53 protein-coding genes and 2 pseudogenes (1 of these 55 only partly in view) are annotated in these 55,926 nt (G+C 73.3%); 26 read left to right on the top strand and 29 right to left on the bottom strand.

From position 1 onward, the window contains the following. A pseudogene (locus ACEQ2X_RS05705) lies at positions 1-223 on the top strand (hypothetical protein); the annotation flags it as partial. An 18-nt stretch (positions 224-241) separates the two neighbouring features. Here ACEQ2X_RS05705 and pcaD read toward each other — a convergent pair. The 10 genes from pcaD to ACEQ2X_RS05755 all read right to left on the bottom strand — a co-directional run bounded on the left by pcaD (position 242) and on the right by ACEQ2X_RS05755 (position 8,493). Continuing rightward, positions 242-1,006, bottom strand: a complete 765-nt coding sequence (gene pcaD / locus ACEQ2X_RS05710; RefSeq protein WP_370324825.1) for a 3-oxoadipate enol-lactonase — start codon at positions 1,004-1,006, stop codon at positions 242-244. Then, positions 1,003-2,160, bottom strand: coding sequence for a lyase family protein (locus ACEQ2X_RS05715; protein WP_370324826.1), 1,158 nt, complete (start codon positions 2,158-2,160; stop codon positions 1,003-1,005). Before ACEQ2X_RS05715 ends, pcaD begins: the two co-directional genes overlap by 4 nt. After that, on the bottom strand, positions 2,157-2,927 hold the full coding sequence (locus ACEQ2X_RS05720; RefSeq protein ID WP_370324827.1) for a CoA-transferase subunit beta: 771 nt from the start codon (positions 2,925-2,927) through the stop codon (positions 2,157-2,159). Before ACEQ2X_RS05720 ends, ACEQ2X_RS05715 begins: the two co-directional genes overlap by 4 nt. Next, positions 2,924-3,751 (bottom strand): CoA transferase subunit A, encoded by an 828-nt coding sequence (locus tag ACEQ2X_RS05725; protein WP_370324828.1) that lies wholly within the window; start codon positions 3,749-3,751, stop codon positions 2,924-2,926. Before ACEQ2X_RS05725 ends, ACEQ2X_RS05720 begins: the two co-directional genes overlap by 4 nt. A 3-nt stretch (positions 3,752-3,754) precedes the next feature. Beyond that, positions 3,755-4,354, bottom strand: coding sequence for a protocatechuate 3,4-dioxygenase subunit alpha (gene pcaG / locus ACEQ2X_RS05730; protein ID WP_370324829.1), 600 nt, complete (start codon positions 4,352-4,354; stop codon positions 3,755-3,757). A 76-nt stretch (positions 4,355-4,430) separates the two neighbouring features. After that, the gene (gene pcaH, locus ACEQ2X_RS05735; protein ID WP_370324830.1) at positions 4,431-5,153 is read right to left on the bottom strand and encodes a protocatechuate 3,4-dioxygenase subunit beta; all 723 of its coding nucleotides are present in this window, start codon (positions 5,151-5,153) and stop codon (positions 4,431-4,433) included. Beyond that, positions 5,146-5,562 (bottom strand): 4-carboxymuconolactone decarboxylase, encoded by a 417-nt coding sequence (pcaC, locus tag ACEQ2X_RS05740; RefSeq protein WP_370324831.1) that lies wholly within the window; start codon positions 5,560-5,562, stop codon positions 5,146-5,148. Before pcaC ends, pcaH begins: the two co-directional genes overlap by 8 nt. 10 nt (positions 5,563-5,572) lie before the next feature. Continuing rightward, positions 5,573-7,027 carry an aldehyde dehydrogenase gene (locus ACEQ2X_RS05745; protein ID WP_370324832.1) on the bottom strand — a complete coding sequence of 485 codons (1,455 nt, stop codon included), beginning with the start codon at positions 7,025-7,027 and terminating at the stop codon, positions 5,573-5,575. Positions 7,028-7,103: 76 nt separating this feature from the next. Then, positions 7,104-7,967: an endonuclease/exonuclease/phosphatase family protein gene (locus ACEQ2X_RS05750; RefSeq protein ID WP_370324833.1), complete on the bottom strand. Its 864-nt coding sequence runs from the start codon at positions 7,965-7,967 to the stop codon at positions 7,104-7,106. 34 nt (positions 7,968-8,001) lie between these two features. After that, positions 8,002-8,493, bottom strand: a complete 492-nt coding sequence (locus ACEQ2X_RS05755) for a hypothetical protein (protein ID WP_370324834.1) — start codon at positions 8,491-8,493, stop codon at positions 8,002-8,004. A gap of 162 nt (positions 8,494-8,655) precedes the next feature. Here ACEQ2X_RS05755 and ACEQ2X_RS05760 point away from each other — a divergent pair, with 162 nt between their 5' ends. From ACEQ2X_RS05760 to ACEQ2X_RS05770, 3 genes and pseudogenes are all read left to right on the top strand, one after another. Continuing rightward, positions 8,656-10,074 (top strand): sigma 54-interacting transcriptional regulator, encoded by a 1,419-nt coding sequence (locus tag ACEQ2X_RS05760; RefSeq protein WP_370324835.1) that lies wholly within the window; start codon positions 8,656-8,658, stop codon positions 10,072-10,074. Positions 10,075-10,083: 9 nt separating this feature from the next. After that, positions 10,084-12,129: a VWA domain-containing protein gene (locus tag ACEQ2X_RS05765; protein WP_370324836.1), complete on the top strand. Its 2,046-nt coding sequence runs from the start codon at positions 10,084-10,086 to the stop codon at positions 12,127-12,129. 111 nt (positions 12,130-12,240) lie between these two features. Then, positions 12,241-13,604, top strand: a pseudogene (locus ACEQ2X_RS05770) (TrpB-like pyridoxal phosphate-dependent enzyme). Between the two features lie 264 nt (positions 13,605-13,868). On the opposite strand, the gene ACEQ2X_RS05775 reads toward ACEQ2X_RS05770, so the two are convergent. After that, positions 13,869-14,303 (bottom strand): VOC family protein, encoded by a 435-nt coding sequence (locus ACEQ2X_RS05775; protein ID WP_370324837.1) that lies wholly within the window; start codon positions 14,301-14,303, stop codon positions 13,869-13,871. Positions 14,304-14,379: 76 nt separating this feature from the next. After that, a complete protein-coding gene (locus ACEQ2X_RS05780; RefSeq protein WP_370324838.1) occupies positions 14,380-15,189 on the bottom strand; it encodes a hypothetical protein in 810 nt (269 codons plus the stop codon). Between the two features lie 97 nt (positions 15,190-15,286). Between ACEQ2X_RS05780 and ACEQ2X_RS05785 the strand changes: the two genes are divergently transcribed. The 4 genes from ACEQ2X_RS05785 (at position 15,287) to ACEQ2X_RS05800 (ending at position 19,164) form a co-directional block, all read left to right on the top strand. Continuing rightward, positions 15,287-17,581: an AAA family ATPase gene (locus ACEQ2X_RS05785; RefSeq protein ID WP_370324839.1), complete on the top strand. Its 2,295-nt coding sequence runs from the start codon at positions 15,287-15,289 to the stop codon at positions 17,579-17,581. A 24-nt stretch (positions 17,582-17,605) separates the two neighbouring features. Further along, positions 17,606-18,049 carry a hypothetical protein gene (locus ACEQ2X_RS05790; RefSeq protein WP_370324840.1) on the top strand — a complete coding sequence of 148 codons (444 nt, stop codon included), beginning with the start codon at positions 17,606-17,608 and terminating at the stop codon, positions 18,047-18,049. A 99-nt stretch (positions 18,050-18,148) separates the two neighbouring features. Continuing rightward, the gene (locus ACEQ2X_RS05795) at positions 18,149-18,844 is read left to right on the top strand and encodes a dienelactone hydrolase family protein (protein WP_370324841.1); all 696 of its coding nucleotides are present in this window, start codon (positions 18,149-18,151) and stop codon (positions 18,842-18,844) included. An 89-nt stretch (positions 18,845-18,933) separates the two neighbouring features. Continuing rightward, positions 18,934-19,164, top strand: a complete 231-nt coding sequence (locus ACEQ2X_RS05800) for a hypothetical protein (RefSeq protein ID WP_370324842.1) — start codon at positions 18,934-18,936, stop codon at positions 19,162-19,164. Positions 19,165-19,179: 15 nt separating this feature from the next. Here the strand turns inward: ACEQ2X_RS05800 and ACEQ2X_RS05805 are convergent, their stop codons facing one another. Further along, the gene (locus tag ACEQ2X_RS05805) at positions 19,180-19,650 is read right to left on the bottom strand and encodes a hypothetical protein (RefSeq protein ID WP_370324843.1); all 471 of its coding nucleotides are present in this window, start codon (positions 19,648-19,650) and stop codon (positions 19,180-19,182) included. A gap of 118 nt (positions 19,651-19,768) precedes the next feature. Here ACEQ2X_RS05805 and mscL point away from each other — a divergent pair, with 118 nt between their 5' ends. Further along, positions 19,769-20,161, top strand: a complete 393-nt coding sequence (gene mscL / locus ACEQ2X_RS05810) for a large conductance mechanosensitive channel protein MscL (protein ID WP_370324844.1) — start codon at positions 19,769-19,771, stop codon at positions 20,159-20,161. Here the strand turns inward: mscL and ACEQ2X_RS05815 are convergent, their stop codons facing one another. The 4 genes from ACEQ2X_RS05815 to ACEQ2X_RS05830 form a co-directional block, all read right to left on the bottom strand. Then, positions 20,162-21,151 (bottom strand): L-threonylcarbamoyladenylate synthase, encoded by a 990-nt coding sequence (locus ACEQ2X_RS05815; protein WP_372530542.1) that lies wholly within the window; start codon positions 21,149-21,151, stop codon positions 20,162-20,164. It lies immediately after the preceding gene. A gap of 13 nt (positions 21,152-21,164) precedes the next feature. Continuing rightward, on the bottom strand, positions 21,165-21,794 hold the full coding sequence (locus ACEQ2X_RS05820) for a hypothetical protein (RefSeq protein WP_370324846.1): 630 nt from the start codon (positions 21,792-21,794) through the stop codon (positions 21,165-21,167). Between the two features lie 64 nt (positions 21,795-21,858). Next, the gene (locus tag ACEQ2X_RS05825; protein ID WP_370324847.1) at positions 21,859-23,682 is read right to left on the bottom strand and encodes an acyl-CoA dehydrogenase; all 1,824 of its coding nucleotides are present in this window, start codon (positions 23,680-23,682) and stop codon (positions 21,859-21,861) included. A 304-nt stretch (positions 23,683-23,986) separates the two neighbouring features. Then, positions 23,987-24,772 (bottom strand): sugar transferase, encoded by a 786-nt coding sequence (locus ACEQ2X_RS05830; RefSeq protein ID WP_370324848.1) that lies wholly within the window; start codon positions 24,770-24,772, stop codon positions 23,987-23,989. Between the two features lie 108 nt (positions 24,773-24,880). On the opposite strand from ACEQ2X_RS05830, the gene ACEQ2X_RS05835 reads away from it, so the two are divergent. After that, the gene (locus ACEQ2X_RS05835; RefSeq protein WP_370324849.1) at positions 24,881-25,798 is read left to right on the top strand and encodes an SDR family oxidoreductase; all 918 of its coding nucleotides are present in this window, start codon (positions 24,881-24,883) and stop codon (positions 25,796-25,798) included. Here the strand turns inward: ACEQ2X_RS05835 and cobS are convergent. Next, the gene (gene cobS / locus ACEQ2X_RS05840) at positions 25,786-26,535 is read right to left on the bottom strand and encodes an adenosylcobinamide-GDP ribazoletransferase (RefSeq protein WP_370324850.1); all 750 of its coding nucleotides are present in this window, start codon (positions 26,533-26,535) and stop codon (positions 25,786-25,788) included. The two genes, ACEQ2X_RS05835 and cobS, sit on opposite strands and share 13 nt — an antisense overlap. A 251-nt stretch (positions 26,536-26,786) precedes the next feature. Between cobS and infA the strand changes: the two genes are divergently transcribed. Together infA and ACEQ2X_RS05850 are read left to right on the top strand one after the other, a co-directional pair. Beyond that, positions 26,787-27,047 carry a translation initiation factor IF-1 gene (gene infA / locus ACEQ2X_RS05845; RefSeq protein WP_370324891.1) on the top strand — a complete coding sequence of 87 codons (261 nt, stop codon included), beginning with the start codon at positions 26,787-26,789 and terminating at the stop codon, positions 27,045-27,047. An 82-nt stretch (positions 27,048-27,129) separates the two neighbouring features. Further along, the gene (locus tag ACEQ2X_RS05850) at positions 27,130-31,236 is read left to right on the top strand and encodes a cell wall-binding repeat-containing protein (RefSeq protein ID WP_370324851.1); all 4,107 of its coding nucleotides are present in this window, start codon (positions 27,130-27,132) and stop codon (positions 31,234-31,236) included. A 13-nt stretch (positions 31,237-31,249) separates the two neighbouring features. On the opposite strand, the gene ACEQ2X_RS05855 is transcribed toward ACEQ2X_RS05850, so the two are convergent. After that, positions 31,250-32,230: an NAD(P)H-quinone oxidoreductase gene (locus ACEQ2X_RS05855; RefSeq protein WP_370324892.1), complete on the bottom strand. Its 981-nt coding sequence runs from the start codon at positions 32,228-32,230 to the stop codon at positions 31,250-31,252. A 123-nt stretch (positions 32,231-32,353) separates the two neighbouring features. On the opposite strand from ACEQ2X_RS05855, the gene ACEQ2X_RS05860 reads away from it, so the two are divergent. Then, complete coding sequence (locus tag ACEQ2X_RS05860) at positions 32,354-32,722, top strand: S1 RNA-binding domain-containing protein (RefSeq protein WP_372530543.1); 369 nt, start codon at positions 32,354-32,356, stop codon at positions 32,720-32,722. A gap of 74 nt (positions 32,723-32,796) precedes the next feature. Here ACEQ2X_RS05860 and ACEQ2X_RS05865 read toward each other — a convergent pair whose 3' ends face one another. The 4 genes from ACEQ2X_RS05865 to ACEQ2X_RS05880 are packed head-to-tail and all read right to left on the bottom strand — an operon-like array spanning position 32,797 to position 36,399. Beyond that, entirely contained in the window at positions 32,797-33,825 is a 1,029-nt protein-coding gene (locus tag ACEQ2X_RS05865) for an ABC transporter substrate-binding protein (protein ID WP_370324854.1), read from the bottom strand. 32 nt (positions 33,826-33,857) lie between these two features. After that, on the bottom strand, positions 33,858-34,631 hold the full coding sequence (locus ACEQ2X_RS05870) for an ABC transporter permease (RefSeq protein WP_370324855.1): 774 nt from the start codon (positions 34,629-34,631) through the stop codon (positions 33,858-33,860). Then, the gene (locus tag ACEQ2X_RS05875; protein ID WP_370324856.1) at positions 34,628-35,296 is read right to left on the bottom strand and encodes an ABC transporter permease; all 669 of its coding nucleotides are present in this window, start codon (positions 35,294-35,296) and stop codon (positions 34,628-34,630) included. Before ACEQ2X_RS05875 ends, ACEQ2X_RS05870 begins: the two co-directional genes overlap by 4 nt. A gap of 17 nt (positions 35,297-35,313) precedes the next feature. Next, positions 35,314-36,399, bottom strand: a complete 1,086-nt coding sequence (locus ACEQ2X_RS05880; RefSeq protein ID WP_370324857.1) for an ABC transporter ATP-binding protein — start codon at positions 36,397-36,399, stop codon at positions 35,314-35,316. Between the two features lie 335 nt (positions 36,400-36,734). Here ACEQ2X_RS05880 and ACEQ2X_RS05885 point away from each other — a divergent pair, with 335 nt between their 5' ends. From ACEQ2X_RS05885 to ACEQ2X_RS05925, 9 genes are read left to right on the top strand one after another with little or no spacing between them, the layout of a single operon-like run. Next, the gene (locus tag ACEQ2X_RS05885; protein WP_370324858.1) at positions 36,735-37,448 is read left to right on the top strand and encodes a helix-turn-helix transcriptional regulator; all 714 of its coding nucleotides are present in this window, start codon (positions 36,735-36,737) and stop codon (positions 37,446-37,448) included. A gap of 3 nt (positions 37,449-37,451) precedes the next feature. After that, entirely contained in the window at positions 37,452-38,885 is a 1,434-nt protein-coding gene (gene sufB / locus ACEQ2X_RS05890) for a Fe-S cluster assembly protein SufB (RefSeq protein ID WP_370324859.1), read from the top strand. Between the two features lie 52 nt (positions 38,886-38,937). Continuing rightward, positions 38,938-40,242, top strand: coding sequence for a Fe-S cluster assembly protein SufD (gene sufD, locus ACEQ2X_RS05895; RefSeq protein ID WP_370324860.1), 1,305 nt, complete (start codon positions 38,938-38,940; stop codon positions 40,240-40,242). Further along, positions 40,239-40,583, top strand: coding sequence for a Rieske (2Fe-2S) protein (locus tag ACEQ2X_RS05900; RefSeq protein ID WP_370324861.1), 345 nt, complete (start codon positions 40,239-40,241; stop codon positions 40,581-40,583). The genes sufD and ACEQ2X_RS05900 overlap by 4 nt, the downstream gene beginning before the upstream one ends. Before the next feature lie 30 nt (positions 40,584-40,613). After that, the gene (gene sufC / locus ACEQ2X_RS05905; RefSeq protein WP_370324862.1) at positions 40,614-41,348 is read left to right on the top strand and encodes a Fe-S cluster assembly ATPase SufC; all 735 of its coding nucleotides are present in this window, start codon (positions 40,614-40,616) and stop codon (positions 41,346-41,348) included. A gap of 14 nt (positions 41,349-41,362) precedes the next feature. Further along, positions 41,363-42,655 carry an aminotransferase class V-fold PLP-dependent enzyme gene (locus ACEQ2X_RS05910; RefSeq protein WP_370324863.1) on the top strand — a complete coding sequence of 431 codons (1,293 nt, stop codon included), beginning with the start codon at positions 41,363-41,365 and terminating at the stop codon, positions 42,653-42,655. A 15-nt stretch (positions 42,656-42,670) separates the two neighbouring features. Then, complete coding sequence (sufU, locus tag ACEQ2X_RS05915) at positions 42,671-43,141, top strand: Fe-S cluster assembly sulfur transfer protein SufU (RefSeq protein ID WP_370324865.1); 471 nt, start codon at positions 42,671-42,673, stop codon at positions 43,139-43,141. Positions 43,142-43,148: 7 nt separating this feature from the next. Further along, positions 43,149-43,592 carry a metal-sulfur cluster assembly factor gene (locus tag ACEQ2X_RS05920; protein ID WP_370324866.1) on the top strand — a complete coding sequence of 148 codons (444 nt, stop codon included), beginning with the start codon at positions 43,149-43,151 and terminating at the stop codon, positions 43,590-43,592. 11 nt (positions 43,593-43,603) lie between these two features. Next, positions 43,604-44,008, top strand: a complete 405-nt coding sequence (locus ACEQ2X_RS05925) for a hypothetical protein (RefSeq protein WP_370324867.1) — start codon at positions 43,604-43,606, stop codon at positions 44,006-44,008. Between the two features lie 121 nt (positions 44,009-44,129). On the opposite strand, the gene ACEQ2X_RS05930 is transcribed toward ACEQ2X_RS05925, so the two are convergent. Genes ACEQ2X_RS05930 through nirB form a run of 3 tightly spaced genes read right to left on the bottom strand, consistent with a single transcriptional unit; the run spans position 44,130 to position 48,588 of the window. Beyond that, positions 44,130-45,623, bottom strand: coding sequence for a NarK family nitrate/nitrite MFS transporter (locus ACEQ2X_RS05930; protein ID WP_370324868.1), 1,494 nt, complete (start codon positions 45,621-45,623; stop codon positions 44,130-44,132). A gap of 44 nt (positions 45,624-45,667) precedes the next feature. Beyond that, on the bottom strand, positions 45,668-46,018 hold the full coding sequence (gene nirD, locus ACEQ2X_RS05935) for a nitrite reductase small subunit NirD (protein ID WP_370324869.1): 351 nt from the start codon (positions 46,016-46,018) through the stop codon (positions 45,668-45,670). Continuing rightward, positions 46,015-48,588 carry a nitrite reductase large subunit NirB gene (gene nirB / locus ACEQ2X_RS05940; RefSeq protein ID WP_370324870.1) on the bottom strand — a complete coding sequence of 858 codons (2,574 nt, stop codon included), beginning with the start codon at positions 48,586-48,588 and terminating at the stop codon, positions 46,015-46,017. The genes nirD and nirB overlap by 4 nt, the downstream gene beginning before the upstream one ends. 192 nt (positions 48,589-48,780) lie before the next feature. Between nirB and ACEQ2X_RS05945 the strand changes: the two genes are divergently transcribed. Further along, positions 48,781-49,869 (top strand): uroporphyrinogen-III synthase, encoded by a 1,089-nt coding sequence (locus tag ACEQ2X_RS05945; protein ID WP_370324871.1) that lies wholly within the window; start codon positions 48,781-48,783, stop codon positions 49,867-49,869. Here the strand turns inward: ACEQ2X_RS05945 and ACEQ2X_RS05950 are convergent. Next, entirely contained in the window at positions 49,856-51,979 is a 2,124-nt protein-coding gene (locus ACEQ2X_RS05950) for a molybdopterin oxidoreductase family protein (protein WP_370324872.1), read from the bottom strand. The two genes, ACEQ2X_RS05945 and ACEQ2X_RS05950, sit on opposite strands and share 14 nt — an antisense overlap. Before the next feature lie 119 nt (positions 51,980-52,098). Then, positions 52,099-52,809 carry an SDR family NAD(P)-dependent oxidoreductase gene (locus ACEQ2X_RS05955; RefSeq protein ID WP_370324873.1) on the bottom strand — a complete coding sequence of 237 codons (711 nt, stop codon included), beginning with the start codon at positions 52,807-52,809 and terminating at the stop codon, positions 52,099-52,101. Between the two features lie 102 nt (positions 52,810-52,911). Between ACEQ2X_RS05955 and ACEQ2X_RS05960 the strand changes: the two genes are divergently transcribed. Beyond that, positions 52,912-53,751, top strand: coding sequence for a helix-turn-helix transcriptional regulator (locus tag ACEQ2X_RS05960; RefSeq protein ID WP_370324875.1), 840 nt, complete (start codon positions 52,912-52,914; stop codon positions 53,749-53,751). Positions 53,752-53,788: 37 nt separating this feature from the next. Here the strand turns inward: ACEQ2X_RS05960 and ACEQ2X_RS05965 are convergent, their stop codons facing one another. Further along, positions 53,789-54,223 carry a hypothetical protein gene (locus ACEQ2X_RS05965; protein ID WP_370324876.1) on the bottom strand — a complete coding sequence of 145 codons (435 nt, stop codon included), beginning with the start codon at positions 54,221-54,223 and terminating at the stop codon, positions 53,789-53,791. Positions 54,224-54,323: 100 nt separating this feature from the next. On the opposite strand from ACEQ2X_RS05965, the gene ACEQ2X_RS05970 reads away from it, so the two are divergent. Together ACEQ2X_RS05970 and ACEQ2X_RS05975 are read left to right on the top strand one after the other, a co-directional pair. Continuing rightward, positions 54,324-55,079, top strand: a complete 756-nt coding sequence (locus ACEQ2X_RS05970) for a (Fe-S)-binding protein (protein WP_370324877.1) — start codon at positions 54,324-54,326, stop codon at positions 55,077-55,079. Continuing rightward, on the top strand, positions 55,076-55,926 hold the 5' portion of the coding sequence (locus ACEQ2X_RS05975) for a LutB/LldF family L-lactate oxidation iron-sulfur protein (protein ID WP_370324878.1). It continues 658 nt past the right edge of the window; 851 of the gene's 1,509 nt are visible here — the first part of the coding sequence; it begins with the start codon at positions 55,076-55,078; its stop codon lies off the right edge, out of view. Before ACEQ2X_RS05970 ends, ACEQ2X_RS05975 begins: the two co-directional genes overlap by 4 nt.

The raw sequence follows: 55,926 nt of genomic DNA on the forward strand, positions 1-55,926 counted from the left end.
AGACCCGGTCGCGGTGGCTGAGTACCTGCACGCGGGCTCCTTCGACCTGCCGGGCTACTCCCACACGATGTCCTGGACGGAGTGGGGTGCGCTGGCGGAGTCCCAGCCGGCGTTCGCGATCATCCGCGAGATGGAGCCGCCGGAGGGCATCAACGAGGGTGCTGGCTGGTACCCCGAGGTGCTGTTGGTCCCCGAGCCCCTCGAGCCCTACCAGCCCGAGTAGCGGACGGACGCCGACGGTTCAGCCGCCGCCCTCCACGTGCTGTGCGAGGGCGGCGGTGAACGCCGCCGGCTGGTCGAGGTTCGACAGGTGCGCGGCGTCGTCGAGGACGACCAGCTCGGCGCCGGGGATGCGCGCGGCCAGCCACTCCGCGTCCGACGGCGGGGTGGCGACGTCGAGCACCCCGCCGACGACCAGGGTCGGCACCGCGATCCGCTGCACCTCGTCGCGCAGGTCGGCGTCGCCGAGGGCGGCGCAGCAGGCCGCGTACCCCTCGCCGTCCGCGGTCGTGAACGCCCGCTGGGCATCCGCGAAGGCCACGGGCTGCGCCACGTCGAAGCCGGCGGCGAAGAACCGTTCGAGCACGTCGTCGCGGATGCCCGCCAGCCCGTGGGTGCGGACCGCGTCGATGCGTGCCGCCCACCCCTCCGCCGACCCGACCCGCGCGGCGGTGTTCGCCGCGGTCAGCGTCCGCAGCCGGTCGGGGTGGTGGAGCGCCACCCACAGCGCGGTCAGCCCGCCCAGCGACAGCCCGCACAGGTGCACGGTGTCCAGCCCGAGGTGGTCGAGGACGTCGATGACGTCGCCACCCAGGTCGGCGAGGGCGTACGGCCCGTCGGGGGAGGGAGCCCGCCCGTGCCCGCGGGTGTCCAGGCGGATCAGGCGGAACCGGTCCGCGAGCGCGTCGACCTGCGGCTGCCACATCGAGGTGTCCGAGCCGAGGGAGTGCAACAGGACGATCGGCGGGGCGTCCGCCGGCCCGTCGTCACGCCACGCGGTGATCATCGGGCCGGCTCCTCCGCGCCCGCCGTCGAGCCGCCCCCTGCCGACCCGCCCAGCGCGGCGTCGCAGGCGGCCACCACGCGGTCGGTGAAGGCCACCGCCCCGGGGGCGACGTCGGCGTCCGGTAGGTCCCCGTCCAGCTCGAGGCTCGCCACGGCCGCGCTCAGCGCCTCCACCGCCGCCCCGGCGGTCTGGACGACCAGTGGCACCGCGAAGGTCTCGGCGTGCCAGCCCCCCACGCCGCGCTCGAGCTCGATCGCGCGGCCGTGCAGCACGGTCGCCGCCCCCCCCGCGCAGGCCTCGGCCGCGGCGACCGCCCGGATCGCGTCGATCGGGTTCCGCTTGTCCGGCATGGACGACGAGCCGCCCGCGCGCATCCGCGCGGTGCCGTCACGGGCCAGCAGGGCCAGGTCGGTGCCGATCGTGGCGACCGTCCGGGTCAGGCGGCTGAGGACGGCGACCACGTCGTGGACCGGTGAGCGGTCGGCGTGCCACGGCGCCGGGGGGGCGACCAGGCCCAGCAGCTCCGCCATGCGGTCGTGCACCGCGGGACCGTCCTCGCCGAGGACGTCGAGCGTCCCGGTCGGGCCGCCCAGCTGGACGCGCAGCCCACGCCGGGCCGCGCGCACGGCCGCGAGGGCCTCGACGACCGGCGCGAGCCAGCCGGCGACCCGTCGGCCGACCGTCGTCGGCACCGCCGGCTGCAGGAACGTCCACCCCGTGGTGGGCGTCGTCCGCTGCGCGACCGCCAGGTCCCGCAGGCGACCCACGAGGGCCGCGAGGTCGTCGCCGAGCACCTCGAGGGCGTCGCTGACCTGGAGCACCAGGCCGGTGTCGACGACGTCCTGGGTGGTCGCGCCGTGGTGCAGCCAACGGGCGGCCTCGTCGTCCAACCGGTCCCGCAGCCGGTCGAGGAGCGGCAGGACGGGCGTCCCGGCGACCCACCCCTCCACGAGGACGGCCTCGGGGTCCTCGACGCCCTCGCCGCACGCGGTCGCGATCCGACCCGCGACGTCGTCGCCGAGGATCCCGACGTCCGCGGACGCCCGGGCGAGCGCCGCCTCCACCCGGCACATCATCGCCACCCGCGTCCCGGCGCCGAAGAGCGCGGTCATCACGTCGGTGCTGAAGCCCGGGTCGATGGTCGGGAGGGTCATGTGCCCGCGTGCGCCTCGTCGGTCCGGCGGTGCAGCTCGCGCAGCACCTCGAGCTCGGTGTCCGTCGGGGGCGGGGTCTCGCCCACCTCGTCGGCGAACCGGACCGCCCAGCCGGTCGCCTCAACCACGTCCTCGCGGGCCACGCCGGGGTGGAGCCCGTCGACGACCAGCTCGTTCGTGCCCGCCTCGGGCCGCATCGTGCACAGGTCGGTGACCAGCAGCGTCGGGCCGGCGGTGGTGATCCCGAGGGCCGCCCGCTCGGTGCCGGTCGGTCCGAACCCGAGGGACGTGATGAAGTCCACGGTCTCGACCAGGGCCCGGGGGGAGTGCTTCACGGTGATGAAGACCTCCTGGCACTGCGAGGCGATCTCCGGCGCGCCGCCCGCGCCCGGCAGCCGCACCGCCGGGTCGGCGTGGTCGCCGATCACGGTCGTGTTGATGTTGCCGTACCGGTCCAGCTGGGCGGCGCCGAGGAAGCCGACGGTGATCCGCCCGCCCTGCAGCCAGTAGCGGAACATCTCCGGCACCGAGACGGTCGCGAGGGCCGTGGCGGCCAGCTCGCCGTCGCCGATCGAGAGCGGCAGCACGTCGGGGCGGGTGCCGAGGGTCCCGGACTCGTAGATCAGGGTGATGTCGGGGCAACGGGTCAACCGCGCCAGGTTGCAGGCCGCCGACGGGGCGCCGATCCCGACGAAGCACACGTCGTCGTCCGACAGCGCCCGCGACGCCGCGATGGTCATCATCTCCGTCGGGGTCCAGCCGCTCATGCCCGGCTCCCGGCATCCGCGCCCAGGACGTGCGCCTCCATCCAGGCGGTGAAGGTGTCCCGGTCGGACGCGATGTCGTCCCACGCCACGTAGAAGGCGTTGTCCCGGTCGTAGTAGCCGTGGGCGTAGGAGGGGTGGGCGCCGCGCGGGGCCTCGACGACGTGGTCGATCGCCCAGCCGGGCAGCACGCAGGCGTTCATGCTCGGCACGTCGAGGTCGTCGACGACCTCCTCGACGGTCACGACCGACCGGGTCGACGCGAGCACCACCTCCTTCTGGACGCCGATGATCCCCTCGATCAGCACGTTGCCCTGGCGGTCGGCCCGCTGGGCGTGGACGATGCCGACGTCGGGCCGCAGCGAGGGCACGGCGGCCAGCTCCTCGCCGGTGAAGGGGCAGGTCACGGTGCGGATGTCGGGGTTCACGTCCGCGAGCGTCGTGCCCTGGTAGGCCCGCAGCGCCGCGAAGGGCAGGCCGGCGGCCCCCGCCTCCCAGGCGCTCGCCATGGCCGCGTGGGCGTGCTCGACGACCTCGAGGGGCCGCGGCCAGCCGTGCTCGACGGCGTCGCGGAACCGGCGGAGGGACCCCACGCCCGGGTTGCCGCCCCAGGAGAACACCAGCCGGGAGGCGCAGCCCATGCCGATCATCTGGTCGTAGACCAGGTCGGGGGTCATGCGGATCAGCGTCAGGTCGGTGCGGCCCTGGCGGATGATCTCGTGGGCGGCGGCGAAGGGGATCAGGTGGGTGAACCCCTCGAGGGCGACGGTGTCGCCGTCGTGCACGGTCGCCGCGATCGCGTCGTGGAGCGACGTCAGCTCAGCCACGGATCACCAGTCCAGGAACACGGTCTCGTCGTCACCCTGCATGCGGATGTCGATGGCGTAGGTGGCGACGTCGCCGTCGTCGTCGCCGCGCCGGGCGATCAGGGTGTGCCGGCGATCGGCGTCGACGGCCTGCAGGACCACGTCGGCGGCGTTCGCCGCCTCCTCGTCGGAGAAGTAGATGCGCGTGAACGAGGGGGTGAGGATGCCGCGCGCCTGGACGATGACGTTGAGGTGCGGCGCCTGCGATCCGCCGTCGGGGTGGGGGACCGGACCGGGCTTGACGGTATGCAGCACCCAGGACCCGTCCTCGAAGGCCGTCTTGACCCGTCCGAAGCCCGTGAAGCCCGGGTCGAGGGGGATGTCGTCGCGGTCGTCGACGGGGTGGCGGTAGCGCCCCGCGGCGTTGGCCTGCCACACCTCGAGCAGGCCGTCCTCGACGTGGCCACCCCGTCCGTCGAGCATGCGCCCGGTGACGCGGATGCGCTGGCCCGGCACGTCCGGTCCGGCGAGGGTCGCCTCCTCGTCGGTCCGCGCGAGTATCATCGAGAAGTACGGCCCGACGGTCTGGGAGGGGGTCTGCAGCGCTGGCGTGGGCGTCCTCATGCCGCCTCACCTCCCAAGGGGGGGCAGGCCCCCCCTTTCGAACCCCCCGAGGCGGCATTGCGGTCCAGTGGTGTCCTCATGCCGCCTCCTCGGACTCCATCGGCGTCGCCTGCACCCCGCGCAGCACGATGTCCCAGCGCCACCCCGTCGCCCAGTTCTCGGTGGTGACCTCGTGGTCGTAGGTGGCGATCAGCCGGTCGCGGGCGTGGGCGGGCACGGCCTGGAAGATCGGGTCGAGGTCGAGCAGCGGGTCGTCGGGGAAGTACATCTGGGTCACCAGCCGGCTGCCGAGGGACGGCCCCATCAGCGAGAAGTGGATGTGCGCGGGCCGCCACGCGTTCGGGTGGTTGCCCCAGGGGTAGGGGCCCGGCCGCACGGTCGTGAACCGGTAGACACCGTCGGCGTCCGTGCGGCACTGCCCGACGCCGAGGAAGTTCGGGTCGAGCGGCGCCGGGAAGTCCACCTCCCGCCAGTGGGCGTAGCGGCCGCTCGCGTTGGCCTGCCACACCTCCACCAGCGTGCCGGGGACCGGGGTGCCGCGCTCGTCCAGCACCCGCCCGGTGACGATCGTCCGGGCGCCGATCGCCTCGCCGCCGGTGCCCGCGTTCGTGGTGAGGTCGGCGTCGTCGTCGCTCAGCTCCGCCCAGGCCGGTCCCGGCCCGGTGGCCTCGGACAGGCTCTGGACGATGCGGACCATGTCCCGGTCCGGGCTGCGCAGCACCGTCGACTTGTAGTCGGGGTACCGGAACGGCGGGTGGTCGTCGTAGGCCTTGGGGCCGGAGTGGATGATCTCAACCATCTGCGTCTCCCTCCTGGTGGGCGTCGCCGAGGATCGCCTTGGCCCGCGACAGGGCGTGGTTCGCTGCCGGCACGCCGGCGTACGCGCCGACGTGGAGCATGACCTCGGCCACCTCCTCCGGCTTCACCCCGGTGTTGCGCGAAGCCCGCAGGTGCAGGTCGAGCTCCTCGCGGCCCAGCGCGGCGAGGATCGCGATCGTGACCAGGCTGCGCGTGCGGTCGTCGAAGGTGTCGCGGGTCCACACCGACCCCCACACCACCTCGGTGATCCAGCGCTGGAAATCACGGTCGAGGTCGGTCGCGGCGGCGGTCGACCGGTCGACGTGCGCGTCGCCGAGGACGCGTCGGCGCACCGCCATGCCGGCCGCGTACCGGTCGTCGGCCGACGCGGGGGGGGGGTCGTCGGGCATCGGGCCGGCCCTAGAACGGGTAGTGGCGCGGGCCGGTCTGGACCGTCATCCAGCGGAGGTCGGTGAACTCGTGCACCCCCGCGGTGCCGCCGAAGCGGCCCCAGCCGCTGGCCTTCACGCCGCCGAAGGGCATCTGCGCCTCGTCGTGCACCGTGGGGCCGTTCACGTGGCAGATCCCCGACTCGATGCGGTGGGCCACGTCGAGCGCTCGTGCCGCGTCGCCGCCGAACACCGCCGCCGACAGGCCGTAGATGGTGTCGTTCGCGTGCTCGACGGCCTCGTCGACGCCGCTGACCCGGGTGATCGGCTTGACGGGGCCGAAGGACTCCTGGTGCCAGATGTCCATCTCGGGGGTGACCCCGTCGATCAGGGTCGGGCCCATCAGCGTGTCCTCGGCCTTCCCGCCGCAGACCAGAGTCGCCCCCTTCGCGAGCGCGTCGTCGATCAGGGCGTTGCACCGCTCGACGGTCTCGGCGTCGATCACGCTGCCGAGCACCACCGGCCCCTCTGACGGGTCGCCGAAGGGCAGGCCCGCCGCCTTGGCGGACAGCTTCTCCACGAACTCGTCGGCGATCGTCGAGTCGACGATGATCCGCTCGGTCGACATGCAGATCTGCCCGGCGTTGGCGAACGCGCCGAACGCGGCGGCGTCCACGGCGGCGTCCACGTCGGCGTCGTCCAGGATCACGAGGGGTGCCTTGCCTCCCAGCTCGAGTACGACGGGCTTGAGGTGCTCGCCGCACAGCTTGCCGATCTCGCGGCCCACCGCGGTGGACCCGGTGAAGTTCACCCGACGGGTGGCGGGGTGGGCGATCATCGCCTCGACCACGGCCGGGGCGTCAGCGGCGTCGTGGCTGATGTAGTTGACGACGCCGTCGCCGAGGCCGGCCTCGTGCAGCGCGTCGACGATCAGCCGGTGCGTCAGGGGGCACTTCTCCGAGCCCTTGAACACGACGGTGTTGCCGACGGCCAGGGGGGTCGCGAGGGCCCGCACCCCGAGGATGATCGGGGCGTTCCACGGCGCCATGCCGACGACGACGCCCGCGGGCTGGCGGACGGCCATCGCCACGCTGCCCGGCACGTTCGAGGGGATGACCTCGCCGGTGACCTGGGTGGTCAGCGATGCCGCCTCGCGGAGCATCCCGGCGGCGAGACCGAGGTTGAACATGCCCCAGTGGTCCGGCGACCCGGTCTCGGCGGTGACGGCGGCGGTGAACGCCTCGGCCTTCCCCTCGAGGACGTCCGCGGCGGCCAGCAGCAGGGCCCGCCGCTCACCCGGCGGACGGGCGGACCACTCGCCGAAGGCCGCCTGCGCGGCCTCCACCGCCGCGCGGGCGTCATCCGGCGTGGCGGCGGCCGCGACCGTGGCCACGTCGCCGTTGATCGGGTTGCGCCGCTCGAACGTCCCGCCGCCGGAGGCGGGCACCGCCCGCCCCCCGATGAACAGATCGATGGTCTCAGACATCGCCGGCTCCCCTTCCTCGTTCGCACAGCGAACTGCTGTTCGCTGCGTGAACGGTAGGTCGCGGGTCGGGCTGCCGTCAAGCGCTGCCGGGCTGCAGGTCGACGACGAGGGGGAGGTGGTCGCTCGGACCGGCCGGACCGACCGTCGCCGCCGTAGCCGCGACGCCGCGCACGTAGGCCTGGTCGAGCTGCAGCCGTGGGCTCCACGAGGGGTAGGTCGCCAGGCCGGGGCGGTGGCGCCACCCGCCGGCGCGGCCGTCCGCCCAGGGCCCTCCCGAGGGCCACGGCCAGGCCAGCCCCCTGGTCCGCACGGCGACGCGGCCGGCCCACAGCGGCAGGTTGAGGTCGCCGATCAGCACCGCCGGCCCCCGGTGCCCGCCGGCTGCGGCCAGCGCGTGCCCGAGCTGGGACACCGCCCGCCACGGCAGGTAGGAGAGGTGGGTCGTCGTCACCCTGACGCCGTCGCCGACCGTCGCCGACAGCGCCACCCGCGGCTCGCCGTCGGGGCCCGGCCGGGTGGGGCTGGCGTCCGGCGAGCGCCGCCCGGGCCCGCCACCCGGCAGGCGCGTGCGCAGGACGTCGGTCAGGCCGACCCGCGACAGCAGCCCGACGCCGTACCCCGCGGTGGCGGGGCCCAGCCCCTCCCCGGGTACCGAGGTCGCCGGCACCTCGGTCCAGGCCACGTCGGGGTTGCCGACCAGCGCGGGTCCGAAGACCCCCTCCAGGCCGAGCCGCTCGGCCCGCCAGGCGACCTGGTCGACGCGGCCGGAGCGCTCCAGGCGGCAGTCGACCTCCTGCAGCGCCACCACGTCGGCGTCCAGCTCAGCGATCCACGCCGCCACCGCGTCGAGGTCGACGTCGCCCGCGTCCAGGCGGGTCCGGTCGCGGGACAGCCGCCGGACGTCGACGCCGTGGAGGAGGTTGACAGAGGCGATGCGCACCCCGCCAGCCTGCCCCGGGGCAACCCCCGGCCCGTCAGCCCGCGAGCGTCCGGTGGTGGACGGCGACCGCCGGGCCGAGCATCGCGGCGACCGGCCCGAAGCCGAGGTCCCAGACCCGCCCGCCGCTGGCGAGCAGCTGGTCGCGCCACAGCGGCCACCGGTCGCACGCGGCCCGGGAGATCAGCAGGTCCACCGTCGGCGTGTCGGCCACGCCGAGGACGCCGACGAGCTCGTAGCCGAGGAGCGCCAGCGCGTCGCCGTGCTCGGCGGCCACGTCGGCGTGGGAGAACACCGCGGTCACCCGGCAGCCGTCGGGGACCGGCGGCAGCCCCTCCGCCCAGTCCGGGGTGTCGACGGGGATGCGCAGCAGCAGGTCCGGGTCGGCCTCGACGTCGGGGGCGGGTCGGACCCCGCTGCCCCGCGGAGGTGTGCTGCCCGGCTGGTCCGGGAAGGGGAACACGGCGGCGGACGCCGGGGTGGTCCCCGGGGTGGCGTCGCGGCGTCTGCCGCGTGGTCGGTCCGGCATCGGACGGGCAGTGTCACAGGCGCGCCCCGCCAGAGCGTGGAGGCACGACGGAATCGTCCGGTCGACGTGGGTCGATCTGGTCACCTCGGAGGCCCTCGCGGCACCTGCGCCGCCCAACCCCCGCGACTACTGTCTGCCGCCCGAGCACGCGAGGAGGCCGCGATGGCTGACTGGTCCGGTGACGATCGTCCGGTGACGCTCGGCGCGCTCCGCGCCGCGGGGTACCCCGACCGGAGCGTCAAGCAGGAGGTCGCGGCCAACGCCGCCGCCCGGCTCCGCGAGGGCCGACCGCTGGTCGAGGGGCTGGTCGGCTTCGACCAGACGGTCCTTCCCGCGCTCGAGACGGCGCTGCTCGCCGGCCACGACCTGATCCTGCTGGGCGAGCGCGGGCAGGCGAAGAGCCGCATCGTCCGCTCGCTGACCGAACTCCTCGACCCGGAGATCCCCGTCGTCGCCGGCAGCGAGGTCAACGACCACCCCTACCACCCCTTCACCCCGGCGGCCCGCCGCCTCGTGGACGAGATGGGTGACGCCACCCCGATCGAGTGGGTGCCGCGGGACCAGCGGTACGCGGAGAAGCTCGCGACGCCCGACATCGCCGTCGCCGACCTGGTCGGCGACGTCGACCCGATCAAGGTCGCCGAGGGGCGCTACCTCGGGGACGCCGAGACGATCCACTTCGGCCTGATCCCGCGGCACAACCGGGGGATCATCGCGATCAACGAGCTGCCGGACCTGGCCGAGCGGATCCAGGTCGCGCTGCTGAACGTGATGGAGGAGCGGGACGTCCAGATCCGCGGGTACAGCCTGCGCCTCCCCCTCGACCTGCTGGTGGTCACCACCGCGAACCCCGAGGACTACACGAACCGCGGGCGCATCATCACCCCGCTGAAGGACCGCTTCGGGTCGGAGATCCGCACCCACTACCCCCTCGACGTCGACCACGAGGTCGACGTGATGACGGCCGAGGCGCTGATCCCGTCGGGGGAGGGGCTGCCGACCGTCGTCGTCCCGCGCTTCATGGCCGAGGTCCTGGCCGCCTTCACGCGGTCCCTCCGCAGCGCCGGCGAGGTCAACCAGCGCTCCGGGGTCAGCGTCCGCTTCTCGACCGGGAACTACGAGACCATCGCGGCGTCCGCGGTCCGCCGGGCGGTGCGGACCGGCGAGGACACCGCCGTCGCGCGGCCGAGCGACCTGCCGGCGGTGATCGCCGCGTCCATGGGGAAGATCGAGTTCGAGTCCTTCGAGGAGGGTCGCGAGGTCGAGGTCATGACCCGGCTGATGAAGCGCTCGATCCTCGAGGTGTTCCGGCGTCGGGTCCGCGGCGCGGACGTCGCCGGGCTGCTCGACTCCTTCGAGACCGGTCTCGAGGTGACGACCGGCGACCTGATGAGCGGGCATGAGCTGATGGGCCAGATGGACCGCATCCCCGGCCTGGCAGGGGTCCTCGCGGGCCTCGAGGTCGAGGAGAACCCGTCCATGGCCGCCGCCGCGATCGAGCTGTGCCTGGAGGGGCTGCACCTGTCCCGCCGCCTCGACCGCACCGAGTCCGACGACGGGTACACCTACACCCAGGGCTAGGAGGGCGACATGAGCGCGATCCGCTACGGCCGCTGGAGCGGCACCCAGGACCCGTGGGGCAACGACCTGTCGCCCGACGAGGTCCTCGCCGAGATCGCCGACGACCTGCTCGACGGCGTCGACCCCGACGACGCGATCGAGGACCTGCTGCGCCGTGGGATCGACGGGCGGGTCGAGGGCCTCGACGCGCTCGCCGAGCGCCTGCGCCAGGCCCGCCAGGACGAGCTCGACCGGATGGGGCTGGAGGGTCCCCTCCAGCGGGTCGCCGAGCAGCTCGACGAGATCGTCGAGCTCGAGCGCACCGCCCTGCAGTTCTCCGACGACGAGCTCGACGCGGCCGACCGCACCGCCCAGCTCGACCGGATGCCGACGGACCCGGCGGGGCGGTTCGCGGCCCTGCGGGACTACGCCTTCCACGACGCCGGGGCCCAGCAGGCGTTCGACCAGCTCGTCGACGAGCTCCGCGGCGACGTCGCCCAGGCCACCTTCGGTCAGCTCGCCGACGCGATCGACGCGACGAACCCCGAGGACCTCGCGCGGATGCGCGACATGATCGCCGAGATCAACGGGTTGGTCGCCCGCGCCGAGCAGGGCGAAGACGTCCAGGCCGACTTCGAGGACCTCAAGTCCCGCTACGCCGACATGATCCCCGGCGACCCGGAGACCCTCGACGACCTGCTCGAGGAGATGGCCCGCCGGATGGCGGCGATGGACCGGCTGATGGCGGGGCTCAGCCCGGAGCAGCGCCAGCAGCTGGCTGAGCTGGCCGCCCAGGCGCTCGGCGACGCCCAGGACCTGCAGTTCCAGGCCGCCCAGCTGAGCCAGACCCTCCAGGGCATGTTCCCGCAGATGGGGTGGGGTCAGGGGATGCCCGGCGCGCCGATGGCCGGCCAGCAGCAGGGCTCGCTCAGCCAGACCGTGGACTGGATGCAGCGCCTCGGCGAGCTGGACGACCTGGGCCAGGCGCTCGGCCAGCGCTACCCGGGCGCCCGGCTGGAGGACGTCTCGGACGAGGCGCTCCGGTCAGCCCTGGGCGACGAGGCCGCCCGCGACCTGGCGAAGCTCAAGGAGATCGAGCGGCTCCTCGAGCAGTCCGGGGCGGTCCAGCGGCGCGCCGGCAAGCTCGAGCTGACCCCGAAGGGCGTCCGCCGCCTGGGGGAGCAGTCCCTCACCACCATCTTCGAGCGGGCCTTCCAGGGCTCCTTCGGCGGGCACCGCGCGACCTCCGTCGGCGGCGACTCCGAGCTGACCGGCTCGACGCGGGAGATGCGCTTCGGCGACCCGTTCCGCCTCGACATCCCGAAGACGGTCCGCAACGCCGTGGTCCGCAACGCCGGTTCGCCCGAGGGGGCGGGAGGCGCGGCGCGAAGTTGGGCGCGATCGGGGCCTCCTTCGCCTGACGGCGAAGTTCGGCGCGATCCTGGCGCCCGGAGGGCCGTCCGACTGGACCCCGGCGACTTCGAGCTGGCCGAGGCCGAGCGGCGCGTGAAGGCCGTCACGGTCCTGCTCCTCGACATGTCCTACTCGATGCCGCTGCGGGGCAACTGGGACCACGCCAAGCGGCTCGCCCTCGCCCTGCAGTCGCTGGTCGCGAGCAAGTTCCCCTCCGACGCCTTCCACATCGTCGGGTTCAGCGACTACGCCCGACGCCTGCAGCCGAAGGACCTGCTGGTCAGCGGCTGGGAGCGCGTGTGGGGCACCAACATGGAGCACGCGTTCCGGATCGCCCGCCGGCTGCTCAGCGCCGAGCCGGGCGCGGAGCGGCAGGTGATCATGGTCACCGACGGCGAGCCCACGGCGCACCTGATGGAGGACGGGCAGTCGTTCTTCAACTGGCCGCCGCACCCGATCACCTTCGCCAGGACCACCGCCGAGGCCATGCGGCTGTCGCGGACGGGCTGTGACCTCAACGTGTTCATGCTGGACCACGACCCGGGGAGCGCCCGGTTCGTGGAGGGGATGGTCCGGCGCGCCGGCGGCCGGGTGTTCTACCCGGACCTGTCCGACCTCGGGTCGGTCGTCGTCCGGGACTTCCTGCGCCGTCGGGCCAGCTGACCAGGCCTCCGCGAGGGTCCGTCCGTCGGGCTTGCGCGCCGGTCGGCGATGGCGGAGGGTGTCGCGCGACAGGCTCGCCGGACGAGGCGGACCCGACGACGAGGAGCCACGGTGCCCGAGACCCCGACCAAGATCCTGCTCGACGAGTCGGAGATCCCCCGGCGCTGGTACAACGTCATCCCGGACCTGCCCGCCCCGCCGCCCCCGCCCCTCCACCCGGGGACGCACGAGCCGATCGGGCCGGACGACCTGGCGCCGCTGTTCCCGATGGAGCTGATCGGCCAGGAGGTCTCGACCGAGCGGTTCATCGACATCCCCGACGAGGTCCGGGACGTCTACGGCCTGTGGCGGCCGACGCCGCTGTACCGGGCCCACCGCCTGGAGGCGGCGCTGGGGACCCCGGCCCGGATCTACTACAAGTACGAGGGCACCTCGCCGGCGGGGTCGCACAAGCCGAACACGGCGGTGCCCCAGGCGTACTACAACGCGAAGGCCGGTGTGAAGCGGCTGACGACGGAGACCGGCGCCGGCCAGTGGGGGAGCGCGCTGAGCTTCGCCTGCGCCCAGTTCGGCCTGGACCTCGAGGTGTGGCAGGTCGCCGCCAGCTTCACCCAGAAGCCCTACCGCGCCTCGATGATCCGGACCTGGGGTGCGACGATCCACTCCTCGCCGTCCGAGCTGACCGCCGCCGGCCGGGCGATCCTCGCCGAGCACCCGGACTCGCCGGGGTCGCTCGGCATCGCGATCTCCGAGGCCGTGGAGGTGGCCGCGCAGGACCCCGACACCAAGTACGCGCTCGGGAGCGTCCTCAACCACGTGCTGCTGCACCAGACCGTCATCGGGGAGGAGGCGCTCCTGCAGTTCGCGAAGGTGTCCGAGACCCCGGACGTCATCGTGGGCTGCACCGGCGGCGGGTCGAACTTCGGCGGCCTGTTCTTCCCGTTCCTGCGCGAGAAGCTGGCAGGTCGGATGGACCCGCGGATCGTCGCGGTCGAGCCGCCTGTCCGTCGCTCACCAAGGGCGAGTACCGCTACGACTTCGGCGACACCGCCGGGATGACCCCGCTGGTCAAGATGCACACGCTGGGCCACGACTTCGTGCCGGACCCGATCCACGCCGGCGGGCTGCGCTACCACGGCATGGCGCCGCTGCTGAGCCACATGTACGAGCTCGGGCTGTTCGAGGCGACCGCCATCGGGCAGGTCGAGTGCTTCGAGCGCGCGGTCCAGTTCGCCCGGACCGAGGGCATCGTGCCGGCGCCCGAGCCGACCCACGCGATCGCCCAGACGGTGCGGGAGGCGCTGGCGTGCAAGGAGTCGGGGGAGGAGAAGGTCATCCTCACCGCCCTCTGCGGCCACGGCCACTTCGACATGGCCGCCTACGACGCGTACTTCCGCGGCGAGCTCGTCGACTACGACTACCCCGAGGAGGCCGTCGCCGAGGCCATGGCCCGCGTCCCGGTTATCGCGGGGTAGCTCCACCGCTCCACCCCCTCCACCGAACTCTCAGTGCACTGACCGGGGTCAGGACGGCCGTCGTGCGCCCCGCGCGGCGCCCTGACCTGCGGTTCTGCGACTCTCGGTGCACCACGCACCTCCCCCGGCCGTCCCTGACTGCACCGAGAGTTCGCCAGGGGAGGGAGGCGGTCCGCCAGGGGAGGGGGAGGGGCGCTCAGGCGCGGTGACGCCGATGCGGTCACCGGGCTGGAGCGGAGCGGGGAACCGGAGGGACACGGGCCCTCAATCCAAGCAGAACTCGTTCCCCTCCGGGTCCGCCATGACGATGTGGCCGGCACCGAGGCCGCCCGGCTCGTGTCGCTCCAGCCTGGCGGCACCGCGAGCGACCAGCTCGGCGGCCCGCGCCTCGAGCGCTGCCATCCGCGCGTCCCCCTCGAGGCCCGGTGCGGCCCGCACGTCGACGTGCACCCGGTTCTTGACCTGCTTGGGCTCGGGGACCTGCTGGAAGAAGAACCGCGGGCCGGTGCCGTCGGGGTCCTCGCACGCCGAGGCGCTGTTCCACTGCGACTCCGGCACCCCGCGGGCGGTGAGGAAGTCCTCCCACGAGGCCGAGCCGTCCGGCGGGCCGGGGACCACGTAGCCGAGCGCCTCGGCCCAGAAGGCCGAGAGGGACCGCGGGTCGGCGCAGTCGATGGTGACCTGGATCGCGTGGGCCATGCCGGCAGCCTGTCGGCGCCCCGACGGGATGGCAACCCGACTCCGGTCAGATCCCGTCCGCTGGCCCCGGCACCGCTCAGAGCGACAGGACGTAGGCCGCCCAGACCACCACCGCGATGGTGGTGTTGAACGTCGTGTGCCACACGGTCGCCGCGAGGACCGCCGACCGGCGCGCCCCCACCCGGTCGACGGCCAGCACCGGCGTGGGCGGGCCCATCACCAGCCGCGTGTAGCCGTCGGCGTCCTCCGCGAGGGGCAGGCGGCCCGGCACGTGCACGACGCGCGGGACGGCGGCTCGCCGGTACGCGCGCAGGTAGATCCGGCCGTAGGTGAACCCGGCGACGGCGATCGCCAGGGCGGCCGCGACGGGGATCAGCATGATCAGGTGGACCAGGCCGAACCGGAGGGCGCTCCACGCCTGGCCCCACCCGTCGAGGTCCTCCCACCCGGTTCGGAACGCGCTCTCCTCGGCGTGGGCGAGGTGGGGGAACAGCGCCACCAGCAGCGCGAGGAACCCGGTCACCACCGCCACGTCGGTCCAGGGGATCGCCGGGGCGGCCCGACCCGTCTCCGCCGCGGTGATCGCCCCCTCCACCGGTGCCTCGAGCGTCCCCTCGATCGGCGCGAACACCGCGTTGCCGTCCAACCCGACCAGGCTGCCGAGCCCGTACCCGGTGACCGGCACCGCCCACAGGAGCAGCACCAGCACGGCCATCACGACGACCACCAAGCCGAGCGACCCGACGACGTGGCGTGGTCGGATCGACCCCCACACCTCGACGGCCAGCCGCCGCCGTGACCACGCGGCCCGCGCGGACCGGACGAGGAGCAGGCCCACGCCGGCCACCACGGCGATCCGGACGACGTCGACGACCTGGGCGGGCACCTCCCCACAGTACGACCCGCACCCGCGCCGCCCCCTGGCGAGGGTGTGGACGGGTGGTCGGCGTCGGGACCGCCGGCCGGTAGCGTGTCACCCCACCGTGGCACGACCGTCGAGCACCACCCCCGAGACCCTGTTCGGCGCCGAGGCCCCCGAACGGGTCGCCGGCGAGGTCGTCTACGTCATCTACGCCGACGAGGGGACCGGGTTCGCCGTCGTCAGCGTGGACGAGGACCGGGAGGGGGCGATCCGGGCCGCCGGCCCGCTGGCGGGCCTGGCGGTCGGGCAGGCCGTGACCCTGGTGGGCCGCTGGAACGACCACCCGAAGCACGGGCGGACCTTCGACGCGGACTTCTACGAGCTCGCGACCCCGCGGACGAAGAGCGGCCTGCAGGCGTTCCTCGCGAGCGACCGGTTCCCCGGCGTCGGCGAGAAGCTGGCCGCGAAGCTGGTCAAGGCCTTCGGCACCGGCCTGGACCAGGTCATCGCGAACGAGCCCGAGCGCCTGACCCAGGTCACGGGCGTGTCCGCCGCCCTCGCGGCCCGCATCCACGGCGCCTGGCAGTCCGCGGGCATGCTCCCGCGGATCGTGCAGGTCCTCGCCTCGGTCGACCTCGGCCCTGCCGTCGCCCGCGCCGCGGTCAAGCGGTTCGGCGACGAGGCCGCGGAGGTGCTGGCCGACGACCCGTACGCCTACCTCTCCCTCCCGGGCGTCCGGTGGCGCCACGCCGATGCGCTCGGGCGCGCGGCCGGCATCGACGACGACGACCCGCGCCGACTGGCTGCGGGCGCGGCCGGGCTGGTCCAGGCGCTCTGCTGGCGCGACGGCCACACGTGGGTGGGCGTCGACGAGGTCCGGCGGCGCCTCCCGTCCGTCCTCGGCGGTGGTGCCGACCGTGCGGACCGTGCCCTCGCCGCCGCGGTCGAGGTCGGCGAGCTCGACGTCGACGACGAGCCGATCGAGGGCCCGCCCGATGGTGGTGGCCCCGACCCGCTCCCCGGCGGGCGGGTCGCGCCGCGACTGATCCACGAGGCCGAGCTGACCTTCGCCGCCCACGTGGCCGATCTCGTCGGCGGCGACGGCGGACGGGCGAACCCGGCGGCTGCGGACGCGGAGGTCCCCGACGGACCGGGGGAGGGGTTGACCGCCGAACAGGCCCGCGCCGTCGCGACCGCGCTGACCCACCCGGTGTCGGTGCTGACCGGGGGGCCGGGCACGGGCAAGACCCACGCGATCACCGAGCTGATCCGGCGCGCGGCGGCCGCCGGCGCAGAGATCGCGCTGTGCGCCCCGACCGGACGGGCCGCCAAGCGCCTCGAGGAGGTCACCGGCCACGCGGCCACGACCGTGCACCGGCTGCTCGAGGCCCGACCGGACCCCTCGGAGGGGTTCACCTTCGGCCGCACGATCGACAACCCGCTGCCCCACGACCTGGTCGTCGCCGACGAGTGGTCGATGGCCGACGTGCACCTCGCCGCCGCGCTGCTCGAGGCCCTCGAGCCGCCCACCCACCTGCTGCTGGTCGGCGACCCGGACCAGCTGCCGCCCGTCGGGCCCGGCGCCTCCCTCCGCAACCTCCTCGCCAGCCGCGCGGTGCCCGTCACCCGCCTCACCGAGGTGCACCGCCAAGCCGCCGAGAGCCGGATCGTCACCCTGGCCCACGAGCTGAACGCGGGCGCCTCCCCGGTGGTGACCGGCCGCGACGGCGACGTGTTCGCCGTCCCCGAGCGCACCCCCGGCATCGCCGCGCGGGTGGCGGCCATCGTGGCCGAGCGGGCACCGGCGTTCTTCGACTGCGCGCCCGCCGACGTGCAGGTGCTGGCCAGCATGTACCGGGGTCCGGCTGGCGTCGACGCCATCAACGCCGCGCTGAAGGACCGGCTGAACCCCGCCGCCGACCGCCCCGCGGTGGGCGGGTGGCACGAGGGCGACCGCGTCGTGGCGACGCGGAACGACCCGGAGTCCGACGTCGCCAACGGCGACATCGGCGAGGTCGCCGCGACCGACCGCACGGCCGGCAGCGTGACCGTCGCCTTCCCCCAGGGGGAGGTGACGCTCGACGGCGAGCGCCTCGGCCAGCTCGCACCGGCGTGGTGCCTGACCGTCCACAAGTCCCAGGGCGGCGAGTGGCCGGTCGTGGTGCTCGTCCTCGACCGCGCGCACCGGTCCATGCTGACCCGCGAGCTGGTGTACACCGCGCTGACGCGGGCCCGCCGCGGCCTGCTGCTCGTCGGCGACCCCCGCCTGGTCACCGAGGCCTCCACCCGCGTCGGGGCGGGCCTCACGGCACGCCGCACGACCCTGGCCGCCCGGTTGGCACGCGACATCGCCTACCTCGCCCCGACCGGCGAGGATGTCGCCGACCCCTCGTCCCCGGACGATCCCGACCGATGAGGAGCTGACCGCAGAGGAGGTCCGATGGCCCAGCTGTTCACCTCGATCGCCCTCGACCCGGCCGTGCGCGGCCGGCTCATCGCGACGCTGAGCGGCCTGCACGCCGAACGGCCGTTGTCAGCGGCCGACCCCCGCGACGCGGTCGGGCGGCTCCAGGGAGCGCTCGACGCGCTGGGGCTGGACGCGGTCCGGATCCGCGGGGCGGTGGGTCACGCCGGCGTCGAGGTCGACCACGTCTGGCTCGCCGTCCGCTCCGGGCCGGGCGGGCCGTGGGTCCTCGACGCGGCGTTCCCGCTCCACCAGCCGACCTTCCTGGCCGCGCTGTCGGGCTACGTCGCCGGCACCACGACCCGGGAGGAGCTGGATGCCATCGCCCGCCGCTCCCGCATCGAGGACCGGGTCATCGGCGAGCTGCCCGCCCGCACGACCTACCGCGGCCGACCCTACTGGGGCACGTCGGCGAACTGACCACATCGGCGAACTGACAGGGCATAGCCGTCGCGTCGAGGGGTAGGGTCCGGCTCGGACCCGCTGATGAACCTCTGAGCACAGGGAGCCGCACCGCACATGGCCGACCAGACGCCGCACCAGAACACCGAGTTCCCCTCGAACGGCCACACCGCCCACGGGTACCTCGCCCAGCCGGAGTCCGGCTCCGGCCCTGGCCTGATCGTGATCCAGGAGTGGTGGGGCCTCACCGACCACATCGCCGACATCTGCAACCGCTTCGCCCAGCAGGGCTACGTCGCCCTGGCCCCCGACCTGTTCGGCGGCAAGGTCACCCACGACGCGGACGAGGCCGGCCAGATGATGCAGGAGCTGCCCGAGGCCGATGCGGCCCGCGACCTCGGCGGCGCGGTCGACTACCTCCTCGGCCACGACGCGGTGGAGGGGTCGAAGGTCGGCGTCGTCGGCTTCTGCATGGGCGGCGGGTTCGTCATCCAGCTCGCCGCGCAGCAGGGCGACAAGATCGGGGCGGCGATCCCGTACTACGGGGTCCTGCAGCACGAGCCGGACTACTCAGCGATCACCGCTCCGGTCCTCGGCCACTACGCCGAGACCGACGACTTCGCCCCCCCGACCAAGGCGCTCGAGATGGGCAAGGCGATCCGCGACGCCGGCGGGCAGGCGGCGATCAACGTCTACGGCGGCACCGGCCACGCGTTCTTCAACGACGAGGACCACATGGGCACCTACGACGCCGACGCCGCCGCGGTGTCGTGGGCCCGCACCCTCGCGTTCCTGTCCACCCAGCTCTCCTGACGGAGGCCCTGCGGACGGGGGAGGGGACGTCACGCGCGGACGTCCTCCTCGTTGAGACCGGTGACCGCCGGACGAGGAGGACCGACGCGATGGACGAGGACGCCCCGGACGTCCCTGACGCGCAGGCGGTGGTCGGCGTCGCCGCCGCGCTGATCGACACCGTCGGAGGTCCGCAGGCGGCGGCGATCCTCCACGCGCAGTACGGCTGGGACATCACCGTGCAGGCGGTCGCGCACGTGCGGGGCGACCACGTGCGGGGCGACGAGGCGGGCCGGGCGCTCCACCACTGCGTCGCGCTGCTGCTGGTCAGCGACGCCTGACCCGGCCGGAGCTGCTCAGGCGCAGACGCGGTGGGCGACGGCGAGCACGTCGCCGCAGACATCCGTCCCGGGTGTGCCCGCGCCGTCGGAGAAGTCGTCGGAGAACCAGCACTCACCGGTCGGGTGGGCGTGGCGTCGGCACCCGAACACCGCGGTCGCCGCGGCCTGCAGGGCCTGCAGGTAGGTGCGGGCGGCCCGGTCGCGGTCGGTCGGGTCCTGGGGGACGGCCACGCCGATCGCCAGCGCACCGGCCAGCCGGCACGCGGCCGCGCCGCCGTCGATCGCGGCCAGCGGGCAGCCCGCGCCGCACCCGCCGTCGACGCACTCGGTGTAGGCCATGTGGGTCGCCGCCGCGGCGCGCAGCTGCGAGGCCAGGGCCCTGCCCTGGGTGACGGCGTCGCACGCGGTCCCGTCCGGGCCGCCGGGGCGGGCGCCGACGGTCAGGCCGCTGATCTCCAGCAGCCACTCGGCGGTTGAACTCGACACGTTCGACACGTTATCCACATCGGCGGATCCGGAACCGACTTGATGGTCGTCCGTGTGGACATCCGCGATCTGGAACACTCTGTGACGTCCCAGACCCCGGCCACGAAGGAACCCGACCGTGATATCCGAGCTCAAGGCCTTCCTCCTGCGCGGCAACGTGATCGACCTGGCCGTCGCCGTCGTGATCGGCACCGCCTTCATCGCGATCGTCACCGCGATCGTCGAGGGCATCCTGAACCCCCTCATCGCGCTCATCGTCGGGGCCAACTCGATCGACGAGGCGACGTTCGCCATCAGCGGCACCGACTTCCTCTACGGGCGGGTCATCGGCGCGACCATCAACTTCGTGCTGGTCGGCACGATCCTGTTCTTCTTCGTGAAGGCCGCGAACCGCCTGATGGAAGCGCGCCGCCGCGAGGAGACCGAGGAGGTCACCGTCGACGAGACCCCTGAGGAGATCGTCCTGCTCCGCGAGATCCGCGATCGCCTGAGCGCTCCGCCCGCCCGCTGATCAGCCGGTCGGCACCACCCCGCCGCCGCCCGCCGCGCGGCGGACCCGGTCCATGACCGCGCGGCCGAGCCCGTGGCTCGGCACCGCCTCGACGACGACGACGTCCAGCCCGCGGACGTCGGCTTGGCGCAGCGCGTCGTAGAGGACGGTGGCCAGCTCGGCAGCCCCCAGCGGGCTGGCCAGCACGGACACGCGCGGGTCGAGTCCCGGCAGGGTGGGGCCGATCAAGCCCGTCGTCTGCCGCTCGGCTATCTCGGCGGCCACGTCACCGCCCTGCCCGGCGCTCGCGACCACCACCCGTGCGCTCGGCTGGTAGTGCGCGAAGCGGGTGCCCGGTGACAGCGGCGACCCCGACTCCGCGGTGACGTCGACGCCGAGGTCCTCGCGGGTCACCGTGCCCTCGCGCAGCACCACCGGCGCGTCCCCGCGGGCGTCGACGACCGTGGACTCGATCCCGACGGGACAAGGCCCGCCGTCGAGGATCCAGTCGATCCTGCCGCCCAGGTCCGCCTGCACGTGTGCGGCGGTGGTGGGGGAGGGGCGGCCGGACAGGTTCGCGCTCGGCGCGGCGACGGGGGTCCCGGCGACGGCGATCAGGGTGCGCGCCAGCGGGTTGGCCGGCACCCGCACGGCGACGGTCGACAGACCGCCGGTGGTGACCCGCGGCACCACATCGGCCGCGTCGAGCACGAGGGTGAGCGGACCCGGCCACCACCGCTCCGCCAGGCGGCGGGCGAGCGGCGTCACGTGCGCGACGACCCGTCCCAGCCAGGCGGCGTCCGGCAGGTGGACGATCAGCGGGTTGTCCGCGGGGCGTCCCTTCGCGTGGAAGATCCGCTCGACCGCAGCGGGGTCGAGCGCGTCCGCGCCGAGCCCGTAGACGGTCTCGGTGGGGAAGGCCACCAGCGCGCCGCGGCGCAGCGCGCGGGCGGGCTCGCCCAGCAACGCCGGCAGGTCCTGCTCGACCGTGCCCGGTGGCACGGTGATCACCGAGGCGGCCACGTCAGCGCGCGTCCGCCTCGGGGGCCGGCCCGTCCAGCCGGCGGGACGGCGCCGGCGGCTGCAGGGCGAACGTCAGGTACGCCATGGTCTCCTCCGCGTCGCCCCGGTGGCGGGGGAGGCGCTGGGCGACGGCGTCGACCCGCTCCCGCGACCCGGCCGGCAGACCGGCCGCACCGGGGACCATCCGCGCCAGCACGGCGGCGCGGCGCTCCAGGCGGGCGGCCGCGGTCCGCTCGCGGTCCGTCGCGACGGCGCGGAGCCGCGCGAGCCACCGGCCGCCGCCGCCCAGCTCGAGGTGGTCGGCCAGCTCGCGCATCGCGGCGTACAGCGGCTGGGCGGGCACGTCGATGCGCCCGAGCCCGATCTCCAGCCGTGCCAGAGCCCCGGCGATGGCCGGCCCGAGCCCCTCCCGGGCGATCTCCCGGGTGTGGGACAGCCGGACCAGCTCGACGACGAGGTGCTGCTGGCGGGCGGTCGTGCCCGCCGCGTCGAGGCAGGACCGCACCCCGGCGGCCCACAGGTCGAGGTCGGCCCGGTCCAGGGCGTCAGCGACCTCGAGGGCGATCCGGTAGACGTCGGGCCCCTCCTCGAGGCGGGTGCGGGAGGGGCCGGGTTGCGGGAGTGCGGACATCGCCCGACACGGTACGCGGGGGTGTGACGTCCGTCCGGCGTCGCGGGTGGCGACACCGGCTCGGCTAGAAGGCCGCGTCGTCCATCTCCATCACGTCGAGCGACGTCGACGCCAGGATCTCCCGCCGCGCCGTCAGCTGGGGCAGGACGTTGGCCGCGAACCACTTCGCCGCGACGACCTTCCCCTCGTAGAAGCGGCGATCCGCATCCGACGCGGCGCCGCCGTCCAGGGCGGTGACCGCGACGGCCGCGCCGCGCAGCAGCAGCCAGCCGACGACCAGCTCGGAGATGCTGTGGAGGAACGGGGTGGTGTTCAGGCCGAGCTTGTACAGGTCCTCGCCGAGGAACTGCACCATCGACCCGAGCATGCCCTGCACGTCCTCGAGGGCGGTCTGCAGCCGCTGGCGCTCGTCGGACAGCTGCACGCCACCGCCGTCGCCCTTCGCGAAGGCCTGCACCTCGCCCAGGAGGCGGGTGAGGGTGGCGCCCTGGTCCTTGCCGATCTTGCGGAAGAACAGGTCCATGCCCTGGATGCCGGTGGTGCCCTCGTAGAGGGTGTCGATCTTGGCGTCCCGGATGTACTGCTCGATGGGGTAGTCGCGGGTGTAGCCGGCGCCGCCGAAGACCTGCAGGCTGAGGCTGAGCAGCTCGTAGGACTTCTCCGAGCCGTAGCCCTTGACCATCGGCAGGAGCAGGTCGTTCAGCCGCTCCCATGACTGGGCCTCGTCGTCGTCGCCGGCGTGCTGGGCGAGGACGACCTTGTCCTGCACCCACCCGGTGTAGCTGACGAGCGCGCGGAGCCCCTCCACGTGGGCCTTCTGGGCCATCAGCATCCTGCGGACGTCGGGGTGGCGGATGATCTCGACGCGCGGGGCGGTCTTGTCCATCGCCTTCTTCATGTCCGGGCCCTGCACGCGCTCGGTCGCGTACTCGAGGGCGTTCAGGTAGCCGGTGGACAGCGTCGAGATCGCCTTGGTGCCGACGAGCATGCGGGCGTACTCGATGACCTTGAACATCTGCGCGATGCCGTCGTGGATGTCGCCGACCAGCACGCCGCGGGCGGGGACGTCGGTGTCGGAGAAGTACAGCTCCGCGGTCGAGGAGGCCTTGATGCCCATCTTGTCCTCGATCGCGCGGACGAAGACGCCGTTGCGCTCGCCGAGCGACCCGTCCTCTTCGACCCAGTACTTCGGCACGACGAACAGGCTGAGGCCCTTCGTCCCCTCACCAGCGCCCTCGGGGCGGGCGAGCACGAGGTGGACGATGTTCTCGGGCCAGTCGAAGTCGCCGTTGGTGATGAAGCGCTTGGTCCCGGTGATCGTCCAGGTGCCGTCGCCGTTGTCCACCGCCTTCGTGCGGCCGGCGCCGACGTCCGAGCCGGCGTCCGGCTCGGTCAGCACCATGGTGCCGCCCCACTTGTTGTCGACCATGGGGCGCACGAAGCGGTCGCGCTGCTCCTCGGTGCACACGCGGTCGAGGATCGAGGCGAAGAACGGCCCGGCGGTGAAGAAGAACGCCGCGGGGTTGGCGCCGACGAACATCTCCGAGGCCGCCCACGACACGGACTGGCTGGCGCCGTACCCGCCCAGGTGGGTCGGCACGTACAGCAGGTGCCAGTCGTTGTCGAAGAACGCGTCGAGGGAGGCGTTGAGCTCCGGCGGGCAGGTGACCTCGCCGGTCTCCGGGTCCAGCGTGGAGGGGGTGCGGTCGGCGGCGGTGAAGCTCGCCGCGAAGTCCTCCCGGGCCAGGCGGTCGACCTCCCGCAGCACGTCCTGGGCGGCATCGGCGTCCATCATCTCGAAGGGTCCGGTGCCCAGGTGGTCCTGGACGCGGTTCACCTCGAAGAGGTTGAAGAAGACGTCTCGGAGGTTGCTCTTGTAGTGGGTCACCGGGTCGCTCCTCGGTGCGGGTCGGGACAGGGCGGGCGCTGACCTCAGTCAGTTACCGGTCAGTATGTTACCCGCCGGTAACAACCTGTGCCAAGTCGGCGCGCCGTCGCCCCGCCCCGCTGTCGACTTTCGGTGCACCTAGCGCCGTTCACCTGGCGGTGCCGGTGCACCGAGGGTCAAGGCCGCGCCCCGCGCACACGCCCGTTGAGCGCTCGGAGACCCGGCGCTGACCCGGGTCAGTGCACTGAGAGTCCGCGGGGGAGGGGCAGGGTGCCCGACGCCCCCGGCGGGACCGGGTGTGCGCCTAGTAGCCCCGGCGGGGGCCGAGCGCCGCGTAGGGCGTGGTCAGGAGGATCCGCAGGTCCGTCCACAGCCCGATCGAGTCGACGTAGTCGAGGTCGACGTCGACGTGCTCGTGCATCATCCCGTTCCCGCGCTCGGAGATCTGCCACAGCCCCGTCAGACCCGGCTTGACGGTGTGCCGGCGGTGCATCCAGGGCTGGTAGTGGCGCTCGACCACGGCGGGGATCTCAGGACGGGGCCCCACCAGGCTCATGTCGCCCTTCAGCACGTTGAACAGCTGCGGGATCTCGTCGATCGAGAAGGTGCGGAGGATCCGGCCGGTCGTCGTCATGCGCGGATCGGCGGGGCTCTTGTGCGTCAGCCGCCGGTCCACGCCGTCCCAGCGCCCCTCGGCGAAGGCCTCGAGGTCGCTCGCAGACGTCGACCGCCGGTCGTGGGCCATGGTCCGCAGCTTGTAGGTCCGGAACGTGCGGCCCTCCAACCCGATGCGCTGCTGGGCGTAGAAGACCCCCGGTCCGAGGGTCAGCCGCACCGCCAGCACGCCGATGAGCAGGACGGGGGAGAGCACGACCACCAGGACCAGCGCGGCCACGAAGTCGAAGACCGGCTTGACGACCTTCAGGTACCAGGAGGGGGAGGTGAGCCGCGGGTACGCCGTCCCGCCGACGGGGTGGAGGACACCAGGTGCCGTCCGCGCGAACGTCCCGCCGCGGGCGCTCCCGCCCGCGACCGCGCCGGCGTGTGCGGGCGCGGCAGGCTCCGAGGCGCTGCGCGGGTTGGGGGGCATCGGGGGGACGGGATCCTGCGGGTGGAGGTGCTGCGGTCGGCGCCCGGCGGGGCGCGGGGGCGGTGGGCAGGCACCGTTCGCTGCGAACGACTGCGAGGATCACCGCGCATGGAGTCCTCGACATCATATGCCTCGATCTTTAGGCCGGACCTGTTCCTCGGACAGGTCGCCCTCGTCACCGGCGGCGGCACCGGCATCGGCCGCGCGATCGCGCACGAGCTCGCCGCGCTCGGCGCCACCGTCGTCGTCGCCGCGCGACGCGAGGAGCCGCTGGTCGAGACGGCGGCGGAGATCGCCGCCGCCGGGGGATCAGCCGACCACGCGCAGGTCGACGTCCGCGACCACGAGTCCGTGGAGACCGCGGTCGCGGGCGTCGTCGAGCGCCACGGGCGCATCGACCTGCTCGTCAACAACGCCGGCGGCCAGTTCCCCTCCCCGGCCGAGCGGATCTCCCCGAACGGCTGGCGGACCGTCGTCGACCGCAACCTGACCGGCACGTTCCTCGTGACCCGGGCGGTCTTCAACGCCTCCATGGGGGTCCACGGCGGGGCCGTCTGCTCGGTCATCGCGGACATGTGGAACGGCTTCCCGCAGATGGCCCACACCGGCGCGGCCCGGGCGGGGGTGGAGAACCTGACCAAGACCCTCGGGGTCGAGTGGGGCCCGCGCGGGGTCCGGGTCAACGCGGTCGCCCCGGGCCTCATCTACTCGAGCGGCATGGACACCTACGACGAGGCGGTCCGCGACGGCGTGGCCGCCACCGCGTCCCGGATCCCCGCGGGCCGGATCGGGACGGAGTCCGAGACGTCGGCCGCCGTGGTCTTCCTGCTGTCACCGGCGGCGGCGTACATCACCGGCGAGACGCTGAAGGTCGACGGCGGCTCGTCCCTCGCGAAGGTGCCCCTCGTCCCCCTCGAGGCCCACGACGCGATCAGCCCGTTCGACGGGTTCCACCTGGCGCGGGAGGTGCCGGACAGCTGGGGGGGTGGGCGATCGCGAACCGACCGGTCAGCTTACAGGCCGTAGCCGGCGGCGATCACCACCGCCGCGAGCCCAGCGACCTCCGCGGTGCTGACCATCGCGCCCATGACGTCGCCGTTCACCCCGCCGAGGCGACGGGTCGCGAGGCCGCGTGCACCCGCGGCCACGAGCAGCGCGGCGACGACCACCCCGACCACGGCCACCCGCACCGCCGCACCCGCGATCAGGACCGCGGCGACCAGGCCGATCGCGGCGGGGAGGGGGCGGAGGTGCTCGAGGAGGTCCGCGCCACGACCGTCCTGTGCCGCGGGGACCGCGCCGACCAGCGTGACGCCGAGGGCTCCACGGCTGATCGCGCTCGTCGCGACCAGCGCGCCGGCGGCCGCGACAGGATCGAGCGACGCGAGCAGGACCACGCGGAGGAGGGTGACGAGCACGAGCGCCAGCACGCCGTACGCGCCGATCCGCGGATCGCGCATGATCTCGAGCCGCCGTCCCGGCCGGGCACCACCGAACAGCCCGTCCGCGGAGTCGGCCAGCCCGTCCTCGTGCAGGCCGCCGGTGAGGGCGGTCGTCGCACCGACCGCGATCGTCGCGGCCGCCATCGGCGGCAGGACCAGCTCGGACACCCACAGGGCGGAGGCAGCGACACCGCCCACGATCGCCCCGACCACGCCGAACCACCCGACGCAGGCGCCGGTGTCGCGGCGGTCCTGCCACGGGTCGCCGACGGGGAGGCGGGTCAGCAGCTGCAGGGCCACCAACAGCATTCGCGGGTGCACCGGGCCATCATGACGGCTCGGCGTCACCCTGCGGCGGCAGCGTCCCTCCGGGCGCCGGGCCGTCCGGACGGCGCTGCTAGGCTTGGAGGCGGAGCTCAGCCGGCGTCGGGCGGGACCCCTCGCGCCGTGGCGCCACCCGCGCCACCGCGCACCGCCGGTCACGCCCGACCAGACACACTGACCCCAGGAGTGAACCCCCCCGCATGGCACGACGACGTAGTGGACGCCGACCGTCCCAGTCCCGCACGTACATCGACGAGGAGACCCGCGCGAAGCGCGAGGCCCGCGCCGGCAACACCAAAGAAGAGGCCCTCGAGATGGAGGGCGTCATCGAAGAGGCGCTGCCCAACACGATGTTCCGGGTGAAGCTGGACAACGGGCACGCCATCCTCGGCCACATCTCCGGCAAGATGCGCAAGCACTACATCCGGATCCTCCCCGGTGACCGCGTGACGGTCGAGGTCTCCCCCTACGACCTGACCCGCGGCCGCATCACCTACCGCTACAAGTAGCGCGACCCCCCTCCCCGGACGGGGGCCAACGGCCCGCTAACGGCCGCGATCCGACGGTCCGGACGGCCGTTACGGTGCGAGCATGCGCAGCGGACGTGGTGACGGTCAGGGGCGGCAGCGGATGGCGGTGGCGCTGCTGGCGCTGTCACTGGGGGCGGTGCTGCTCGGCGTGCCCGCGGGTGCGGTCCCCGAGGAGTCGGCAACTCCGGAGGAGCCGGTCCACGCGGCGGAGGTGGGCGGCGACGGCTTCGCCCGGCTCGAACCACAGGCGTCGGGGTGTGACGCCATCGCCGTCCAGCGCCTCGACGCGGGCTTCCGCCCGACCGGCAGCGCCGTCGAGATCCTGCCCACCGGGGCGACGACGGCCATCGGCGGCTGCGAGATCAACTCGGCCGTCGTCGCGATGGCCGCCGGAGACCGGATCGCCGCGCTCGGCAGGTACACGACCGACGACAGCACCACCTCCGTCATCGAGCTGATCCACGTGACCGGCAGCTCGGCGTCGCGGACCGAGGTGGTCCGCTCCCGCCGCTCAGACACCGGCTCGTCGGCCATCGCCCAGCCACACGACATCGCCCTCGGCCCGGACGGGTCGGGGATCGCCGCCTACGGCTCGTACGAGTCCTCCGACGGGGCGACCGGGACCAGTGAGCTCGTCGTCACCCGCTTCGGCCCGGGCGGCTCCTCACCCGTGTCGGTGCGGTACGACTTCGACGGACCCCGCATGGACGCGGACGTCGCGGTGGCGCCCGACGGGCGCATGGCGGTGGTGTACGGGGCCGGTGAGGTGTTCGGCGCCAAGCAGGTGCACGTGTCGACCTGGGCGGCCGACGGGACCGCCGAGCTGCAGGAGCACCCGCTCGAGGGGGCCACCTTCGACGACACCGTCATACGCGCGCTGTTCACCGCCGACCCCGGTCTGGTCCTGGCGTGGCAGCCCGATCGCGACCAACCCGTGCGGCTGCGGGCGTACGGACCCGACGGCGCCCACACGGGGGCGGACGGCACGCTTGGGAGCGGCAACGCGGGCTGGACGGCGCAGGGGGTCGACGACGGGATCTTCGTCGCGTGGTCGCAGTCGGACGGGCCGGTGGCGGCCCGGCGGTACGGGGCGAACCTCGTGCCCACAGGCGACTCCTACCCGCTGCCCGGGATGTCGGGGGTGGGCTACCCCAGCTCCTTCGTCGACGACCCCGAGACCGGGCGGGTGCTGGTGCAGCACATCACCGACGGGGAGCGCGTCCAGCTGTTCGACATCGGCCTCCCCCAGGCCTTCACCTGGGAGGTCCGGCCGCGCCTGGAACGCCCGGAGCCCGGGACGGTGCCCGATCTGCCGGACGAGCCCGAGGAGGTCCAGCACGCCGCCTTCCCCGTCGACTTCGAGATCACCGACGGCAGCGTCTGCGCCGAGCCCGTCGAGTGGCTGATCGACGGCGAGGTGACCGCGCTGACCCCGAGTGCCCCGCCGTGCGGCTGGTCCATCGAGTTCCCCGCCGAGGGCGAGCACCACGTCGAGCTGCGCGTCGAGGGTGAGTCGGTGCACGACGAGACGATCGACGTCCAGGACGAGCTGGTCGTGATCCTGGGCGACTCGATCGCCTCCGGCGAGGGCAACCCGGACGCCGTGACCCCCGTGCCGGGGACGTACCCCGACGGCCGGTGGGTCGACGACGTCTGCCACCGATCACTGCGCTCGGGGCACGCCGAGGCGGCCCTCCGCATGGAGGAGGACGACCCCCACACCTCGGTCACCCTGGTCCACCTGGCCTGCAGCGGGGCGACGGTGACCGAGGGTCTCCTCGGCCCGCAGACCCGGGACGGGGTGACCAGGCCGGGGCAGATCTCCGCGGCCGCAGCGCTGGTGGGGGAGCGGGAGGTCGACGCCGCGCTGGTCTCGATCGGTGCCAACGACCTCGAGTTCGCGAGCATCGCGATGTTCTGCTCGGCCAACGGCTTCGTCCACCGCTCGAACTTCTTCGACCGCGAGGACTACTACGTCCCCTGCTACGACCTGCACATGGCCCTCGAGAGCCGGGTCAACGTCAGCTTCAAGGGCCTGCAGTTCCAGTCGAACCCGCTCCCGATCCCCGAGCTGCTCGACGTCGTCACCACCAAGCTGTGCGTCGGGGGTGACCCGGGGGAGACCTCCATATCGGTCCGGGAGGGCGACGACCTCTCCCCGGACTACGAGGTGTCGCTGAACTGGGCCGACCTCGACCTCTCCGACCAGGACCCCGTCGGGCCGTCGCGGAGCCAGGAGACCCGGATCGCCGGCGGCGTCCGCGGGCCGGGGTGTCCGGGAGGGGGCGGGTCGGGCAGCTCGCTCAACCCGCTGCTGGGAGGAGGTGGCGTCGGCGTCACCGTCGACCTGACCGATCCGCTGGCCGAGCCCCACCCCCTGCTGTACGTCCCCGAGGACTCGATCAACGACCACATCCCGGTCGTCCCCTCCCCGGAGGTGGTGCGGCTCGAGCCGGAGTTCACCGTCGACGAGCTCGCCGAGCACCTCGCCGGCGAGCTGGACGGATCCCTGACCGCGCTGGGACCGGCGCTCGCGGAGCTCGTCGCCCCCGAGGACACCTATGTGACGGAGTACGGCGACCCGCTGACCAACGACGAGGGCGGCGCGTGCGGCGGTCTCCTGACGTTCGGCGTCGCGCCGGACTCCGGCATCGACGTCGCGGAGTCGCGCTGGGCCCGCGCGTCAGTGCTCGGGCGGCTCAACGGCTCCCTCGCCGCGGCCTCGAGCGCCCACGGCTGGACCTTCGTCGCCGGCCCGGGCACGGACTTCGTCGGCCATGGGCTCTGCGCCACCGAGCCCTGGTTCCTCGACGTCATCGGCTCGCTGCAGGCGGGCAGCAGTTGGAACGGGACGCTGCACCCCACCCCGGCCGGCCACGAGAGCATCGCCGAGGCCGTCGTCGGCAGCGTCGTCGACGACGTCGTGCGGGCCCCTGCGGCCTACGAGTCGCCTGCCTCCTCCCGGCGCGACTACAGCCTGCAGGAGTTCCTGCAGGCCAGCGGTGACCTGGTCTACGTGGACCCCGACGCCGAGATCTTCGAGGACGACGTCGTCCTCATCGAGCACAACGATGAGGCCGAGCTGCGGCGGGTGATCGGCGTCTCGCAGTCGAGCTTCGCCGGCACCGACGGCCTGCTCGAGGTCCGCCTCGACCAGGGCGTCGCGACCGACCACCCGGCCGGCTCGCGCCTGCTCGTCATCGACGAGCTGGACGCGCTGCCGCCGGAGGGAGGCGGGGAGACCCTGGTCAGCGCACGTGACGAGGAGCGGGCGCTCCGCCAGATCTTCGCCGTCGCCGCCCAGGTCGCCCGCTTCCGCTACCCCGATCCCGGGGCGGACCCGCCAGCCCACGTGGTCCTCGGCCGCGTCGACGCGTTCGCCGACGCGCTCGCCGGGTCGGCCCTGACCGGCGACGGGCCGCTGCTGCTGACCCCCGGCGATGCGCTCGAGCCGCTCGTCGCCGCCGAGCTCCAGCGCCTCCTCGCGCCGGGGGGCCCCGTGTACGTGCTCGGCGGCGAGGTCGCCATCAGCGCGGCCGTCGTGGCCGAGGTCGAGGCCCTGGGCTTCACCGTCGTGCGGCTGTCCGGACCCACACGGGTCGAGACGGCCCTCGCGGTCGCCGACGTCGTGGTCGGCGACGGACCGGTGCCCCGGGTCGCTATCGCCCGGTCGAACGCCCCTGCTGACAACCCGACGGCGGCGTGGGCGGACTCGGTCGCCGGTGGCGGCTGGGCGGCGGAGGTCCGCGCCCCGATCCTGTTGACGCCGACCGACCTCCTCCACCCGGCGGTCGAGGCGTGGCTCGCGGCACGACAGCCCGCCGAGCGCATCGTGCTGGGGGGGTCCGCAGCGATCGACGATGCGGTGGTCACCGCCCTCGGGGCGACGCGGGTGGCGGGGCCGTCGCGGGCCGAGACCGCCATCGCGATCGGCGAGCAGCTGTGGGACGCCACCACCGGCTACGTGCTCGTGGACGGGTTCGGTGTGGACGGCTGGGCCTACGGCCTGATCGCCTCCGGTGTGGCGGCCGACGCCGACCGACCGGTCCTGCTCTCCTCCCAGACCGCGCTGCCGGCACCGACCGCGGCGTTGGTGGACACCTGCCCCGACCTGGCGGTCGTCGGCGACGTCGTCGCGCCGGGGTGCTGGGAGGGCGAGGAGCCCTGAGCGCCGGGCGCCGTCAGGCGACGACCAGCAGGATCTTGCCGATGTGGGCGCTCGACTCCATCAGCGCGTGGGCCTCGGCGACGTCGTCCAGGGCGAACCGCTCGTGGATGATCGGGCGCAGCGACCCGTCGGCGAAGCCCGGCCACACGTCGGCGACCATCGACCGGGCGAGCGCGGCCTTCGCCTCGACGGACCGGGCTCGCAGGGTCGAACCCCGCAGGGTGAGTCGGCGGCGCAGCACCTGGGCCATGTCCAGCTCGGCCGTCGTGCCGCCCATCAGCCCGATCGTCACCATCCGGCCGTCGTCCTCCAGGGCCCTGAGGTTCTCCGCCAGGTACCGCGCGCCGATGATGTCGAGGATCACGTCCACGCCCCGACCCCGCGCCTCACGGATCGCGGCGGCGAACCCCTCGACCTCCCGGTAGTTGATCGCCAGGTCCGCGCCCAGGTCCCGGCAGGCGGCAGCCTTCTCCTCCGTCCCGACCGTCACCACGACGTCCGCGCCGAGCCGCCTGGCGAGCTGGATCCCGGCCGTCCCGACCCCGCTCGAGCCGCCGTGCAGCAGCACGGTCTCACCCGCCGCCAGCCGCCCTTGGATGACCACCGCGTCGTGGGCCGTCGAGAACACCTCCGGAACCGCGGCGGCCTCGACGATGTCCAGACCGGGCGGCAGCGGCATGGCGGTCGATGGCGGCACGACCGCCAGCGCGGCGTACCCGCCGCCGGCCACCACCGCGCAGACCTCGTCGCCCTCGGCGAACCCCTCGACCCCCTCGCCCAGCCCCACGACCGTGCCCGACAGCTCGAGGCCCAGGGTGTCCGGCGCCCCCGCGGGAGGGGGGTACATGCCGCGCCGCTGCATCACGTCCGCGCGGTTGACCGCGGTCGCCGCCACCGCCACGAGCAGCTCGCCCGGTCCGGGGGAGGGGTCGGGCAGCTCGGTCAGGGTCAGGGCCTCGGGGCCCCCGGGGTCCGGGGCGATCACGGCGCGCATGGTGTGGGTGGTCAACTCCTGGGGGTGCGACCGACCGCCGGGGGCCCGGAAGTCGGCTGCTACGATACGTGTCGGAACTGTTGAGCGAAGGAGCTGCGCGGGATGTCCGGCAGCGGAAGGAGCATGGTGTCAGCACAGGTAGGTGACGTCGTCACCGGTACGGTCGTGAAGCTGCAGGACTTCGGGGCGTTCGTCCAGATCGACGCGGAGACCACAGGTCTGGTCCACATCTCGGAGGTCCACCGGGACTTCGTGGACAACATCCACGCCTACCTGACGGAGGGCCAGGAGGTCCAGGTCAAGGTCGTCGGGATCAAGGACGACGGCCGGATCGACCTGTCCATCAAGCGCGCTGATCCGGAGTGGAGCGACGAGGCGCGGCCGCGTCCCACCGCCAAGGTGGACAAGGAGTTCAACCAGCGGCTCCGCAAGTTCATGCACCAGTCCGACATGATCCAGGGCGAGGTCCGGAAGCGGAAGCGCACCTTCTGACCGCGACCAGATCGCAGACACTGACGGGCCCCCTCAGCTGAGGGGGCCCGTCGACGTCGTGCGGGGGTGATCGATCAGCCGCCGATCACGCCCTCCTCGGAGAGGAACGCCTCGGCGACGTCGGCCGGCGCCTCGAGGTCGACGCGGATCTGGCGGATCATCTCGGTGACGTTCCCGGTGGTCAGGACGGCCGAGACGGCGTTCAGCGCCTCGGTCGCGGTGTCGGTGTTCACCTCGGTGCGGATGACCGGGACGATGTTCTCGGCCGGCTGCAGGCCCTGGTCGTCCTCGAGGAGGACCCAGTCGTTCGCGGCGATCACGCCGTCGGTGGTGAACATCAGCGCGACGTCGATCTCACCGGAGTCGAGGGCCTCGATGGTGACCGGGCCGCCGGCGTCGAGTGACCGGAAGTCCGCGAACTCGAGGCCGTAGACCGACTCGTAGCCCGGCAGGCACAGCGGCCGCTCGGGGCACTCCGGCGGACCCCCGAGGGTCAGCTCACCGGCCACGTCGGCCAGGTCGCTGACGGTCTCGAGGCCGTACTCCTCCGCCGTCTCGGGGCGGACGACCAGGCCGTTCTTGTCCTCGGCGTCCGACGGCTCGAGCACGTCGACGCCCTGCTCGGCGAAGAGCTCGCGCAGCAGGTCGGTCGTCGCACCGGTGTCCGCGGTCGCCTCGCCGGCGCCGTCGTTGAGGAACTCGAGCGCGGTGCCCACGTACTCGGGGTAGACGTCGATCTCCCCGGACGTCAGGGCCGGCAGCACGACCTCGCGGCTGCCCAGCTGGTAGCGCCGGTCGACGGCGTACCCGGCATCCTCGAGGGCGAGGGCGTACATCTCGGCGACGAGCTCCTGCTCGTCGAAGTTGGTCGACCCGACGACCAGCTCGCCGAGGTCCTCTGCGGGCGCCTCGTCGGCTCCGTCGGCCGCAGTCGGCTCGGCCTCGTCGGCCTCGTCGGCCGCGTCCGTCGCCTCGGCATCGCCGGCGGCGTCGCCGTCGTCGCTCGCGCAGGCGGCGGCCACGAGGGCCAGCACCAGCAGCATCAGCAGGATGGCGAGGCGTCGGCCCGGGGCCGGCGTCGCCGCGGTCGTGGGTGTGCGCATGTCCATGTCCTCGTTCGCAGGGTGGTGGTGGGTCAGATCTGTGCGGGCTCGGGGGTGTCGGCGGGCTGGTCGGCGTCGGCGGCCGCCCCGCCGGAGCGGCTGGCCGCGTCACGCAGCCGGATCCCCTCGGGGACGATCCGGCGCTGGAGGGCCCCGAAGGCCGCCTCGGACGCGATGGACACCACGGCGACGGCGACGGCGCCGCCGAGCGCGAGGGCCCGCGCGGACTCGCTGAACTGCAGACCTCGTGCGAGGCCGGCGATGATCGGCTCGCCCAGGCCGCCGAACCCGACGACGGCGGCCAGGGGGACGGTCGCGACGATGTTCACGGCCGCGGTCCTGATGCCGGCCATGATCACCGGGGTGGCGAGGGGCACCTCCACCTGCCACAGCTGCTGGCGGCTGGTCAGGCCCATGCCGGCCGCGGCGTCGATGACCTCGGGGTCGACCTGGCGGATCCCGATGTAGGTGTTCGCGAAGATCGGGGCCACGCCGATCAGGGCGAAGACCAGCACCAGCAGCACCGTCGAGAACCCGCCGAGCTGGAAGGTGACGAGCAGCAGGCCGAACGCGGGGATCGCCCGGAAGGCGTTCGCCAGGTTGATCGACAGCACCGGCGCCTTGCCGCGGTGGGCCAGGTGCAGCGCGGGGGGCAGGGCGACCGCGCAGGCGACGGCGAGCGCCAGCCCGCTCAACCACAGGTGCTCCAGGGCGAGCTGCGGCAGCCCGTCGACGCTGGCGAACTCCTCGCCCCGCACCCAGGCCAGGACCTGGCTGGTCAGGGACTCCTGGGCCAGCGCGATCACCCGCGGGCCGCCTTCGACCAGGGCGACAGGCGCCGCTCCAACGCCACCAGCGCGATGTCGAGGACGACGGCGAGCGTGACGCTCAGGATGAAGCCGACCAGCGTGGGCGTGAGGTTCTGGCGCTGGAAGCCCTGCAGGATGATCTGGCCCCAGCCGCCCTGCCCGATGAGGGCGGTGATGACGACCAAGCCGATCGTGGTGACGGTCGCGATCCGCACGCCCGCGATGATCACGGGCAGCGCGAGGGGCAGCTGCACGCTGCGGAGCAGCGCGGTCTCCCGGTACCCCATCGCGCGGGCGGCCTCGACCACCTCCACCGGCACGCTGTCGAGCCCGGCGATGGTGTTCCGGACCAGGATCAGCAGGGTGTAGATCGTGAGGGGGATCAGCGCGCTGGCGGTCGACAGCCCGGTAAGCGGGACCAGGGCGACGAACAGGGCCAGGGAGGGGATGGTGAAGAGCACGCCGGTCACCTGCAGGACCGGCCCCTGCAGCCGGGGGTGGCGCGAGGCCATCACCGCCAGGGGGAAGGCGATCAGGAACCCGATGGCGACGGCCATGATGGTCAGCTGGACGTGCTCGATGCCCCGCTCGACGATCACGTCGCCGTTGCGCTGGATCCACTCCCAGTCGGGGAACGGCCGGCTCTGGGCGAGGACGGGCATCGGTCGAGGCTCCGCGGTCAGCTCAGCGACTCGGTGACCAGCTCGCGGGTCACGATGCCCTCGAAGCTGCCGCCCGGACCGACGCGGACGGCGATGCCGTTCGGGGAGGCGACCAGGACGTCGAGCGCCGCGCGCATCGAGTCCTGCGCCTGCACGGTCGCCGCGAACTCGCGGGCCCGCCCGGCGTCGACGGTGCCGTTCAGCTCGTGCACGTAGCTCCACCCGTGGACCCGGCCGCCGTCGTCGACGATGGCCACCCAGTCGACCCCGGCGTCGGCGGCCACGCGGGCGGCCTCGGCGCTGGGCGTACCCGGGCTGACGACGGGACGGCGGTCCGCGGTGACCTCGCTGACCGGGATGAGGGCGAGGCGGCGCAGCTCCCGCTCGGCGCCGAGGAACTCCTCGACGAAGTCGTTCGCGGGGTGGGCCAGGATCTCGACGGGGCTGTCGAGCTGCTGGAGCACCCCGCCCTCGGCCAGGATCGCGATGCGGTCGCCCATGACGATGGCTTCGTCGATGTCGTGGGTGACGAAGACGATCGTCTTCTGCACCTGCTGCTGGAGGTCGAGGAACTCCTGCTGCAGGCGGGTCCGCACGATCGGGTCGACGGCACCGAACGGCTCGTCCATCAGCAGGACCGGCGGGTCCGCGGCGAGCGCCCGCGCCACCCCGACGCGCTGGCGCTGGCCTCCGGACAGCTGGTGGGGGTAGCGGTCCACCATCTCGGGGGTCAGGCCGACGGTGGTGACCAGCTCGTCGGCGCGCTCGGTGATCCGCCGGTCGTCCCACCCGAGCAACCGGGGCACGGTCGCGATGTTGTCGCCGACGGATCGGTGTGGGAACAACCCGATCTGCTGGATGACGTAGCCGATGCCGCGCCGCAGGTCGGCCGGGTCGAGGTCCGTCACGTCCCGCCCGTCGACGCGGATCGTCCCGGACGACGGCTCGATCATGCGGTTGATCATCCGCATCGACGTGGTCTTGCCGCACCCGGACGGGCCGACGAGCACCAGCACGTCACCCTCCGGCACGTCGAAGGTCAGGTCGTCGACCGCCACGGTCCCGTCGGGGTACCGCTTGGTGACGTGCTCGAAGGAGATCACGGTGTCGTGATCCTACGACCGGGGTGCGACAGGTGCACCAGCCGGTCCTGTCGGGTAGGAGGCCGGCTCGACGCCGATCTCGTGCATCCGGTCGCTGTAGCGGCGGTAGCGCCGCCCCGCGTCGCCGTCGCGGCCGGCGGCGGCGGGGGAGCGGACCAGCGCCAGGTGGGCACCCTCGTCGTAGGGGGCGAGCTCCAGCCGCCGTTCGGGTGGGTGCGCTGGCCGCTCGTGCGGGCGGCTGGTGAACCCGGTGCGAGCGCCCGTCCACCGAGCGCCCGCCCAGGGCCCCCCTCCGCAGGTTTGCGAGTTTCGCAACTTCGGGCAGACTTAAGTGCGTGACCGACGTGCGCCCCCTCACCGACCTGCTCGGTGACACGCGTGCGCAGATCGTCACCACCCTCCAGCAGCGGCCCACCACCGCCCGGGAGCTGGCCGACGAGCTCGGCATCTCCGCCGCCGCGGTCCGCCGCCACCTCGCGGTGCTCGCCGGTGACGACCTGGTCAGCTCCGAAACCGTCCACGACGGCTCGATGGGCCGCCCGAACGAGCGCTGGTCCCTCACGGCCCGCGGCAAGCGGCTCTTCCCGGACCGGTCCGCAGAGTTCGCCGACGAGGTGCTGTGCCACCTCGAGCAGGCCTTCGGCCGCCCGGCCGTCGCCGCGTTCCTCAAGGCGCGGGCCGAGCAGCACGGTGATCGGTACGCCGACCGCCTCGCCGACGTCAGCGACCCCGTCGAGCGGGTGCGGGCCCTCGCGCGGGCGCTCAGCGACGACGGATTCGCGGCCCGCGTGGTGGACGGCCAGAATGGGCGGTCGCTGACGCTGCTCCAGTCCCACTGCGCCATCGAGGGGATCGCCACCGAGCACCCCGAGGTGTGCGCCCACGAGGCCGCCCTGTTCAAGCGCCTCCTGGCCGCGGACGACCAGCGCGTCACGGTGTCCCGGCGGGACACCATCGCGAGCGGCGCCCAGGCCTGCGTCTGCCACATCGAGCTGGCCGACGACCACCCCCGATCCCCCCAGACCCCGACCTCCGACAGGAGTGCGTGACCCATGTCGACACTGCCCACCACCCGCGAGACCCGTGGCGAGGACCTCGCTGCCGAGGGCAAGAGCTACAAGTACGGCTGGGCCGACGAGTCCAAGCCCGTCAACACGATCAAGAAGGGTCTGTCCGAGGAGGTCGTGCGCGAGATCTCGGCGCTGAAGGACGAGCCCGAGTGGATGCTCGAGGCGCGGCTCAAGGGCCTGAAGGGGTTCCAGCGCCGTCCCATGCCGACGTGGGGCTCCGACCTGTCCGGCATCGACTTCGACGACATCTACTACTTCGTCCGGTCGACCGAGAAGCAGGCGACCTCGTGGGAGGAGCTCCCCGAGGACATCAAGAACACCTACGACCGCCTGGGCATCCCCGAGGCGGAGAAGCAGCGCCTGATCGCCGGCGTCGCCGCCCAGTACGAGTCCGAGGTCGTGTACCACAAGATCCGTGACGACCTCGAGGAGCAGGGCGTCATCTTCCTCGACACCGACACGGCCCTGCGCGAGCACGAGGACCTGTTCCGGGAGCACTTCACCAAGGTGATCCCGATCAACGACAACAAGTTCTCCGCGCTGAACACCGCCGTGTGGTCCGGCGGGTCGTTCATCTGGATCCCCGAGGGCGTCAAGGTCGACATCCCGCTCCAGGCCTACTTCCGCATCAACCAGCAGAACATGGGCCAGTTCGAGCGGACCCTGATCATCGCCGAGCCCGGCAGCTACGTGCACGACGTCGAGGGCTGCACGGCGCCGATCTACCAGTCCGACTCGCTCCACTCCGCCGTCGTCGAGATCATCGTCAAGCCCGGCGCCCGCGTGCGCTACACGACCATCCAGAACTGGTCGAACAACGTCTACAACCTGGTCACCAAGCGGGCCGCGGCCTACGAGGACGCGACCATGGAGTGGATCGACGGCAACATCGGCTCCAAGGTCACGATGAAGTACCCCGCTGTCTGGCTGATGGGCCGCGGCGCCCGCGGTGAGGTCCTGTCCGTCGCCTGGGCCGGTGACGGCCAGCACCAGGACGCCGGCGCGAAGATGGTCCACCACGCCCCGGACACCTCGAGCTCGATCGTCTCGAAGTCCGTCGCCCAGGGGGAGGGGCGGACCAGCTACCGCGGTCTGGTCGAGATCCACGAGGGCGCCGAGCGCGTCAAGTCGAGCGTGGTCTGCGACGCCCTGCTGCTCGACGAGCACGCCCGGTCCGACACGTACCCGTACATGAACATCGCCGAGGACGACGCCCAGATCGGCCACGAGGCCAGCGTGTCCAAGATCGGCGAGGACCAGCTGTTCTACCTGCAGTCCCGCGGGATCGAGGAGTCCGAGGCCATGGCGATGATCGTCCGCGGGTTCATCGAGCCCATCTCGAAGGAGCTCCCGATGGAGTACTCCGTCGAGCTGAACCGGCTGATCCAGCTGAACATGGAGGGGTCGGTGGGCTAGCGCCCCGCCAGCCCACCCCGCCACACCCTCGAGCAGCGAGGCCCACACGCCCATGCCCACCCCGAAGACTCTCACCGAGACCGACGTCCTCGCGATCAGCGACGCCGCCGGCGACCCGACCTGGTTGCGCGACCGGCGCCTCGAGGCGTTCAAGGCGTTCAGCGACCTCGAGTGGCCGACCGGCCGCGACGAGGACTGGCGCTTCACGAACCCGCGGCGCCTCGACCTCGACCGCGAGGTCGGCGCCGCGACGGTGGCGATCACGGCTCCCGACGGGGTGGTCGCGACCGACCTGGTGACCGCGGCCGCCGAGCACGCCGACGTCGTCCAGGCCCACTTGGGCACGGTCGTGCCGTCCGAGGAGAAGTTCGCCGCGCTGGCCCTCGCGGGCTTCGGCGGCGGGGCGTTCGTCCACGTCCCGGCCGATGCCGAGGTGGCCGACCCGATCGAGATCCGCGTCGACGCCGGCGACGGCACCGCCATCCGCTGGGTGCTCGTCGTCGTGGAGCGCCACGCCAAGGCCACCGTCCTGATCACCGGATCCGGCGCGGGCGAGACCACCGTCGTCGATGCGGTCGAGGCCGTCGTCGGCGACGGCGCGACCCTCAACCTGGTGACCACCCAGGACTGGGGCGCCGGCGTCGCCCACGTCACCACGCACCGCGGCAAGGTCGGCCGGGACGCCCACTACCAGCACACCGAGGTCAGCCTGGGCGGCGACACCGTCTACGTGCGCCCCGACGTGTGGCTGGCCGGCAAGGGCGGCGACGCGGAGATGCTCGGCGTCTACTTCCCGACGGGGGAGGAGAAGGTCGAGCACCGCTCCCTGATCTTCCACGACGCGGACCACACGACCAGCGAGTACGTGCACAAGGGCGCGCTGAGCGACACCGCGCACGCGACCTGGTACGGCAACATCCGCATCGACGTCGACGCCAAGCAGACCGTCAGCGACGAGACCAACCGCAACCTGATCCTGTCGCCCGGCGCGCGCGCCGACACGCTGCCGTTCCTCGAGATCGAGACCGCTGACGTCGCGGGCTGCGGCCACCACTCCTCGGTCGGCCAGGTCGACGAGGTCCACCTCTGGTACCTGCAGTCCCGCGGGATCCCGCGCGACGAGGCCGCCCGGATGCTCGTCTTCGCGTTCTTCACCGACGTGCTCGACCGCGTCGACGCCCCCGGCGTCGAGGAGAAGGTCCTGGCCGACATCACCGACGCGATCCGGAGCGCGCCGGTCACGCTGATGGATCCCCGTCGCACCGCGGGTGCGTCCCGCTCGACCGGCGGTGCCATCGACGTCGGCAGCCACGACGCCGGCGCCGGTCCGGCGAACTTCGGGGGCGCGCCCGCGTGAGCTTCGAGCGCGCCCTGTCCCTCGACGACCTCGAGGTCGGCCACGCGGCCTGCGTCGAGCTGGCCGGCGAGCCGATCTGCCTGGTCCGGCTGGACGCCGACACCGTCAAGGCGGTGCACGACACGTGCAGCCACCAGCAGTACCCCCTCCACGAGGGCTGGATCGAGGGGAACACCATCGAGTGCGGCCTGCACGGCTCGATGTTCGACCTCGACACCGGGGACCCCGACTCCCTCCCGGCCGTCACGCCGATCCCCACCTACGCGGTCCGCATCGACGACGGCGACGTCCTCGTCGACGCGACGACCCCCACGAACGGCGCGTCGCCCCCCCGCCACTGATCACCCCCGAACGAACCTGAGGACGCACACATGACTGCACGCATCGAGATCGACGGCCTCCGGGTCGAGGTCGAGGGCAAGGAGATCCTGAAGGGCCTCGACCTCGTCGTCGCCCAGGGCGAGACCCACGCCCTCATGGGGCCGAACGGCTCCGGCAAGTCCACCCTCGCCTACGCGATCGCCGGGCACCCGGCCTACGAGGTCACCGGCGGCGCGATCCGCTTCGACGGCGAGGACGTCTCCGAGATGTCGCCCGACGAGCGGGCGCAGGTCGGGCTGTTCCTCGCCATGCAGTACCCCACGGAGATCCCCGGGGTCTCCATGACCAACTTCCTCCGGACCGCGGTGAACGCGACCCGCGACGAGGACCTGCCGGTCCGCGAGTTCATGACCCAGCTCAAGGGCCACATGGCGGACCTGAAGATGGACGAGGGGTTCCTGCAGCGCAACGTCAACGAGGGGTTCTCGGGCGGTGAGAAGAAGCGCTTCGAGATCCTGCAGATGGCGATGCTCCAGCCGCGCATCGCGGTGCTCGACGAGACCGACTCCGGGCTCGACATCGACGCGCTGAAGATCGTCTCGGACGGCGTCAACCGCCTGCGCGGGCCGGACCTCGGCGTGCTGCTGATCACCCACTACACCCGGATCCTGAACTACATCCAGCCCGACCACGTCCACGTGATGGCGGCCGGCCGGATCGTGAAGACCGGCGGTGCGGACCTGGCTGAGACCCTCGAGTCCGAGGGCTACGAGCAGTTCGCCTAGACGCGGCGCCTAGCATGGGTCGAGGAGATGGAGGGAGGTCGCAGGTGGCACCGACGGGATCGTCAGGCACGACGTCGTTCGATGCGGCGGCGGTCCGGCGCGACTTCCCGAACCTCGACCGCGAGGTCCACGGGCGTCCGCTGATCTACCTCGACTCCGCGGCGACGTCGCAGAAGCCGACGGCGGTGATCGACGCGGTCACCGACATGTACCGGTGCCACACCTCGAACGTGCACCGCGGCGTCCACGCGCTGGCGGAGGAGGCGACCGACCGCTTCGAGGGGGCCCGCACGAAGGTCGCCCGCTTCGTCGGCGCGGACCCGCGCGCCGTCGTGTTCACCAAGAACGCCACCGAGGCGTTCAACCTGCTGGCCCACTCCTGGGCGCGCCGTCGCCTCGGGCCGGGTGACGTCCTCTGCTACACCCAGATGGAGCACCACGCGAACCTGGTGCCCTGGCAGATGGCGGCCGCGGACGCCGGGTTCGAGCTGGCGGCCGTCCCCGTGACCGACGGCGGTCGCCTCGACCTCGACGCCTTCGCCGAGATCGTGTCCGGCGGACGGGTGAAGCTGCTCGCCGTCACCGCGATGTCGAACGTCGTCGGGACGATCAACCCGGTCGCCGAGATGGCCGACGCGGTCCGCCGCGCGAACCCGGAGGCGGTCGTCGTCGTGGACGGTGCGCAGAGCGTCCCCCACATGCCGACGGACATGGCCGATCTGGGCGCGGACTTCCTGTGCTTCAGCGGCCACAAGATGTGCGGCCCCTCGGGGGTCGGCGTGCTCGCCGGCCGCCTCGACCTGCTCGAGTCGATGCCCCCGTTCCTCGGCGGCGGCGAGATGATCCTCGACGTCCAGCTGTACGGCGCCACCTACAACGAGGTGCCCTACCGCTTCGAGGCCGGCACCCCGATGATCGCCGAGGCGGTCGGGCTGGGCGCTGCCGTCGACTACCTCTCGGCCCTCGGCATGGACGCCGTCCGCGCCCACGAGGTCGCGCTCCTCGAGCAGGTCCTCCCCGCGCTCGGTGAGATGCGCGGCGTGACCGTCCACGGCCCGGCCGACCCGAAGGCCCGCGGCGCCGCGGTCAGCTTCGCGATCGAGGGCCTGCACCCCCACGACATCGGGACGATCCTCGACCGCGAGGGCGTGGCGGTCCGGGCGGGCCACCACTGCGCCAAGCCGCTGGTCCGCTCGCTCGGCAGCGCCGCGACGACGCGGGCGTCGTTCTACCTCTACAACACCACCGACGAGATCGAGCCGCTGTGCGACGCCATCCGCGCCGCGCAGGCGTTCTTCGAGGTCTGATGCGGAGCGCGACCCATGAGCCTTGACGACCTGTACCAGGAGATCATCCTGGACCACTACAAGAAGCCCCGGAACCGCGCGCCGGAGCTCGACCCGCACGACGTGCACGTCCACCACTCGAACCCGCTGTGCGGCGACGAGATGGATCTGCGCCTGCGCGTCGGCGACGGCGCGACCGTCGGGGCGGTCGCCTACGACGGCGACGGCTGCTCGATCTCGATGTCGAGCGCGTCGGCGATGACCGAGGCCGTGATCGGCCGGGACCTCGACGACGCCCTCGAGCTCGCCGAGTCCTTCCGGCTGATGATGCACGGGGAGGAGATCGCCCGCGAGGACGACCTCCTGGATGGCGTCGCCTTCCGCGGCGTGGCCAAGTTCCCCGTCCGCGTCAAGTGCGCGCTGCTCGGGTGGATGGCCCTCAAGGACGCGATCGAGACCCACCGGGCCGGTGCCGCCGAGCACCGCGTGACCCACGACGAGGAGTGATCTGACGATGAGCGACACCACCACCGATCCCGTGACCGGCTGGCCCACCGCGGAGACCGACGAGGAGTTCGCCGCCAAGCACGGGGAGGGGGAGGGCACCGACACCCCGTTCGCCGACGCCGAGGTCGACGAGCACGGCGTCGCCACCCCCGCCGCGTGCCGGCAGGCGATGAAGGCCGTCCTCGACCCCGAGATCGGCATCAACGTCGTCGACCTCGGGCTGGTCTACGACATCGAGGTCAACGACCACACCGCCTACCTGCGGATGACGCTGACCTCGATGGGATGCCCCCTCACCGAGCTGCTCCACACCCAGGCGACGCTCGTGCTGACCCGCCTGCCGGGCATCGACGACGCCGACGTCGAGTTCGTCTTCAGCCCGCCGTGGACGACCGACATGATCTCCGACGAGGCCCGCGAGGAGCTGCGGGCCATGGGCTTCAACGTCTGAGGGCCGAACCCATGAGCGCGAACACCCGCCCGAACCAGCACGCCGTCATCGCCCACGTGGCGGACGAGCCGACCGCCGAGGCGGTGCTGTCCTCCCTCGCCGACGAGGCGTCCGTCGACCTCGCGAGCGTGAGCCACGGCTCCGGTGACGAGTTCGCCGGTCAGCTGGAGGCCGGCGAGGAGGACTCCCACGGCGCCACCCGCGTCGTGAAGTGGCTGGTGTCCCTCGGCCAGGAGCGCGAGGAGCTCGTCCGGCTCGGCCAGGTCGTCCGCGAGGGCCGGCACGGGATCGTGATCAACGACGTCACCGACCGCGAGACCCTCGACCGCATCGTCGCCGTCCTGAACCGCCACGACGCCCGGGACATCGTCTACTTCGGCGACTGGCAGACCGAGGACCTCTCGATCAGGCGCTGAGCCCCGACGGAGCGGGGCGCACGGGGGACCACGGGGGGCCGGGGCACCGCCGAAGTTGGGCGCGATCGGGGCCTACCTCGCCGTAGGGCGAGGGAGGCCCCGATCGTGTCGTGGGCGGGCTTCACGCCGCGACCGGGGTGGGGTCGGCGAGGTCAACGACCTCGCCGTGGGCGTCGGCGAAGCTGCCGGCGGGCTCGACGAGGAACCGGCTGATCCCCGCCACGACGACGGCCGAGGCGCCGATGGTGAGGAAGAACGCGGTCGGACCGGCGAACAGCAGGAGCGTGAGGTAGCAGAGCGCCCCGACGTTGCCGTAGGCGCCGACGATGCCGGAGATCTGCCCCGACACGCGCGGTTCCACCAGCGGGACGATGGCGTAGGTTGCCCCCTCGCCGGCCTGGACGAAGAACGAGCAGCACATCGCCGCCGCCATCGCCAGCCCGACCGGCCAGGCCGACCCCACCAGCGCCATGCCGCCGTACCCGACGGCCAACCCGAGCAGGATCGTCGTGAGCGTCCGCGTGCGGCTCCCCATCAGGTCGCTCATGAGCCCGCCGATCGGTCGCGCCCCCAGGTTCATGAACGCGAAGGCCGACGCGGTCGCGCCGGCGAGCACCGCCGACAGCCCGAAGGTGTCGGCGAAGAACGTCGGCAGCATCGAGACGACGGCGAGCTCCGAGCCGAAGGTCACGAAGTAGCTGGCGCTCAGGACCGCGACCGAGCGGATGGGGTAGCGGTCCCCCTCGTCGTAGGCCCCGGCCCGGGCCGGCGCGTTGACCGTCCAGATGCGGCGCGACTGCGCCACGAGCAGGACGGCGAGGGTCGCGAGGATCACGACGAGCACGCGGGTGGAGAACAGCCCGACGCGCTGCAGGCGCCAGGCGACCAGCCCGAGCACCGCCACGAGCGGGACGTTGAGGACGAGGAGCGCGTACACGCTGCGGCGGCTGGTGACCTCGAGCGCGCCCTGGCGCCGCGGACGGGCGTACGACGACCCCTCGGGTGTGTCGGTGACCGCCCGCAGGTAGTACAGGCCGTAGCCGGCTGCGAGGACCCCGGTCGCGGCGATCGCCGCGCGCCACCCGCCGATGGCGCCCGCGGCCACGGCGACGCCCGGAAGGGTGAACGCGGCCGCTGCCGAGCCGAAGTTGCCCCAGCCGCCGTAGACCCCCTCCGCGGTCCCGATCTCCCGCGGGGGGAACCACTCGCTGACCATGCGGATGCCGACCACGAACCCGGCGCCCACGATCGACAGGGCCAGGCGCGAGGCGACCAGCACCTCGAAGCTCGTCGCGAGCGCGAAGGCGGTGCAGGGCACGGCCGCGTAGACCAGGATCGCGCCGAACACCCGACGCGGACCCCAGCGGTCGAGCGCCATCCCGACCAGCACCCGGGCGGGGACCGTCAGCGCCACGTTGCACAGGCCGATGGTCAGCAGCTGCTCGCGGGAGAGCCCGAGCTCCTCGCCGATCGTCGCGGAGAACGGCGCGAAGTTGAACCAGACCACGAAGGTCAGGAAGAACGCGAACCAGGTCAGGTGCAGCACCCGGTAGCGGCCGTCGAAGCTCGCCAGGGCGCCGATGCGGGCGCGGATCGTGTCGGGGCGTGAGGGCATGGGGGAGCTCCGTGGTCGGGGGACACCGATGGGGGAGGGGTGGGTCAGGCGACGGCGACCAGCACGTGGCCGTCGACGACCCGAGTGGGGTGGGTCGACACCGCGACGGCGTCGTCGTCCAGGCAGCGTCCGTCGAGCAGGCTGAAGCGCTGCTTGTGCAGGGGAGAGGCGACCGTCGGAACGCCGTCGTGGTCGCCGACCAGCCCGCGGGCGAGGACGGCGACGCCGGTGAACGGGTCGGTGTGGTCGATGGCGACGACCCGGCCATCGCGCAGGCGGAAGACGGCGACGGGGCGGCCGGCGATGCGGGCGGCGACGCCGGAGTCGGGCAGGATCCGGTCGAGTGGGCAGGCGACCTGCCAGGTGAGCGCGGTGGCGTCGAGGACGGTGCTCATGACATCGCTCCTTCGCGGGCGGTGACGTCGACGACGGGGAGCAGCCGCCTGCGCTCGTCGTCGGTGGCGGGGCGGCGCTGGTCGCGTTCGCGCACGTAGGCGAGGTCGTCGCCGGCGTCGTCGTTGACGTAGCTCGCGAACATCGTCAGGCGCTCGGGGTCGTCGAGCGTGGCGGCCCACTCGTCGGCGTAGGTCTCGACGTGGCGGGCCATGGCGGCCTCGAGCTCGTCGGCCAGGCCGAGGGCGTCCTCCAGCACGACCGCGCGGACGTGGTCGATGCCGCCGTCGATGCGGTTCAGCCACGTCGCGGTGCGCTCGAGCTTGTCGGCGGTGCGCACGTAGTAGGCGAGGAACCGGTCGATGGTGCGGACCAGGTCCTCGGTGGACAGGTCGGTGGCGAGCAGCACCGCGTGCTGCGGCGTCATCCCGCCGTTGCCGCCCACGTAGAGGTTCCAGCCCCGCTCGGTCGCGATCACGCCGACGTCCTTGCCCTGGGCCTCGGCGCACTCCCGCGAGCACCCGGAGACCGCCATCTTGATCTTGTGCGGTGACCGGAGCCCCCGGTAGCGCTGCTCGAGCTCGATCGCGAGCGTCGTCGAGTCCTGGACGCCGTAGCGGCACCAGCTCCGCCCGACGCAGGACTTCACCGTGCGGAGCGCCTTGCCGTAGGCGTGGCCGGACTCGAAGCCGGCATCGACCAGCCGGCGCCAGATCGCGGGCAGCTGCTCCAGCCGGGCGCCGAACAGGTCGATCCGCTGGCCGCCGGTGATCTTGGTGTAGAGGTCGAACTCCTCGGCGACCGCCGCGAGGACCGCGAGCTTGCGCGGGGTGATCTCCCCGCCGGGGACGCGCGGGACGACGGAGTAGGTGCCGTCGCGCTGGATGTTGGCGAGGAACCGGTCGTTGGTGTCCTGGGTGGGGGCGTGCGCCGGGGTGAGGACGTACTCGTTGTGCTGGGTCGCCAGGATCGAGGCGACGGCGGGCTTGCAGATCTCACAGCCCCCGCCACGACCGGCGTCCGCGATGACCTCCGCGAACGTGCGGTGGCCCCGCACCCGCACCACGTCGAAGAGCTCCTGGCGGGTGAGGGGGAAGTGGGCGCACAGGCTGGTGTCGACCTCGAGGCCCTGGGCGGCCATCTCGGTGTCGAGGATCCGCTTGCACAGCGCGGTGCAGCTGCCGCAGCCGGTGCCGGCGTCGGTCGCCGCGCGCAGGCCCCCGAGCGTCGTGATGCCGTCGTGGCGGATCGACTGACAGATCGTGCCCTTGGTGACGGTGTTGCAGGTGCAGACCAGGTCGTCGTCGGCCAGGTCGCCGGGGCCGGTCGCGGGGGCGTCCACCTGGGGGGCGGCCAGCGCGGCCGCCGGCACCTCCGCAGGACGGCCGGAGGTGGTGAGGCGGAGGATCCGGTCGTAGCCGCTCGCGTCGCCGACCAGGATCCCGCCCAGGACGCGCTGGCCGTCCGCCGACGTGACGACCTTCCGGTAGACCGCGCCGATCGGGTCGTCGAACACCACCGACCGGCACCCCTCGCCGTCGCCCATCGCGTCCCCGACGCTGGCGACGTCGACACCCAGCAGCTTGAGCTGCGTCGAGAGGTCGGCGCCGTCGAAGGTGGCCTCTCCGCCGGCCAGCCGCCCCGCGAGGACCCGCGCCATCGCGTAGCCCGGCCCCACGAGTCCGTAGACCACCCCGTCGACGCTGGCGCACTCGCCGATCGCGTGCACGTGCGGGTCGGCGGTGGTGAGCGTCTCGTCCACGGCCACGCCGCCCCGCTCGCCGACGGCCAGGTCCGCGGCCCGCGCGAGCTCGTCGCGCGCCCGGATGCCGGCGGAGAACACGACGAGGTCCGTCGGCAGGGTCGTGCCGTCGTCGAAGGCGAGGTGGCTGACCCGCCCGTCGGCGTCGGCCACGATCGCGGAGGTGGCCGTGTCGGTGCGGACGTCGATGCCGAGGTCGGCGATGCGCTGGCGCAGCGCCCGGGCGCCGCCGTCGTCGAGCTGGCGGGGCATGAGCCGGGGGGCGAACTCGACCACGGCGACGTCGAGGCCGAGCAGCCGGAGCGCGTTGGCGGCCTCGAGCCCCAGCAGACCGCCCCCGATGACCACCCCGCGGTGCGCCCCGGCGGCGGCGGCGATGATCCCGTCGAGGTCGTCGAGGGTGCGGTAGGTGAAGCAGTCGACGCCGTCCGAGCCGGGGATCGGCGGGACGAACGGGCTCGACCCGGTGGCGAGCACCAGGTGGTCGTAGCCGATGACCGCGCCGTCGTCGGTCGTCACGGTGCGCGCGTCGCGGTCGATCGCGGTGGCCCGCCGGCCCATGCGGCAGTCCACCGCGGGGTGGGCCCGCAGGCCGGTGTCGGCGACGCTGAGGTCCGCCGCCGACGCCCCCTCGACGTAGGAGGAGAGGTGCACGCGGTCGTAGGCGGCGTGGCGCTCCTCGCCGATCACGGTGACGTGGTGGGCGCCGAGCAGCCCGGCGCGGTCGAGCTCGGTGAGGAAGCGCGCGCCGACCATGCCGTCCCCGACGACGACGGTCCGGATGGGGTCCGGGGGGGTGGGGTCCTGCATGGCCCACACCGTGGGCGCTGCGCGTTACCGCGCCGCCCGCTCGAGGTGACGTGCGTGTGTCGTGGACGTCGCGCGCCACCGCGACGCAGCGGTCACACACAGGAAACACGACCGCCGGTCACCTGGAACACGGCCGGCCCACGATGGCCGGTGCCCTGACCGCGGGGATCCGAGTCGAGAAGAGGAGGTGCGGTGGAGTCGACCGTCGTCGCCGTCACCGGCGCACGTCGTGGCCAGGACCTCGTCGACGCCTTCGAGCGTCGCGGGGCGACGGTCATCCACGCCCCGATGCTGAGCGGTGACCACCCCGCCGACGACGCCGAGATCGTCGCGGACACCGAGGTCATCCTCGGCCTCCGCCCCCAGTGGATCGTCGCGACCACCGGCATCGGCATGCGCCTGTGGCTCGAGGCCGCCGAGCGGGCCGGGCTCCGCGGGCGGCTCGAGGACCTGATGGCCGGCACCCGCTGCATCGCCCGGTCCGCGAAGGCCGAGGGCGGGCTGGTCGGCGCGGGCATCACCCCCGCCTGGGTGTCGCCGAAGGAGACCGACGCGACGGTCGCCGCGTGGCTCGCCAGCAGGGCGCTGCCGGGCGACGCCGTGGCGGTCCAGCTGCACGGCGGCCACCCCCGCGCCTATGACGGCCTGGTCGACGCCGGCCTCGACGTCGTCTCGGTGATGCCCTACCGCACCGGACCCCCGACGGACCTGGCGCGGGCGAGGGAGCTCGTCGACGCCCTGGTGGCCGAGGAGGTCGACGTGCTGACCTTCACCTCCCCCGGGGCGGTGCGGAACCTCGTCGACGTGGCCGGGGCGGACGCCGACGCGCTGCGCGCCGTGGCCCGCACGCGGACCGCCGTGGCGGCCGTGGGACCGGTGACGGCCGGCACGTGCGAGGACGTCGGTCTGCCGGTGCGGATGTCGCCGGTGCGCTACCGCTCGATGGACCTGGTCCGCGAGGTCGAGGCGTGGCTCGCCCGCCGGGAGTGGGAGCGCCCCGTCGAGGTCGTCATGAACCCGGGGGACTCCTCCGCGATCGTCGACCAGACCGAGATCCCCCTCGGCAAGCGCGAGTACCTGGTCCTCGCGACCCTCAGCCGCCGCGGCGGGTCGGTGTGCCGGACCGAGGAGCTGATCACCCAGGGCTGGGGGCACGAGGTGCCCGAGGACGCAGGGACCGTGAAGCACCAGGTCGCGCGGCTGCGCCGCAAGCTCGAGGGCACCTCGGTGGGGATCCAGACCGTCCGCGGCGTCGGCTACCGCCTGGTCAACGAGGGGTAGCGCCGGCAGCTGCGGGTGTGCGGGACGCCCCGTCGGAAGGGACCTGGTCGGCGGAGGGGACCTGGCTCACCGCGACCGGGGTGTGCTTCACCCCGGCGATGCCGGAGATCGGGTCGAGGGCGTCGTCGGTCAGGTCGTTGATGCCCTCCCAGTGCCACGCGACGAACAGCGTGTCGGCGCGCAGGTCGGGGTTCGTCGTCCACGTGAGCGACACCGACCCGTGGCGCGACGTCAGGACGACGGGCCGGTCGGGGTCGAGCCCCTCGGCGGCGGCCGTGGCCGGGTGGACCTCGAGGACCGGTTCGGGTGCCTTGGCCAGCTGGGCGGGGATCCGACGGGTCTGGTTGCCCGACAGGTAGTGGTCGCGGTGCCGTCCGGTGGTGAGCACCAGCGGGTGGGCGGCATCGGGCAGGACGTGGGGGGAGGAGGGGGTCACGACGTGGAACCGGGCCAGCCCGTCGGGGTGGCCGAAGCGGTCGACGTGCAGGACCGGGGTGCCCTCGGGCCGATCCGGCGGGGCGGGCCAGAAGATGCCGCCGTCGTCGCGGATCCGGTCGTAGTCCATGCCCGAGTAGTCCGCGGTCCCGCCGGCGGACAGGGCCTTCAGCTCCTCGAACACCTCGCGGCCGGTGTGGAAGTCGAAGTGGTGGCGGACTCCGAGCCGGCGGGCCAGCCCGCGGATGACGTCGAGGTCCCCGCGGACCGCGACCGGCGGGACGGCCTGGTCGACGCGCACCACCCGCCCCTCCGTCGTGGTGATCGTGCCGTCCTCCTCGGCGAAGGTCGTGCCGGGGAGGACCACGTCGGCGTACCGGGCGGTCTCGGACATGAACGGGTCGATGACGACCAGGTGCTCGAGGCGCTCGAGCGCGCGGCGGATCCGGGCACTCCGCGGGGCGGACACCGCGGGGTTCGCGGAGATCACGACCGCGCCGCGGACCTCGCCCGCCTCGGCGGCGTGGAGGATCTCGACGTAGGTCTTCCCACGACCCGGCAGGTCCTCCGGGGCGACGCCCCACCGCTCGGCGACGACCGCCCGGTCCGCGGGGTCGTCGATCGACCGGTAGCCGGGCAGCTGGTCGCAGCGCTGCCCGTGCTCGCGGCCGCCCTGGCCGTTGCGCTGGCCCGTCATCGGCATGATCCCGCAGCCCCTGCGGCCCGCCCACCCGCGCGCGAGCGCGATGTTGATCCAGCCGAGGACGGCCTCGGTGCCGTTGACCTGCTGCTCGATGCCGCGGGCGTGGAGGATCATGCCGTTCCGGGCGGTGGCGATGCGCTCCGCGGCCCGTGCGAGGTCGTCCAGGCCGACGCCGGCGGCCAGGGCGGTCCGCTCGAGATCCCAGGGCTCCACCGCGTCGAGGACCGCGTCGACCCCACTGGTGCGGGCGCGCACGAACGGCCAGTCGACCCCGCCGCGCACCGCCACCTCGCGCAGGAGCCCTGCCGCGAGGGCCGTGTCCGCGCCGGGGCGGACCGCCAGGTGCACGTCGTCGCCCTTGATCAGCTTCGAGCCCCGCGGATCGACGACCACGAACCGCGTCCCCTTGCGGCGCGCCTTGGCGATGAGCGGCATCAGCAGCGGGTAGGCGTCGGGCAGGTTGGCGCCGACCACGACCACGACGTCGGCGTCGGGCAGGTGCTCGAGGGGTGTCATGGCCCGGTCCACCCCGAAGGCCCGCACGGCGGCGGCCCCGGCGGACGTCATGCACAGCCGCCCGTTGGGGTCGATGTGGGGCGTCCTGAGCGCCAGCCGGGCGAACTTGCCGACCAGGTAGGCCTTCTCGTTGGTGAGCGACCCGCCGCCGAGGACCGCGTTGGCCGCCGGTCCGTGGGCGTCGCGGATCCGGGTGAGCCCCTCCGCGGCCACGTCCAGCGCCTCGTCCCACCCGACCGGGGTGAGCACGCCGTCACGCCGCACGAGCGGGTCGACCAGTCGGTCGGCGTGGTGCACCTGCTCCCAGGCGGTGATGCCCTTGGTGCACAGGCCGCCCCCGGACAGCGGGGACGCCTTCCACTTGGCCTGGCCGGTCACCCGGCCGCGGTCGACCGTGAGCTTCATGCCGCAGTCGAGGGCGCAGTACGGGCAGTGCGTGATCACGTCGTCCGACATGCGCACCAGGACACGCGGTCGCCGTCTCGACCCGATCGCGGTCGTGTGTCGGGCGTGTCACGGTGCGGTCGTGTGCGACGGCCCATCGACGACGAGCGACGCCCCGACCGGTCGTCGGCTCACCAGGGGAGCGGGCCGTCGGCGTCGATGAACACCCCGCTCGGACCGCCCGCCTGCCCGGTGGCGGCGCGGACGATGATCGCCGTGCCCTCCTCCACCGTCTGGTGGCCCCGGTGGCCGTTGAGGTCCGTCGCGGTGTAGCCGGGGTCGACGGCGGTGAACCGCACGTCGGGGATCGCCCGCGCGTACTGCGAGGTCACCATGTTCAACGCCGCCTTCGAGGACGGGTAGATCAGGCTGTGGATCTGCGACTCGAGTCGGGTCGGGTCCGACGTGCGGGTGATCGAGCCGACGCCGCTCGAGACCATGACCACCCGCGGGTCCTCGGCGCGGCGGAGCAGCGGCAGGAACGCCCGGGTCACCCGCACCGGCCCCAGCAGGTTGACGCCGAAGCAGGCGAGGAAGTCAGACGGTCCGGTCTCCTCGGGGGGGACCGCGGGACCGGTGATGCCGGCGTTGTTGACGAGGACGTCCAACGGATCCCCGGCGTCGTCGACGACCTCCACGGCCGCCTCGACCGACGCGTCGTCGGTCACGTCGAGGGCGAGCGGGGTGACCCGCCCGGGCAGGGAGGCCAGCCCACGGGCGGCCTCGGCCCCGCGGCCCGGATCACGGGACCCCAGCCAGACGTGCCAGCCCAGGCTGGCGAGGTCGTGTGCGGCCTGGAGGCCCAGGCCGCGGTTCGCTCCGGTGATGAGTGCAGTGGTCATGGCCCAGACCTTGGGGTGCCGGCGGCCCCCTGCCCAGGGCCCGGTCAGCCTGGGACCGGCGATCCCAGGCTGGGGGCCGTGGGTTCCGGCATGCTTGGCGACATGGACCGCGATGGTCTCGCCACCGCGTTGGTGGCTGCGCGCGACCGGCTGCAGCCGGCCGACGTCGGCCTGCCGGCGGGCTCACGTCGCCGCGTCCCCGGCCTGCGCCGTGAGGAGGTGGCCGCGCTCGCCGGCATCTCCGTCGACTACTTGGTGCGCCTCGAGCAGGGCCGCGGGCCCCGGCCGTCGGCCCAGGTGGTGACCGCGCTGTCCCGGGCGCTCAGGCTGAGCAGGGACCAGCGCGACCACCTGCACCACCTGGCCGGGATCGACCCGCCACGTCCGGGCCGCATCGACGACGTCGTGCGGCCAGGCACCCTCCGGGTCCTGGACCGGTTGGCGGACCTGCCGGCGATGGTCCTCGACGCGAAGGGCGACGTGCTCGCCTGGAACGACCTGGCCCTGGCCCTGGTGGGTGACCTGACCGCGTGGCCGGGCGCGCGGCCCAACATCGCCCGCATCCAGTTCCTCGGGGGTCCGGGACGGGTCGTGCACACCGACGAGGGCGCTGCCCTCGCCGCCACCGTGGCCGACCTGCGGGCGGTGTCGGCTCGCTACCCCGACGACCCGGATCTGGCGGCCCTGCTGACCGACCTGCGACGGGGGAGCGACCGCTTCGCAGACCTGTGGGACGCCGGCCACGTCGAGGTGCTCCGGGAGGCGACGAAGACCTTCGAGCACCCGGTGGTCGGGCGCCTGACGCTCGACTGCGACGTCCTGGCCCTGCCAGACGCCGATCAGCGGGTGATCGTCTACTCCGCCGCGCCGGGTACGCGGGACGCGGAGGCCCTGGACCTGCTCCGCGTCGTCGGCGTGCAGGACCTCGAGGGGACCCGCTGACCGGAACCGGTCGGGGCCCGGTCAGAGCCGTCCGGGATCAGGCGATCAGCTCGTAGGAGCGCCAGAGGCCGAAGTCCTCGATCGGGAGGATCTCGATGTCGCGGAAGCCGGCCCCCTGGGCGTAGGCCCGCAGCGTGGACGGCCGGATGACGGTGCCGGTCCACCGAGTGGTCGCGGGACAGGGCGGGCACAGCGTCAGGCTCAGCCCGTACCTCAGCCGTTCGAGGTCGTCGCCGGGCGGGTCGAAGACCTCGGCGACCGCCTCGTCCATCACCACGACGACCCCGGCGTCGTAGCTGCCGTGCATCTCCGCGCCGTCGGCGAGGTGGAAGCGGACCCGGTCGGCCACGCCGGCCTCGGCGGCGTTGCGGCGGGCCATCTCGACGGGCATGGCGTTGCCCGCGCCGAAGAGGTGCGCGGCGAAGGCCTCGGGGTCGGTGGTGGTCAGGGGTGTGGCGGTGGTGGTGCTCATGGGGGGCAGCGTGCGGGACGCGGCTGTCAGGGACCTGTCAGACCGATGTCAACGGCGCGGACGGCACGGCGGCCCCGCCGATCCGGCATGCTGTGGAGTGATGCGCATCGCCCTGTTCATCACCTGCCTGGCCGACACGCTGTTCCCGGACGTGGGGCGGGCGACGGTGCAGGTGCTGGAGGGCCTGGGGCACGACGTGACCTTCCCGCCCTCCCAGACCTGCTGCGGCCAGATGCACACCAACACCGGCTACGAGGGGATGGCGGTGCCGCTGGTCGCCAACCACGTCGAGGCGTTCGAGGACAGCGACGTGGTGGTCGCCCCCTCGGGGTCGTGCGTCGGATCGGTGCGCCACCAGCACGCGATGATCGCCCGTGCGGCGGGGGAGGCGCGGCTGGCGGAGCGCGCCGAGGCGGTGGCCGCGAGGACCTACGAGCTGAGCGAGCTGCTCGTCGACGTCTTGGGCGTCACCGACGTCGGGGCGGTGTTCCCGCACCGGGTGACCTACCACCCGACCTGCCACTCCCTGCGCATGCTCAGGGTGGGCGACCGGCCCCTGCAGCTGCTCCGGGCGGTGCGGGGCATCGACCTCGTCGAGCTCCCGGGTGCGGAGGAGTGCTGCGGGTTCGGGGGCACGTTCGCGGTCAAGAACGCCGACACCTCCACGGCGATGCTGGCCGACAAGATGCGGCACGTGCGCAACACCGGCGCGGAGTACGTCACGGCCGGGGACTCCTCGTGCCTGATGCACATCGGCGGGGGCCTGTCGCGGCTGCGGACCGGGGTCAGATCGATCCACCTGGCCGAGATCCTGGCCAGCCGCGACGGGGCGGGTCGTCAGGCGGTGGTCGCATGACCCCGCCGCCGGTGCCCGCCGGCGCCACCCGCCTGCCGGTCGTGCACGCCCCGCGCGGCGTGGGCCACCTCCGCGGCGACGCGCCGTTCCCGGCCGCGGCACGCGGTGCCCTGGCGGACAGCCAGCTGCGGCGCAACCTCGGTCACGCCACCGCCACGATCCGCGCCAAGCGCGCCGGGGTGGTCGGCGAGGTCGACGACTGGCAGGCCCTGCGCGAGGCGGGATCGGCGATCAAGGCCGACGTGATGAGCCGGCTGCCCGAGCTGCTCACCCAGCTCGAGGCCACGGTGACCGCCGCCGGCGGGCAGGTGCACTGGGCGCGCGATGCGACCGAGGCCAACGCGATCGTCACCGACCTCGTCCGCCGGACCGGCAGCGACGAGGTCGTGAAGGTCAAGTCGATGGCGACCCAGGAGATCGGGCTCAACGAGGCCCTCGCCGATGCCGGGATCGCGGCGATCGAGACCGACCTGGCCGAGCTGATCGTCCAGCTGGGGCACGACGCCCCCTCCCACATCCTCGTCCCCGCCATCCACCGCAACCGTGCGGAGATCCGCCGGATCTTCCTCCGCGAGATGCCCGACGTGGACCCGGCGCTGACCGACGAGCCGCGGATGCTCGCCATGGCCGCTCGCCGCCACCTCCGCCGGAAGTTCCTGTCCGCCCGGGTCGCGGTCTCCGGCGCCAACTTCGCCGTCGCCGACAGCGGCACCCTCTGCGTGGTGGAGTCCGAGGGCAACGGCCGGATGTGCCTGACCCTGCCCGAGACGCTGATCACGGTCATGGGCATCGAGAAGCTGGTGCCGACGTGGACCGACCTCGAGGTGTTCCTGCAGCTCCTCCCGCG

The sequence above is a fragment of the Euzebya sp. genome (genome assembly GCF_964222135.1).
Lineage (GTDB): Bacteria > Actinomycetota > Nitriliruptoria > Euzebyales > Euzebyaceae > Euzebya.

Bases quoted from the DNA above. Each gene is read 5' to 3' on its own strand.
- pcaD (WP_370324825.1), bottom strand. From the start codon at position 1,006: ATGATCACCGCGTGGCGTGACGACGGGCCGGCGGACGCCCCGCCGATC.
- ACEQ2X_RS05715 (WP_370324826.1), bottom strand. From the start codon at position 2,160: ATGACCCTCCCGACCATCGACCCGGGCTTCAGCACCGACGTGATGACC.
- ACEQ2X_RS05720 (WP_370324827.1), bottom strand. From the start codon at position 2,927: ATGAGCGGCTGGACCCCGACGGAGATGATGACCATCGCGGCGTCGCGG.
- pcaG (WP_370324829.1), bottom strand. From the start codon at position 4,354: ATGAGGACGCCCACGCCAGCGCTGCAGACCCCCTCCCAGACCGTCGGG.
- pcaH (WP_370324830.1), bottom strand. From the start codon at position 5,153: ATGGTTGAGATCATCCACTCCGGCCCCAAGGCCTACGACGACCACCCG.
- pcaC (WP_370324831.1), bottom strand. From the start codon at position 5,562: ATGCCCGACGACCCCCCCCCCGCGTCGGCCGACGACCGGTACGCGGCC.
- ACEQ2X_RS05745 (WP_370324832.1), bottom strand. From the start codon at position 7,027: ATGTCTGAGACCATCGATCTGTTCATCGGGGGGCGGGCGGTGCCCGCC.
- ACEQ2X_RS05755 (WP_370324834.1), bottom strand. From the start codon at position 8,493: ATGCCGGACCGACCACGCGGCAGACGCCGCGACGCCACCCCGGGGACC.
- ACEQ2X_RS05760 (WP_370324835.1), top strand. From the start codon at position 8,656: ATGGCTGACTGGTCCGGTGACGATCGTCCGGTGACGCTCGGCGCGCTC.
- ACEQ2X_RS05765 (WP_370324836.1), top strand. From the start codon at position 10,084: ATGAGCGCGATCCGCTACGGCCGCTGGAGCGGCACCCAGGACCCGTGG.
- ACEQ2X_RS05775 (WP_370324837.1), bottom strand. From the start codon at position 14,303: ATGGCCCACGCGATCCAGGTCACCATCGACTGCGCCGACCCGCGGTCC.
- ACEQ2X_RS05790 (WP_370324840.1), top strand. From the start codon at position 17,606: ATGGCCCAGCTGTTCACCTCGATCGCCCTCGACCCGGCCGTGCGCGGC.
- ACEQ2X_RS05795 (WP_370324841.1), top strand. From the start codon at position 18,149: ATGGCCGACCAGACGCCGCACCAGAACACCGAGTTCCCCTCGAACGGC.
- ACEQ2X_RS05800 (WP_370324842.1), top strand. From the start codon at position 18,934: ATGGACGAGGACGCCCCGGACGTCCCTGACGCGCAGGCGGTGGTCGGC.
- ACEQ2X_RS05820 (WP_370324846.1), bottom strand. From the start codon at position 21,794: ATGTCCGCACTCCCGCAACCCGGCCCCTCCCGCACCCGCCTCGAGGAG.
- ACEQ2X_RS05830 (WP_370324848.1), bottom strand. From the start codon at position 24,772: ATGCCCCCCAACCCGCGCAGCGCCTCGGAGCCTGCCGCGCCCGCACAC.
- ACEQ2X_RS05835 (WP_370324849.1), top strand. From the start codon at position 24,881: ATGGAGTCCTCGACATCATATGCCTCGATCTTTAGGCCGGACCTGTTC.
- ACEQ2X_RS05850 (WP_370324851.1), top strand. From the start codon at position 27,130: ATGCGCAGCGGACGTGGTGACGGTCAGGGGCGGCAGCGGATGGCGGTG.
- ACEQ2X_RS05855 (WP_370324892.1), bottom strand. From the start codon at position 32,230: ATGCGCGCCGTGATCGCCCCGGACCCCGGGGGCCCCGAGGCCCTGACC.
- ACEQ2X_RS05860 (WP_372530543.1), top strand. From the start codon at position 32,354: ATGGTGTCAGCACAGGTAGGTGACGTCGTCACCGGTACGGTCGTGAAG.
- ACEQ2X_RS05865 (WP_370324854.1), bottom strand. From the start codon at position 33,825: ATGCGCACACCCACGACCGCGGCGACGCCGGCCCCGGGCCGACGCCTC.
- ACEQ2X_RS05875 (WP_370324856.1), bottom strand. From the start codon at position 35,296: ATGCCCGTCCTCGCCCAGAGCCGGCCGTTCCCCGACTGGGAGTGGATC.
- sufB (WP_370324859.1), top strand. From the start codon at position 37,452: ATGTCGACACTGCCCACCACCCGCGAGACCCGTGGCGAGGACCTCGCT.
- sufD (WP_370324860.1), top strand. From the start codon at position 38,938: ATGCCCACCCCGAAGACTCTCACCGAGACCGACGTCCTCGCGATCAGC.
- sufC (WP_370324862.1), top strand. From the start codon at position 40,614: ATGACTGCACGCATCGAGATCGACGGCCTCCGGGTCGAGGTCGAGGGC.
- ACEQ2X_RS05910 (WP_370324863.1), top strand. From the start codon at position 41,363: ATGGGTCGAGGAGATGGAGGGAGGTCGCAGGTGGCACCGACGGGATCG.
- sufU (WP_370324865.1), top strand. From the start codon at position 42,671: ATGAGCCTTGACGACCTGTACCAGGAGATCATCCTGGACCACTACAAG.
- ACEQ2X_RS05920 (WP_370324866.1), top strand. From the start codon at position 43,149: ATGAGCGACACCACCACCGATCCCGTGACCGGCTGGCCCACCGCGGAG.
- ACEQ2X_RS05925 (WP_370324867.1), top strand. From the start codon at position 43,604: ATGAGCGCGAACACCCGCCCGAACCAGCACGCCGTCATCGCCCACGTG.
- ACEQ2X_RS05930 (WP_370324868.1), bottom strand. From the start codon at position 45,623: ATGCCCTCACGCCCCGACACGATCCGCGCCCGCATCGGCGCCCTGGCG.
- nirD (WP_370324869.1), bottom strand. From the start codon at position 46,018: ATGAGCACCGTCCTCGACGCCACCGCGCTCACCTGGCAGGTCGCCTGC.
- nirB (WP_370324870.1), bottom strand. From the start codon at position 48,588: ATGCAGGACCCCACCCCCCCGGACCCCATCCGGACCGTCGTCGTCGGG.
- ACEQ2X_RS05950 (WP_370324872.1), bottom strand. From the start codon at position 51,979: ATGTCGGACGACGTGATCACGCACTGCCCGTACTGCGCCCTCGACTGC.
- ACEQ2X_RS05955 (WP_370324873.1), bottom strand. From the start codon at position 52,809: ATGACCACTGCACTCATCACCGGAGCGAACCGCGGCCTGGGCCTCCAG.
- ACEQ2X_RS05960 (WP_370324875.1), top strand. From the start codon at position 52,912: ATGGACCGCGATGGTCTCGCCACCGCGTTGGTGGCTGCGCGCGACCGG.
- ACEQ2X_RS05965 (WP_370324876.1), bottom strand. From the start codon at position 54,223: ATGAGCACCACCACCGCCACACCCCTGACCACCACCGACCCCGAGGCC.
- ACEQ2X_RS05970 (WP_370324877.1), top strand. From the start codon at position 54,324: ATGCGCATCGCCCTGTTCATCACCTGCCTGGCCGACACGCTGTTCCCG.